Raw genomic sequence first — 52733 nt, 5'->3', positions numbered from 1 at the left:
ATGTGCACGCCGGCGGACCGATCGTCGTCACCGCACCCTATGTCCGCAGCCTCGATATTCTGGGCAATGTATCGGTGCTCGAGGGCGACGAACTGGCGCGCGACATCCGCGGGCAGATCGGCGACACGCTGACCCGCCAGCCGGGCGTGTCGGCAACGAGCTTCTCGCCCGGCGCGTCGCGCCCCGTCCTGCGCGGCTTTTCGGGCGAACGCGTCAAGGTCCTGACCGACGGCATCGGATCGATCGACGCTTCCAACACGTCCGCGGATCACGCCGTCACGATCGACCCGCTGACCGTCGAGCGCGTCGAAATCCTGCGCGGCCCGGCAGTGCTGCTGTTCGGCAGCCAGGCGATCGGCGGCGCGGTCAACCTGTTCGACCGCCGGATTCCGCGCAAGGTTCCCGCCGACCACGTCCATATCGACGCGATCGGCGGCTACGCCACCGCTGCGAACGACCGCAATATCGGCAGCTCGATCGACGTCGCGCTGAGTCCGCAGATCGTCGCACACCTCGACGGGAGCTGGCGCAAGACCGGCGACACGCGCTCGGGCGGTTTTGTTTATGCCCCCGACATTCGCGGCGACCTGCTCCACCTTGCCGAACATGAGGTCGAGGAGGGACACCTCGACGAAGCGGCCGAACTCACCGCGCAGGCGGGCAAGCGCGGCAAGATCGACAATACGCAAAGCGAGACGTGGACGGCGGGCGGCGGGATTTCGCTGATCAACGACGGCGGCCAGCTCGGCATTTCGGTCGGCTATTTCGACACCAATTACGGCGTGCCCGACCGCCCGAACACAGCGCACGACCATGGCGGCGAGGAAGAAGAGGGCGGCCATGAGCATGGCGAGGGGCCCGTCACGATCGGCATGAAGCAATGGCGCGCCGACCTGCGCGGCGAGGTCGAGCTGGGCGACGGTTTCTTCGACAAGCTGCGCATCCGTGCAGGTTTTGCCGATTACAAGCATACTGAATTCGAGGGCGACGAGGTCGGTACGGTCTTCACCAACCAGGGCATCGAAGGCCGGATCGAGCTGGCGCAGAACGACCGCGGTGGCTGGCGCGGCGCGAGCGGCGTCCAGTACAACCACCGCGATTTCAACGCGATCGGCGCCGAAGCTTTCGTGCCGCGCAATCTGACCGACCAGTTCGCGCTGTTCACGCTGCAGGAATATACGGCGGGTCCGCTCGGACTCGAAGCCGCGGCCCGCTATGAGAAGACCAATGTGCGCGCGCAGACGCTGGGCTTCGAACGCAATTTCGACAGCTTCTCGGGCGCGCTCGGCGCGACCTATGATATCTTCGAAGGTGCGAAATTCGGCGTCTCGGTCTCGCGCGCGGTGCGTGCGCCGTCGGCCGAGGAGTTGCTGTCGAACGGGCCGCATATCGCGACGCAGAGCTTCGAGGTCGGCAACCCGAGCCTGAAGCGCGAATCCAACTGGGGCGCCGAAGCGTCGTTCAAGCTCAAGACCGACGGCTTCGACCTCAGCCTCACGGGCTATTCGAACTGGTTCGACAATTTCATCTATTCGGCCGCAACCGGTGCCGAAGAGGATGAGCTGCCCGTCTTCCAGTATTTCCAACGCGACGCGCGCGTCTATGGCTTCGAGGCCGAAGCGAGCGCGCGGCTGGCGCAGATCGGCGGGTTCAACATCGTCGGCGACGTGACCGCCGACATGACGCGCGCGAAGATCAAGAATGCCGGTCTTGACCGCAACGTGCCGCGCATCCCGCCGCTGCGCATCCTCGGCGGGCTCGAGGCACAGGGCGAGCGCGTCGATGCGCGCGTCGAGGTCGAATGGACCGACGACCAGACGCGTACCGCGCAGTTCGAGACGCCGACCGACGGCTTCACGCTCGTCAACGCATCGCTGAGCTGGCGTCCGCTGCCCGACACGAAAAATCTGACGCTGAGCCTGTCGGCGAACAATATCTTCGACGTCGAAGCGCGCCGCCACGCGAGCTTTACCAAGGATTATGTCCCGCTGGCGGGCCGCGATTTCCGCCTGACCGCGCGGGCGAGCTTCTGACCCCTCTCTCCGCTCGTCCCGAGGGCCGGGTCCGGTTCAGCCGGATCCGGCCCGTTCGCCATCAGGGCGCGAGCTGCTTGCGCTTGTTCCAGTAGATCGAGGCGGCGGCGGCATAGGCGCCGACCTTTTCCCAGACCGCGCCGTCAACCTTGTCGATATCGATCCCGGCATCGATATAGGCTTGGACGATCTTCACGATCTGCTCTTCGGTCATGTCGCCCGACAGGTCGGGATTCGCGCCCGTCGGTCCGAAGTCGAGTGCCTTCTCGACGACCTCCGGCGACAGATTGACCCTCGCCATGTCGGCCGCCAGCCATTCGCGCGAGATGCGCGCGAGGCTGTAGTCGAAATAGGTCCCTTTCTGCTCCGCCGCGATGCCGTGCGCCGCGACGCAGCCGTCGGTCACCGTCGCCAGTTTCCTGAACAGCGCCTCGCGCGACGCTTCGTCGCCCCCGCCCGCCATCGCCTCGCCGATCGAAGCCCGCGTATCGGCCGACACCGACCCGACGACGCAATCGAGCTTTTCGCCCTCCTGCGCCGCGGCCGCCCCGGGAAGCGCCGCAAGTGCCAGCGCCGCGCCCGCCATCAAGCTCTTCAACATCGACTCGTCCTTCGGTCCGCAAGGATCGCCCCTCAGGACAGCATGGCCATCCCGCCGTTCACATGCAACGTCTGGCCGGTGACATAAGCGGCTTCCCTCGACGCAAGATAGACGACCGCCGCCGCGATATCGCTGCCCTCGCCCATCCGGCCCGCCGGGATGCGCTGGTTGAGCGCTTCCTTCTGCGCGTCGGGCAGGTCGTCGGTCATCGCTGTGGCGATGAAGCCCGGCGCGACGCAGTTCACCGTGATGCCGCGGCTCGCCAGCTCCTGTGCGAGCGCCTTGGTCATGCCGGTGACGCCCGCCTTCGACGCGGCATAATTGGCCTGCCCCGGATTGCCCGTCGCCCCGACGACGCTGGTGATCGAGATGATGCGGCCGAAGCGCGCCTTCATCATCGGCTTCGCGGCCGCGCGCGCGAGGCGGAAATTGGCCTCGAGATTGATGCGGATGACGTCCGACCATTCGTCGTCCTTCATGCGCAGGATCAGATTGTCGCGCGTGACGCCGGCGTTGTTGACGAGGATATCGATCTGCCCGAGCGCCTCGACCGCCGACGGCACGAGCGCGTCGACCGCGGCGGCATCGCCGAGGTTGCACGGCAGCGCGACGTGATCGCCGCCGAGCGTGTCGCGGAAGGCGTTCAGCTTGTCGGCGTTGGAACCCGACACCGCGAGGCGGGCGCCCTGCGCAGCGAGCGCCTGCGCGATAGCCGAACCAATGCCGCCAGAGGCGCCGGTAACAAGGGCGGTCATGCCGGTGAGATCGAACATAGCTTATTCTCCTGATGATTACCGGTTCACGCGGAGACGCGGAGACGCGGAGGGTTTATGATCGTTGACGATGCGGCGGACGCCTTCCTTGAGCGTCGCGCCACCGAAATTGATTAGCAGTCCGACGGATTGGCCGGTCAGGCGAAGATAGGTCAACAGCTGTTTGCCATGTGCCGGGTTCAGCCGTTCGACCGATTTGATCTCCACCAGCAGACGGTTATCGACGAGCAAATCGATACGAAAGGCCGCGTCGAAGCGAGACCCTTCGAAATATATATCGATCGGCATTTGCCGATCGGCCCGATATCCGAGCGCAACCAGTTTTCCGGCAAGCACGGTCTCGTATACGCTTTCCAGTAAGCCCGGTCCCAAATCGCGGTGCAAGCGGAGGGACAAATCAAGCACATCGCCGCTTACGACATCTATGTCCCGCACAATCCCTCCGCGTCTCCGCGTCTCCGCGTGAACTTCTTCGTCGCTGCCCCTGCGCCCCTGCGTGTATTCTTTAGAGGGTTTTCAGCAGCGCTTCGATGTCGTCCATCGAGATGACGCTCACCGTCTCGACCTCGCCCGATGCGCTGCGCTTGACCATCGGCGAGAGGACCTTGCCGCCGAATTCGACGAACTGGGCAACGCCGATATCCTCCATCGACGCGACGCTTTCGCGCCAGCGGACGCGGCCGGTCACCTGCTGGACAAGGAGGTCGCGAATACTGTCGGCGTCGCTCACCGGACTGGCGGTGACGTTGGCGACGACGGGTATCAGCGGCGCAGCGGGCGGGTTCGCGCCGAGCGCTTCGGCCATCGCGTCGGCGGCCGGCTGCATCAGCGGGCAATGGAAGGGCGCCGACACGGGCAGCAATACGCCGCGCTTGATGCCATAGTCCTTGACCAGCGCGACCGCACGTTCGACCGCGCCCTTGTGGCCCGAGATCACGACCTGCGACGGATCATTGTCGTTGGCGACGGTGCAGACCTCGCCCTCGGCCGCGGCGTCCGCGAGCTTCTGCGCGGTGTCGATATCGGCGCCGAGCAGCGCGGCCATCGCGCCGACGCCGACGGGCACGGCCGCCTGCATCGCCTGCCCGCGCGTCTTCAAAAGCCGCGCGGTGGTCGCGAGATCGAAGGCGCCCGCAGCGCAGAGCGCGCTATATTCGCCGAGGCTGTGGCCCGCGACATAATCGGCCTTGGCGGCGAGCGTCACGCCGCCTTCCTTTTCGAGCACGCGCAGCGTCGCGATCGCGTTCGCCATGATCGCGGGCTGCGCGTTTTCGGTGAGGGTGAGCTGGTCTTCGGGGCCTTCGCTCATCAGCTGGAACAGTTTCTGGCCGAGCGCGTCGTCGACCTCCTGAAACACCTCGCGCGCGTGGCTCGATGCGTCGGCTAGCGCCTTGCCCATGCCGACCGACTGGCTGCCCTGACCCGGAAAGATGAATGCGCGCATATTGCGTCCCCTGGCGTAATTTCGGAATTGGGCCGCGCCTATTCCTTCACCCCGCGCGATGCAAGCCGAAGGGCACGACCTTGTTCGCCGCGTCGTGGCCGATGTCGGCCCGGCCGAGGAACGCGATGCCGGCGCGCGCGCACCAGTCCTGCGCGATTTGTTCGGCCTCCATGCCGAAGGGACGGTCGTTTTCCCTGACGTCGCTGACCCGCCCGAGCCGGATACCGGCGATCCCGCGCGGCGCAAGATAGCTTGCAACGTGAAAGAAGGCGCGGTCGAAGGCATAGAGATATTCGCTGACCTCCTCGACGAGCAGGACATGCCCCGAAAGGTCGGGTTCGAGCGGGGTGCCGAGCAGCATCGAGAGCGTCATCAGGTTGAACGCGGCATGGCGCGCGCCATGCTCCAGCCCCGCTTCGCACGCCGCGGGATCGCGCGCGACGAGCCAGTCGAGCGCGCGCAGCACCGCCGCATCGCCGCCGTCGCGGCGGATGTCGGCGACCATCGGGCCGTGCGCGACATGGTCGAAGCCGTCGCGATAGAGCGCGCCGAGCAGATTGCCCTGATCCGAATAGCCAAGAAACGCCTTGTGCCGCGCGGCGTCGGTCATCGCGGCGATCGCATCCTCGGCGATCCGGCACGCACCATAGCCGCCGCGCGCGAACCAGACCGCGTCGATATCGGGGCGGTTCGCCATTTCGACGAGCGCGGCGAAACGATGCCCGTCCTCGCCCGCGAAATGGCCGTGGACGGCGAAGCATTGCGGATCGAATTCGAGCTCGACGTCGGGATAGCCGAGGCTGGCGAGCGCACGCACCGCTTCGGCATCGTCCGGAAGGATCGGGGTGGAGGGAGCGACGATCCCGATGCGCAAATCCTGTCCCCTGCCCTGCCTTGCCAAATCTGAGCCAAGCCCATATCGCGCCGCGATGGCCGAAAACAAATCCTATTTCTTCTGCGGCATCGGCGGTTCGGGCATGTTGCCGCTCGCGATGATCGTCGCGGCACGCGGCGCCACGGTCTCGGGCTCCGACCGCAGCCGCGACCAGGGCCGGACGCCCGGGAAATTCGCGTGGCTCGAAGGACAGGACATCGCCTTTTTCCCGCAAGACGGCAGCGGTCCGCAGGCGGGGCAGATTCTCGTCGCTTCGGCCGCGATCGAGGATAGCGTGCCCGATATCGCCGCCGCCAACGCGCTCGGCCTGCCGCGGATGACGCGCGCCGACCTGAATGCGGCGCTGTTCAACGCGGCGGGCAAGGCGATCGGCGTCGGGGGGACGAGCGGCAAGTCGACCGTGACGGGGATGATCGGCTGGATCCTCGAAAGCGCGGGGAAGAAGCCCACGGTGATGAACGGCGCGGTGATGCGCAATTTTTCGGGCGACGACCGGCCCTTTGCCAGCGCGCTGGTGGGCGACGAGGCCTTTTATGTCAGCGAGGTCGACGAGAGCGACGGGTCGATCGCGCTCTATGCGCCCGACGTCGCGGTCGTGACCAACATCAGCCTCGATCACAAGAGCCTCGCCGAACTGCACGGCCTGTTCGGCGACTTCGCGGGCAAGGCGCGCGTCGCTGTGGTCAATGCCGACGATGCCGAGTCCGTCCCGCTCCTGTCGGGCGACAATGTGGTGACCTTCGGCTTCGACGATGCGGCGACGGTGCGCGGCAGCGATTTCGAGGCGCTTCCAGACGGCTGCCGCTTCGCTGTCCATGCCGATGGCACCGCCTATCGGGTCAAGCTTCGCATGCCCGGCCGTCACAACGCCGCCAACGCGCTCGCCGCGATCGCCGCAGCGCATGCGGCGGGCGCGACCGTCGCGCAGGCGGTCGAGGCGCTCGCCGATTTCGCGGGCCTCGCGCGGCGCTACGAGGTGCTGGGACAGGCGAACGGCGTCACCGTGATCGACGATTTCGCGCATAATCCCGACAAGGTCGCGGCGACGCTCGCCGCCGTCGCCGAACTGCCGGGCCGTGCCCTGCTCTTCTTCCAGCCGCACGGCTATGGCCCGCTCCGTCAGATGGGCAAGGAACTGGCGGCGAGTTTCGCGAAGGGAATGCGCGACGGCGACAAGCTCCATGTCTGCGACCCCGTCTATTTCGGCGGCACCGTCGACCGCAGCATCGGCAGCGAGGCGCTCGTCGCCGATATCGTCGCCGGCGGGGCCGATGCGGTGCATCTTGTGACCCGCGCGGCGTGCGGCGCGGCGATGCTCGACGCGGCGAAGGCGGGCGACCGCATCCTGATCCTCGGCGCGCGCGACGATACGCTCACCGAATTCGGGCGCGAATTGCTGGAAAAGCTCGCCCTCCACGCTTGATTTCCGCGCGCGAATCTGTATAGGCGCGCTCATTCGGGGCGAGGCCTTGTGCCGTTCGCCCCGTTTGCTTTGCACCAATATGCGAAGCTGGACGACAGCCGGAGGGGTTTCGCGATTGGCGCGAAATCAGCGATCGGCCAAATCGAAGGACGCAAACCATGCCGTTTTACGAGCATGTCTTTATCGCGCGTCAGGACCTGAGCCAGGCTCAGGTCGATGCGCTGGCGGAAACCGTCACCAACGTCATCGGCGAATTCAAGGGCACGGTCCACAAGACCGAGACCTGGGGCCTCAAGCAGCTCGCCTACAAGATCCAGAAGAACCGCAAGGGTCACTATGTGATGCTGTCGGCCGAAGTCACGGGCGAAGCGATCGCAGAGATCGAGCGTCAGGCTGCGATCAACGAAGATATCATCCGCTGGCTCACCATCAAGGTCGACGAACTCGAAAAGGGTCCGTCGGTGATGATGCGCAAGCAGGAACGCCGCGGCGGCCGTGGCCGTGACCGCGACGGCGAAGAATAAGGAACAGCACAATGGCACGACCCTTTTTCCGCCGCCGCAAGACCTGCCCCTTCAGCGCGAAGGACGCACCGGTCATCGATTACAAGGACGTCCGCCTGCTCCAGGGCTACCTGTCGGAGCGCGGCAAGATCGTCCCGTCGCGGATCACCGCGGTGTCCACCAAGAAGCAGCGCGAGCTGGCGAAGGCGATCAAGCGCTCGCGCCACATCGGCCTGCTCCCCTACATCGTGAAGTAAGGAGGGCGGACCGATGGAAATCATCCTGCTCGAACGTATCGAGAAACTGGGCGGTATCGGCGACGTCGTCACCGTCAAGAACGGCTTTGCCCGTAACTATCTGTTGCCGAACAACAAGGCGCTTCGTGCGAACGACGCGAACCGCAAGCTGTTCGAAGCCAACCGCTCGAAGATCGAGGCCGACAACGCCGAGCGTCGCACCGACGCCGAAGGCCGCGCCAAGGACATCGACGGCAAGCAGGTCGTCCTGATCCGTCAGGCGTCGAACACCGGCCAGCTTTACGGTTCGGTTTCGGTCCGCGACATCGTCGACGCGCTCGCCGAAGACGGCGTCGTCGGCGTGACCAAGTCGATGGTCGAACTCGAGCGTCCGATCAAGTCGCTCGGCCTCGTCGACGTCAAGGTCAAGCTGCACCCCGAAGTCGCCGTGACCGTCGGCGTCAACGTCGCGCGTTCGCCCGACGAAGCCGAAATGCAGAAGCAGGGCATCGACGTCATCGCCGCGATGTTCGAGGAAGAACAGGCCGAAGCCGTCGCTTCGGCGCTGGAACCCGACAGCGAGGACGAGTTCGAAGACGCGACGCCGCCTTCGGACCTGCCGGTCGAGGCTCCGGCTGCGGACGAAGCCGAAGAAGCTTAAGCGCTTCGCCTCTTTCGAGAGACAGAAAAGGCTCCGGAACCTCGGGTTCCGGAGCCTTTTTCCTTGCGGATCATGTGGCCGATGTCGGCTTCGGGGTGGGAAGCGGACGGCAAGCCACCGCGCTTCGTCATCCCGGGCTTGACCCGGGATCCCGCTTCTTATGGCGGAAGAGCAGGTTTCGATTTCAAGCGGGACCCCGGATCAAGTCCGGGGTGACGAGGGTAAAGGTGACAACAACCGATCAAGAACCAACCCCATCAATGTTTCGCGCAGAGGACGCTGAGCACACAGAGAATAGGCGTAAAACTCTCTGCGGTCTCAGCGTCCTCTGCGCGAATCTTCTTGACGGGCCGACGGCAACTACCGGTCGTAACCGGCTACCGCCTGCTCAGGCGGTCGCCATCGCGTGATATTCGGCCTCGGCGAGGAAGCGTTCGGCGTCGAGCGCGGCCATGCAGCCCATGCCCGCCGCGGTCACCGCCTGGCGATAGATCTTGTCGGTCACGTCGCCCGCGGCGAACACGCCGGGGATCGCGGTCAGCGAGGTGCCCGGCGTGATCTGCAGATAGCCATCATCGTCGAGCGGCAGCTTGCCCCTGAACAGCCCGGTCGCGGGGCTGTGACCGATCGCGACGAAGCCGCCGTCGGTCGGCTCGTGGCTCGCCTCGCCCGTCACGGTGTCGATCAGGTCGACGCCGACGAGGCCGGTCAGCCCCTCGCCCGCGACGAAACGCTCGACGCGCTTGTTCCACAGCACCTTGATCTTCGGATTGACCATCAGCCGGTCCTGCAGGATCTTTTCGGCGCGCAGGCTGTCGCGGCGGTGGATGAGCGTGACATCGTCGCTGTGGTTGGTGAGATACAGCGCCTCCTCGACCGCGGTGTTGCCGCCGCCGATCACGACGACCTTCTTGCCGCGATAGAAGAAACCGTCGCAGGTCGCACACGCCGAAACGCCCTTCCCGCCCAGTTCCTGTTCGCCCGGGACGCCGAGCCATTTGGCCTGCGCGCCCGTCGCGATGACGAGCGTTTCGGCCATGTAGACGTCGCCGCCGTCGCCGGTCAGCCTGAACGGGCGGCGCGACAGGTCGACGTCGACGATCGTGTCCCAGATCATGCTGGTGCCGACGTGCATCGCCTGTGCGGTCATCTGTTCCATCAGCCAGGGGCCCTGCACGACCTCGGCGAAGCCCGGATAATTTTCGACGTCGGTGGTGATCGTCAACTGGCCGCCGGGCTGCAGCCCCTGCACGACGATCGGCATCATGCCGGCGCGTGCGGCGTAGATGGCGGCAGACAGGCCCGCCGGGCCGGAACCGAGGATGAGCATCTTGGTATGATGAACGCTGGGCATGACGATCTTTCGTTGGCTGTGCGGGCAGGCACAGATGGGTGTTGCCAACTGCGCTAGCAAGGGTCACCTTCCGCGCCAAGGGGAGACAGGCGAATGGCGAGCTGGTGGGAACGTCACGGGGTGCCGCGGCTGATCAAATGCGCCTGTTCGCAGGGGCAGATCATGAAACTGCGCAGCAAGGTCGTGCCGCATGCGCGCGGCGATGTCCTCGAGCTCGGCTGCGGCGGGGGGATCAACATGGAATTTTACCGTCCGGGGCAGATCGAGAGCTTCAGCGGGCTCGATCCGTCGCCCGAACTGCTGACGATGAGCCGCGCGGCGGCAGCGGCGCGCGGGATCGACGCCGATATCCGCGGCGGGATCGGCGAGGCGATGCCGTTCGGGAGCGCATCGTTCGACACGGTGGTCACGACCTTCACCCTCTGTTCGGTGGACGAGCAGGCGGCGGTGCTCGCCGAAATCCGCCGCGTGCTGAAGCCCGGCGGAACCGCGCTGTTTCTGGAGCATGGCGCCGCGCCCGATGCCGGCGTCGCGAAATGGCAGCGGCGGATCGAGCCGGTCTGGAAGCGGATCGGCGGCAATTGCCACCTCACACGCCCGATCGGCGATGCCTATGAAAGCGCGGGCTTCGCCGTCGACCGGCAGGCCGCCGCCTACATCCCGAAGACCCCGCGCCCGTTCGGCTGGTACGAATATGGAACCGCGCGTCCCGCCTGACGAAGAGAGGATATCGAGATGATACGACTCTGGCTTGTCGCCCTCACCACCATCCTCTTCTTCGCGCCGTCGATAGCCGAAGCGCGCAAGGTCGCACTCGTCATCGGCAACGGCGACTATGCGAACACGACCCGCCTGGTGAACCCCGGCAACGACATCAGGATCATCGCGGCGTCGGCGAAGGCGGCGGGGTTCGACGACGTCACCGTCGCCGCCGATCTGGCGGTCAACGATTTCCAGAAGGCGATGCGCGATTTCCGCGCGAAGGCCGACGGCGCCGAGGTTGCGATGGTCTATTATGCCGGGCACGGGATCGAGGCGCAGGGCAAGAACTGGCTGATCCCGACCGACGCCCAGCTGAAATCCGACCTCGACCTGCCGTATGAGGCGATCAACCTCGACCGGATGATGGAGGCGGTGTCGGGCGCGCAGATTCGCATGGTCGTGCTCGATTCGTGCCGCAACAATCCGTTCGGGCGATCGTGGCGGTCGGGGACACGCGCGGTCGAAAACGGCCTCGCGGGGGTCGAAGCCGACGATGTACTCGTCATCTTCGCCGCCGCACCCGGGCAGACGGCCGCTGACGGAACGAGCGGCAATTCGCCCTTCGCGACCTCGCTCGCCAAACGCCTGCCGCAGCCCGACACGCCGGTACAACTGCTCGGCGGGTTGATCCGCGACGATGTGCTGAAGGCGACGGGCGGCAGCCAGCGGCCCTTCGTCAGCGCGAGCATCACGGGGACGCCGGTCTACCTCGTCCCGCGAGCCGCGCCGGCGGCCGCTGCGGGCGACCGCAGCGCGATCGAGGATATCCTGTGGAAGGGCGCCGTCGCCGAAAACAGCGTTCGCGCGTTCAGCGCCTATCTGGCCGAATTTCCCTCCGGCAAGTTTGCGAGCGAGGCGAGCGACAATATCGGCCGGTTGCTGAAGAGGCCCGCAAGGCCGACCGCGGCCGTCGCGACGGCCGCCAAGATCCCCACGCCGGTTCCGGCGGCTTCGCCCGCGCGCAGGTTCGTGCTGTCGAACGTTCGCGTCGAATGCGTCAAGCTGACCGGGCGGCTGGGGCTCGGCCTGCCCGACCAGTTGTTCCTGCGTTTCAACACCGGCCAGCGTTTTCCCGAAGGGAAGAGCGAAATCCATTCGATCAGGAAGGGCGAAAGCTGGGTCGTGCCGGAAAGCTTCGAGTTCGATCAGCCGGTGAGTTTCCAGCTCCGCGAGTTCGACGATATCGGCGGGAGCGACAATATCGGGACGATCGATATCGGCGATGCGCCGGGGACGTTCACGAAGATGCTCGATGGCGATGCCAGCGATTACCGGGTGAGCTATACGCTGACCATAAGCTGAGGGCGCCTCTTCCGTCTGGCCAACCCGCCGCACCTTTCCTATGGCGGCAGGCGATGGCCGACGATCCTTTCCAGCGCCGCTTCGCCGCCGATGCGAGCCTGTTGCCCCATATGGCCGACCTGTCGAACGACCGGGTCCTGATCGCGCTGCTGGGCGAGGCCGATTATCGCGCCGCAAGCTTTCTCGACCAGCGGCTGCTCACCGACCGCATCGGACGCGAGTGGATGGGGTGGGATGCCCTGCCCGCCCCTGGGCCCGGGGCGCCGCGGCCCGATTTCATCTTCCACATCGGCCATGTCGGATCGACGCTGGTATCGCGCCTGCTTGCCGAGGTGAGCGGCGCACTGCCGCTGCGCGAGCCGATGCTGCTGCGCACGCTGGCGCAGGTCGCCGAGCGGATCGACCGGCCGGAGTCGGTCTGGTCGCCCGACCTGTACCGCACGCGCCTTGCGCAGACGCTCGGCTGGCTCGGCCGCGGCTTCGCGCCAGGCCAGCGCGCAACGGTCAAGGCATCGAGCGTGATCACCGCGATCGCGGGCGACCTGACGGGCGCGGATGGCCGCGCGCTCTTTCTCCATGTTCCGTTGCCCCGCTATCTCGAAACGATCCTCGCGGGCGAGGCGTCGATGGCCGAAACGCAGGCGCAGGCGCCCGCACGCATCGCGCGGCTCGCAGCGATGCTTCCCGATTTTCCGCATGCATTGTGGCAGTTGCCTCCCGTCACGCGCGTCGCGATGAGCTGGCTTTGCGAGATGGCGGCGGCACAGCAGACGCTGCCACCGCGCGATCCGCGCCATCTGTGGATCGATTTCGAGGCGATGCTGGCCGACCCGGCGCGCGCGCTCGCGGCGCAGGCCGCGCATTTCGGATTGCCGGCCGATGGTGCGCGGATCGACGCCGCGCTCGCCGGACCGATCATGCGCCAATATTCGAAGGCGCCCGAACATGGCTACAGCCCCGGCCTGCGCCGCGAGTTGCAGGCCGGGGCGGCGGCGAAGCATGCGCCCGCCATCGCCGACGCGATCGCATGGGTTGAAGCGCTGGCCGCACGCTATACAAGCCTTGGCGACCTGCCGATCCACGGCGACCGGGAAATGCGATGTTCAAGCTAGTCCAGTTGCTCGACGACGATGCGGTGCGCGCGCTGCGCGAGATTGCCGCCGGCGGCAAGTTCGTCGACGGCAAGATCAGCAATCCGCATTCGAAAGTGAAGAACAACCTCCAGCTTCACGATGCGGGGGCCTATGAGCGATCGTCGAAAATCCTGCTCGACGCGATGGTCCAGAACCCCGAATTCATGGAATTCTCGTTCCCCGCGCGCATCGCGCCGCCGCTGCTGACGCGCTACACGCCGGGCATGCATTACGGGCTGCACCCCGACGCGGCCTATATCCCGCTGCCCGACGGCCAGCTGCGCACCGACGTCAGTTGCACGGTCTTCCTGAACGACCCGGCCGATTATGACGGCGGCGCACTGCATGTGCAGCTCGGGAACGCCGATCTGCGCTTCAAGGAGGCGCCGGGGGTCGCGGTCGTCTATCCCTCGCACACGCTGCACGAGGTCGAGCCGGTGACGCGCGGCGAGCGGCTGGTCGCGATCACCTTCATCCAGAGTCTGATCCCCGACGTCCAGCAGCGGGGCCTGATGTACGAACTCAACGAGGTCGCGGCGATCGAGGGCGGCAAGATGGAGCCCGCGAATTTCACGCGGCTGCAGGCGGTCCAGTATCAGCTGCTCAGGATGTGGCGGCGCTAGGCGCCCGCCGTCCCGTCAATACCCCATCAGCGCGAGCACTTCCTTGCGGCTGCGTTCGTCGTCGAGGAAGCAGCCGAGCAGGCGGCTCGTCACCATGCCGACGCCGGGGGTGCGCACGCCGCGCCCGGTCATGCAGCCGTGCTGCGCGTCGATCACCACCGCGACGCCATGCGGGTGGAGATTGTCCCAGATGCATTTCGCGACTTCGGCCGTGAGACGCTCCTGCACCTGCAGCCGCCGCGAATAGCCGTTGAGCACGCGCGCGAGCTTCGAAATGCCGACGACGCGGTCGCGCGGCAGATAGGCGATCGACGCCTTGCCGGTGATCGGCGCCATATGATGTTCGCAGTGCGACTGGAACGGGATGTCGCGCAGCAGGACGATCTCGTCATAGCCGCCGACCTCCTGAAAGGTGCGCGACAGATGGACCGACGGATCCTCGCCATAGCCCTGGCAATATTCCTTCCACGCGCGCGCGACGCGGCGCGGCGTGTCGAGCAGGCCTTCGCGCGTCGGATCGTCCCCCGCCCACTCGATCAGCGTGCGCACGGCGTCGGCGACATGGTCGGGCACGATCACCTTGCCGTCGGGGCCCAATTCGGTCTTGCTGTCGCTCATCGCCGCGCTTTCACTGTTGCCATCATGTCGCACATTTCGACGTCCCGGAGCCGATAAGCAAGGCCCGGACAAGAAGAATTTATGCGAGCCATGCAAGTTTACGTTGCGGAATCTTGGCTTTTTACCTGTTCGGAGAGGCGCGGTTTCGCGTCCTTTTTCGGGCCGAACAAGTGACTTGACGCTTTCGTCAACTCGGCGCACCTTCGCCTTGCATTACAGAACCCGCCCAAGCGGGTCGTGATCCGGAGAGACCGAGCGTTTTCCCCGACGCCGGTGGGAGAGGACGATGACCAGCACAGCTGGCAAGTGGGACACAGATGGGTGCTCGGCCATGGCGGCCCGGCGCCCTTTGCCATGTCTGGTCGTTTCCCCTCCCCTTACCACAAATTGAATTTGGGCGGCCCCGCACTGCGCGGGATCGAAAAAGGGAGGCTGTAGATGAAGTTCAAGGCACTGATCGGAACGTCGATCCTTGCAATGTCGGTGGCGACACCGGCCTTTGCGCAGGACGCGGCGGATGAGGTGGAACGCGATGCTTTCGGCGGCGAAATCGTCGTCACGGCGCAACGCCAGTCGGAACGTCTGCAGGACGTGCCGATCGCGGTCAGCGCCTTCTCGACCGAGGCGCTCGAAGCGCAGCAGATCAAGACGCCGTCCGATCTTCAGCTGACCCTGCCCAACGTCACTTTCACCAAGACCAACTTCACCGGCGCCAGCTTCACGATCCGCGGCATCGGCGACCTTTGCGTCGGCACGACCTGCGACAGCGCGACCGCGATCCACCTGAACGGCGACCCGCTGTTTTCGACCCGTCTGTTCGAAACCGAATTCTTCGATCTCGAGCGCGTCGAAGTGCTGCGCGGGCCGCAGGGCACGCTGTTCGGCCGCAACGCGACCTCGGGCGTGGTCAATGTGATCACCGCCAAACCGAAACTCGGAACGTTCGAAGCCGCCGCCGAAGCCGAATATGGAAATTATGATTCCATGAAGGGCAAGGCGATGGTCAACATCCCGCTGGGAGATACGGCGGGCATCCGCGTCGCGGGCATCTATCTCAACCGCGACGGCTATACGAAGAACGAGTTCCTCGACACGCGCATCGACGATCGCGACCTCTATTCGGTCCGCGGCTCGTTCCGCTGGGAGCCGACGCCCGACACGACGATCGACCTGCTCGCATCCTATTTCCGCGAGAAGGACAAGCGCACGCGCATCCAGAAACAGCTTTGCCAGCGCGATCCGACCGGCATCCTCGGCTGTCTGAACAGCCGCCTCGACAATTCGCCTTTCAACGGCAATGCGACCTTTACGGCGGCGCTGACGTCGAAGGAATTCCTGGCGATCCGCGGCATTCCCAACGGCACGGTGACGCCGACGAACCCCGCTGGTCTCGATTTTTCGCTGGGCAGCCTGTACGGACCCGACGTCTATGCCAACACGACCATCCCGAACGACTCGCGGACCGTCAACACAGCCTATACGCCGAGCTATTTCACGAGCGAACTGACAATACAGGGGCAGATCGAGCATAATTTCGGCCCGGTCTCGCTGCAGGTCTCGGGCCAGTATCAGAAGGTCAAGCTCGACGCGTCGCAGGACTACAACAGCAATGTCGGCGACCGTTCGCTCTATGCGACCGGCCTCGCAACCCTCGCGGCGGCAGCGAACGGAGACTTCGGCCCCGGACTGGCCGCCTATTTCGGACCCGTCGCCGACGCGATCATTCCCAACGGGGCAACCGGCCAGCTCTGCACGTCACTGGCCGAGGAAACCGGCTACGGCAGCTTCGGCGGGAACAAGATCTGCAGCGATCAATCGCTGCAATTCGACCGGTCGAACCAGTATAACAGCAGCTGGTCGGTCGAGAGCATCCTGTCGAGCGATCTCGACGGTCCGTTCAACTTCCTCGTCGGCGGCATCTATGCCGATTATCATCTGACCGAGAACAGCTATTATGTGAACGCCTTCCCGATCGACTATCTCGCCGGGGTGCTGGGCGCTTTCTCGTCCGCGAACAACCCGCCGGCATCGGGCGGGCCCCTCCCGCCGTCGTTCCTCGCCACGCCGTTCTTCCGCAACAACACCGACGACCTGAAGATCAAGTCCTACGGCCTGTTCGGCGAGGCCTATTTCGAATTCAACGACCGCCTGAAACTGACCGCGGGCCTGCGTTACAACAACGACAAGAAGACGGTGATCGCACGGTCGACGCTGGCGGCCTTCCTCGCTCCGCATGGCGGCGACGGAACGGTTTTCGATTCGCCGTTCGTCGGGACCTTCGATGCCGATCCCGGCACGCCGGGCAATCAGCTGTTCCAGGAACGCACGGTCAAGTTCAACAAGCTGACCGGCCGCGCGGTGCTCGACTTCAAGATCACCGACGACAATCTGCTCTATGCGTCCTATTCGCGCGGCTATAAATCGGGCGGCATCAACCCGCCGCTGCAGCCGATCTTCGAAGTGCCCGAAAGCTTCCGTCCCGAACAGGTCGATGCGTTCGAGATCGGTTCGAAGAACACCTTCGGCGGCGGCGCGCTGCAGCTCAACCTCACGGCCTTCTATTACAAGTACAAGGATCTGCAGCTCAGCAAGATCGTCGCCCGCACCGCGGTCAACGATAACGTCGACGCCGACATCTATGGCTTCGAGGCCGAAGGTATCGTCCGCCCCGATCCGAATCTCGTGATCAACCTTGGCTTCAGCTACCTGCACAGCAAGGTGACGAGCGACACGATGACGAGCAATCCGCGCGATTTCGGCGGCGGTCGCGAGGATGCGGTGATCATCAAGGACATCACCAACGCCGCGAACTGCGCCGTCGCATCGACGTCGGGCAACGTTGCCGGTGTGAACAGCTTCGTCAACGGCGTTCAGACGCTGATCAACGCCGGCATCGTCCCCGGCGTTCAGGGCGGCGCCGGACTGCGTCCGACGACCGCATTTCCGGCGGACGGTGGCATCGCTTCGACGGGCGCCTACAGCATATGTGCGGTCATGGAGGCGGCTGCCGCCGGCGCATTCGCCAACCTGCCGGCGCCGGTCGCCGGCCTGTCCGTCAATCCGGCGGCGCTTGGCGGCGTGCAGTATTTCTCCGCCGGCGTTCCGGTCAACATCAAGGGCAACCAGCTGCCGCAGGCGCCGAACTACAAATTCAGCGCGGGCGTGCAATATACGGCGCGGCTGGGCGACGGCGGCATGAGCCTCGTCCCGCGCGTCGACGTCGCCTATACGGGTGAAAGCTATGGCAGCATCTTCAACGGCAATGTGAACCGCATCAAGGGCTATGCCCAGGTCAATGCCCAGCTGCAGCTGAACGGGCCCGACGACAAATGGTATGTGAAGGGGTTCATCCAGAACGTCTTCGACGCCAACAGCGTGACGGGCCTGTACATCACCGACCAGTCGTCGGGTAACTACACCAATATCTTCACCCTCGAACCGCGTCGCTATGGCATCGCGGCGGGCGTGAGGTTCTAGGACCGCCGGCGGCAACGCCGACAGGAAGCCCCGGCCTCTCCCGCGAGAGGCCGGGGTTTTTCTTTTGGCCGGCGCGGACGGAAAAAGGGCCGGACCATCATGCGATGGCCCGGCCCTTTTCGTCGATCCGGCGGATCAGCGCGCGGGTCAGAATTTGGCGCGCAGCTTCACTCCGTAGAGCCGCGGCGGCGCCGGATAGACCGCGAAGCTCGCGCTCTGCTCGGGGATCGGGAACGCGGTGATGTTGTAATATTTGTTGAAGAGGTTCTCGACGTAGAATTCGACCGCGTAATTCTGGTCGGGGCCGAAGTTGAGACCCGCGCGCGCGTTGACGATCGAATAGCCGTCGTTCGCCGTGAACGGCACCGCGACCGGATCGTTGATCGTGTTCGCGTCGCTGTTCATGCGCCAGTCGACATGCACGAGGCCGCCGACATTGCTGCTGATCTGCGGGGTCCAGGTGACGGCGCCCGTGACGACATGCTTCGGCGAATTGGTGAGCGGCAGGCCATTGTCGTCGCCCGCCGCGACGTCCTTCACTTCGGTGTCGATGTAGGAATAGCCGAGCGTGAAGTTGAGGTTCGGCGCCGGACGAATGACCGATTCCAGCTCGACGCCCTTTGCGACGACCTTGTCGAAATTCTGGACGACGAAGTTGTTCCCCATGAAGGCGAGGTTCTGATAGCCCTTCAGCTCGGTATAGAAGGCGTTCGCGTTGAACTGGAACGCCGAGCTGAGGTCGGTCTTCACGCCGACTTCGAAGGAATCGACATCCTCGTTGCCGAATTCGAGGTCCGACGCCTGCGCGCCGTTGCCGCCGAGGAAGGCGGTGTCGAACGAGCCGCGGTCGAGGTTGTAGCCGCCCGACTTGTAGCCGCGATCATAGCCGCCATAGACCATGACCCGGTCGTCGAGCTTGATCGACAGCTTGGCCGTACCCGTCAGCTTGCTCTCGCTGCGCTTGTCGCGATAGATGCCGTTGAATTCGGGGTTCACCACGGGGTTGCAGACGAGGTTGAAGATCGCGTTTCCGAGACCCGACGGCAGCCCCTGCAGCGCCTGGCGATAGAGGCCGTAACGGTCGCTCTGCAGCGTCGCGCAGCCCGGCAGGTTCGATTGCAGGTCGGCGTTCAGCTTCTTCGATTCATGATTGTAGCGCAAACCGAGGGTCAGCGAGACATTGTCGTTGAAGTCGATGATGTTGTGCGTGAACAGCGCGAAGGCTTCGGTGTTGACGCGGTAGCTGTCGCCGATCTGGCCCTGTCCGGCCTGCGGTGCGGGCAGCGGCGTCAGGAAGGTGTCGAGCACGCCCGCCTGCGCGGCGGCGGCGGCGAGCTGCGGGTTCGACGCCAGCAGCACCTGACCGACCAGCGGCGAATTGGGGATCGACTGGAAGATCTGGAAACCCGTGGGGCCCGGCACCGCCGAATCGGTCAGCGCGTTGATGAAGGCGTCGACATATTGCGCGCCCTGCGTGCCGAAGCGCGTGCGTTCGGTATATTTCAGCTTCTCGTTCAAATAGAAGCCGCCGATCAGCCAGTCGACATGATCGTCGAAGGCCGTCCCCTTGAGGCGGATTTCCTGCGTGAAGTCGCGCATGCCGATCGGCATGTTCTCACGATAGGCGCGGTCGATTCCCGAGAAGTCGACGTCCATGCCGCGCGTCGCCTTCCAGTCGCGCCATGCGGTGATCGAGGTCAGTTCGACGCCGCCCAGATCCCAGTCGAGCTGGCCCGACACGCCCCATTCGCGCATCTTTTCGGTGAGGTCGCGATCGGGCGAATAGGCGACTTCGCGATCCTTGGGATTATAGGGGCTCACGATGCCGGTCAGGCCGTTGGCGGCCGCCAGCCCCTGAATGACCGCGCTCGCGGCGAAAGCCGGCGTGCCCGGCTGCGCGAAGCCCGAATTGGTGTTGAGCGCGCCGCAGCACTGCTCGTCGGTCTTGGCATAGTCGGCGATCAGGCGGAACGAGACGTCGTCCTTCTCGAACAGCGCCTGGCCGCGAACCGACCAGCGATCGAGGTTGTTGAAGCGGCGGTCGCTGTTCACGTCCTTGATATAGCCGTCGCGCTTGTGATAGCCGCCGTCGAGCCGCAGCGCGAAGGTTTCGGACACCGGTCCGGTCACGCCGGCCTTCAGCTCGATCTCGTCCAGATTGCCGTAGCTCGCCTCGGCATAGCCGCCGAAATTGAAGCTCGGCTTCTGCGTGACGATGTTGAGCGCGCCCGCCGAGGTGTTGCGGCCGAACAGCGTGCCCTGCGGCCCGCGCAGCACCTCGACGCGATCGATCGGCGGCAGGTCGGCAAGCGCGAGGCCCGCACGCGCGCGGAAGACGCCGTCGACGAAGACGCCGACCGACGGTTCGAAGCCCGGGTTGTCGCCCGCGGTGCCGATGCCGCGGATGCGCAGCACGACGCCGGTCGCCGACGACTGGCCGGTCGTCGCCTGGAAGCTCGGCGCGATCTGGCGCAGGCCGCGAATGTCGCTGATGCCCGAATTTTCGAGCTGTTCGCCGCCGACCACATTGACCGCGATCGGAATATCCTGCGAACGCTGCGCGCGGCCCGTCGCGGTCACGATGATGTCGTTGCCGTAATCGGTATCGTCGACGGCGGTCGCCGCATCGTCGGCCGGGGCGGCGTCCTGGGCGAAGGCGATGGCGGGGGTGGTTGCGGCGCACAACATGGTGGCGCCCAACAAGACGTTGCGCAAGGTCATGGTCAGTCTCTCTCTCCAAAACCCACCGAAGCGCAGCCAAAGGCTTATCGGGAGATGCCCGGTGGTAAGCGCCCGGTCTAGCGCACCGCCCGGCGGCGTCAACGCGGGCCCGCGCAAAATGCCCGATTTTCCGTAAATTCGTGACTAAATAGCAACAGTTTACGTTACGGCAGCCGTTTCCCGGATGGCAAGATTGTGTCAAACGAAGCGCTCGGCCCGGCGACGCCACCCGGCGGGTTTGCCAAAAGTTCAGAATGGCGCATTATCGGCGACCGGCACATCGGCCTCGTCGTCATCGCTGGCCGGTCCCGTTCCCCCATGACGAAGGATGCTCGATGCGGGCACAGATTTTGCCGAGCCCCAGAACGCTGACCAAGACAATCCTGCTCGCCATCGGCCTCGCCTTCGAGCTTCCCGACGTCGCCGCACGCGTCGCCATGCTGGGGCTGTCGCCCCCGCTTCTGCTCTATGCGGGCCTCTATTGCGGGCTGGTCGCCTGTCTCTGGAGCGCCGCCTTCATTCGCGTTCCGGTGTTGCGCTGGGGCTGGGCCCTGCTCTTCGCGCTGGCCGCGGTTCTCATCGGCAGCTTTCAGGGCGCGACCGCCGATGCGATGAGTTATGACGCGTTTGTCACGATGATCCATTCGGCGGGTTTCGCCGACGACGCCTTCGCACAATATGCCGCCGCGCTCGGCTGGTCCTCGGCCAGTGCCCTCTTCCTCCTTCCCGGCCTCGGACTCGAACCCGGCGCGCGGACACGCTTGCCCGGCATCATCGCCATCGCCGCGCCGCTTGCCGGTCTCGCGGCGCTGTCCGCCCTGCTCTTCCTGCGCGGCGGCGAAGGCGGCCGCGGCCTGCCGAACGGCTGGGTCGGGATGGCCTATTCGTCGCTCGTCGCCTTCGAAGCCGCAACGCAGCCGCCGATGACGCGCTTGCCGGTCCGGATCGCGCACGACCGGGAAGGACAGCCGCGGGATATCGTGTTGATCATCGACGAGAGCATCGCGGGCCGGTATCTCGACATCAACGATCCCGCGGGTGTCCGCTCGGGCCTCGCATCGCCGCCGCCCGGCATCACCGTCGCCAATTTCGGCATCGCCGCGGCGATCACCCATTGCAGCTTCGGAAGCAACCTCACGCTCCGCCATGGCGGGACGCGCGACGCCTATCAGCGGATCAACGCGACAATGCCGTCGATCTTCGACTATGCGAAGCGCGCCGGTTTCGCGACCATCCATATCGACGCGCAAAGAACCGGCGGCGCGCTGCAGAACGGCATGGACGATACCGAGCGGCGCCAGATCGACCGCTTCATCCAGTTCGACGACATCCCGGTCATCGACCGCGACATGGCGGCCGCCGATGCGCTGATCGCGGCGCTCGGCAACGGGCGGCGCGAATTCATCCTGGTCAACAAGATGGGGGCGCATTTTCCGGTTGCCGACAAATATCCGGACAGCGCGCAGATTTTCGGCCCCGCGCTGCCGCGGGGAGAGGCAGCCGCCGCGACCGACGCGAAGATTCCCGACAAGCTGTACAGCGGAGCGGGAAGCTGGCGGCTCTATCGCAACAGCTATCGCAACAGCGTCGCGTGGACGGTGGGCGGTTTCTTCGACCGCCTGTTCGATCGCGCCCGGCTGAACGGCGCGTTGATCATCTATACGGCCGATCATGGGCAGAATCTGCACGAACGTGGCGATTCGGGGACGACCACGCATTGCAGCCCGGCGCCCATCGCCGAGGAAGGCGCCGTTCCGCTGGCGATCATCGGCGGGTCGCCGCACTGGGATGCCGCCGCGCAGCGCCATTTCGACGCATCGAGCCACTACCGGATTTTCCCCACCCTGCTGAACGCGATGGGCTATGATCCGGCCGCGGTCCGCCGCCAATATGGCGAAGCGCTCGATTCCCCCGCGGCCGATCCGGGAACGTTCAACCGCCTCTTCAACGCACGGCTCGGGCGCAAGCCGCTGTGGGTCAGGGTCGAGCGCGCCGCGCTGGCACGGCCCCCGGCGAGCGATTATTCGGGAGCCGACGCCGGAAAGACGCGGCGATGAAGCGGCGCAATGTTTTCCCAACCAATAGTTGCTAGACCGGACCGCATGTCAGGTCGCGCACCGCCCCCCGAAACGACGCTTGCCCCCCCCGGGCCCGCGCTCGCGCCCGATTTCGGCCAGCAGGTACGCCGCGCCGTCATCTGGCGTTCGGCCTCGCAGATCGCGGGGCAGATCATCGCCTGGGCCTCGACCTTCCTCGTCATCCGCATATTGACGCCGGAGGACTATGGCCTGTTCGCGCTGACGCAGGTGATGCTGATGCTCTTCACCCTGCTCAACGGCTATGGCCTCGCCAGCGCGGCGATCCAGCGCACCGAAATCGGTCGGCACGAGCTAAGGCAGATTTTCGGACTGCTGCTGCTGCTCAACGGCGCGCTCGCGCTCGCGCAGATCCTGTGCGCGCCGCTGGCCGCCGCCTATTACCGCCAGCCGATGGTCGCCGACCTGCTCCGCGTACAGTCGCTGATCTATCTCACCATCCCCTTTTCGGCGCTCGCCTATGCGCAGCTCGCGCGGACGATGGAATTCCATCGTCAGGCGCAGGTCAATCTGGTCTCGGCGCTGATCGGCGCGGGCGTCGCGCTCGGCGGCGCGCTGGCGGGCTGGGGTGTATGGGCGCTGGTCTGGGCGCCGATCGCGATGTTCGCGGCGCGCGCGATCGGTCTGACGATCGCCGCGCGCAGCTGGCTGTGGCCGAGCTTCGATTTCCGCGGCGCGGGCGCCATCGCGCGCTACGGCGGATTGATCGCGGTCGGCCAGTTCTTCGGTTTCGTCCAGAGCCAGGCGGACATATTGGTCGCCGGCCGCTGGTTCGAGGCGCATCTGGTCGGCATCTATACGACCGCGCTGCTCCTGACGCAGATCTTCAACAACAAGATCGTGCCGCCGCTCAACGAGGTCGCCTTCGCCGCCTATGCGCGGATGCAGGACGACCGGCCCGCGCTCGCCGCCGGCTTCACCCGCTCGACGCGCGCGATCATGGTCGCGGCCATGCCCTTCTTCTTCGGCCTTGCCGCGGTGGCCGAGCCGCTCGTGCTCACCCTGCTCGGCGAAAAATGGCGCGAGATCGTGCCGCTGCTGCTGCCGCTGGCGCTCGCCATGCCCTTCTGGACGCTGTTCACGCTGCTCCGCCCCGCGACCGACGCGCTCGGCCAGCCGGGAATCGCGTCGGGCAATGCCGCGGCGGGCGCGCTGCTGATGCCGGTGATATTCCTGATCGGGGCCCGCTGGGGCATCGCCGGCATCGCGTGGGCGTGGCTGGTCGCCTATCCCTTGCTGCTCGCCTTTTCAGCCGCCCGGTCGCTGCCCGTCATCGGGATTCGCGCGATCGACCTGGTCCGTGCAGTCGCGCCGCCCGTCCTCGCAGCCGCGATCATGGGCGGGGCCGTGACGCTGGCCGATCGCATGTTGCCCGCGATGCCCGAGCCGGTGCGGCTCGCACTGCTCGTCGCGACCGGGGGCCTCGTCTATTGCCTCTGGCTGGTGGCGTTCGCGCGCGCGACGATGCGCGACCTGATCGCGCTGGTGCGCGGGCGCCGCGCCCCGGTTGAACCCGACGCCTAGGCCGTCCGGCCGAGCGCGGCGACGGCGGCGCGCGTCGCGTCGATATAGGCGCGGCCGCTGTAACGATAGCTGCCGATGAAGTGCACGAAGCGCGCGTCCGCGGGGACCCCCTTGTCCCAGAAATTGAGATAATGGTCGTAGGGCAGCAGCAAGGGATCGGGTTCGTTCGCGATGACGATGTTCGACGTCACCTGTTCGCTGCCCCACCGCGCCCAGCGCTCCGCGCCGAGCAGCCGATCGGCCTCGCGCGAAAAGGCCTCGGCAAGCGCGCGGCCGTCGCCGCCGCGGGCGAAGCCCGCAAAGCCCGAACAGCCGCGCACATAGAGCGGATTTTCGCGCATCGGCAGCGAAACGCGGTCGAGACCGCATTCGATCGCGCCCTGCACATGCGCATCCGGATTGAAAAGGAAAGCTTCGTCGTCGGTCCTGCCCGCCATTTCGGCAAAGGACAGGAGCTCGGAATCGGGATCGCCGCGCAGAGTGAAGCTGCGGTTCTCCGCAATCGCTGCCGCGATTTCGGACACATCGCCCAGCGTCACCGTGTCCGAATCGAGCTGGATCACATAGTCGTTCGCGCGCAGGTCGAGGATGGTCAGCAGCCGCTCCCAGGTGCCGCCACGCGGACAGGGTCCGGTATCGACATCGGCAATCGGGACGATCGGTGGCTGTCCGAGCTGTGCCGCAAGAATGGCGCGGTCGGCATCGGTCAGCGTTCCGTCGTCGAGGATGACGATGCGTCCCTTGCCCAACCGGGCATGGAGCGATTTGACGGCGACCAGATAGGGCAACAGCACGCGGGTGCCGATCATGGAAAACAGGACGACCCCGTCGTCGGCCGGAATCACCGCTGGCGTGTCCAGCACGGCGCGGGCCGTCGCGCGGTGTGCGCGCTCCTTCCACAACAGGTTGAGTTTGTTGACGATCCTGTTCATCGCGCGGCCGTAACACGCGCGCGAAATCAATGGTAGAGGCGAAAATCCCAGCATTTGCGCCCTTTCAGGACGCCTATGGACGCGAACGTCCGCGAGTCCGATCGAACGTTCCCCCTGCCGGTTCCAGAAGCGCGGCCGCCGATATCCAATGCGCAAGATCGGTCGAGCGGACTTGACCAACGGCAAGTATCTGACACCTGCCACGCAGGAGTGAATGATGAGGACGGCGCATCAGAATTATCAGGCCCGGATGCAGCGGGTGCTCGACCATATCGACCGGCATCTCGATGACGATCTGGACCTGGAAGCGGTAAGCCGGGTCGCAGCCCTCTCGAAATTCCATTTCCACCGACAGTTCATGGCGACCTTCGGGCTGTCCGTGCATCGCTATATCCAGCTGGCCCGTATGAAGCGGGCTTCGCACCGACTGGCCTCGAAAGAGGAGCAGAGCATTACGGAGATCGCGATGGATGCCGGTTACGACGCGCCCGACGCCTTCGCCCGCGCCTTCCGGCAGCGGTTCGGACAATCGCCGTCGTCGTTCCGGAAATCGCCCGACTGGGCACCGTGGCTTGCGGCCTTTGGGCTTCACAACAATGCGAGGAGCAAGCTCATGCAGATAAATTATGAATATGACGATGTGGCGATCCGCGATGTGCCGTCGACGCCGGTGGCGATCCTCGAACATCGCGGCGACCGCGCCATGCTTCCGGCCACGATCGAGCGGTTCATCGCGTGGCGCAAGGCTGCGGGCCTCTCGCCCGCGACGAGCCCGACATTCAATATCTTCCGGTCCGAAAGGACACCGGCGAACCCGGCCGATTACAGCATGGACCTTTGCGTCGGAACCGACCGCGGGATCGGGCCGGATGACGACGTCATGAAGGCCGGCATGATCCCCGGCGGACGCTGCGCGGTCCTGCGCGTCGTCCATGACACCCACAATCTGGAGCCTGCCGCGCTCTTCCTCTACGGAGACTGGCTGCCCGCGAGCGGCGAGGAAGCGCGCGACTTCCCGATCTATTGCCGCCGGCACCTCGATTTCTTCCCGGACGCGGCCGTGCAGGATGTCGTCGTCGAACTGTTTCTGCCGCTGAAGTAGCGGGAAAGGATCGACGCCGCCGGAATCGACCTCGCGAGTTTTTCGCCGGCGGACTCCATCGATAGATAGCTCCCTAACTTTGGACGTGCATCCCGTTGAAAACTTGATAGATGTCCGCTCGCAATCGCCCGGGGCGTCAGGCAGTTGCGAATCTCGGGGGGAGCCAAGAGCAATAATCGAAGGACTATCGAAGGATGAAGAAGTTTTTGACGGTCGCCGTGACGGGCGCGGCGCTGGCATTGAGCGGCTGCGGCAAGAGCGACGACAAGCCGGCTAACCCCGCCGGAACGGTGAAGCGCGAAGCCGGCAACTGGAAGACCGACGTCAAGCTGGTGAAGTTCGAGATGCCGGGCGTTCCCGAAAATGTGAAGGACCAGATGTCGAAGCAGTTGGCAGCGGCAAGCGGAACCGAACAGTGCCTCACGCAGGAACAGGCAGACAATGAAGATGTCGCCGGTGCGCTGTCGCAGGGTTATGGCCAGGCCTGTACCTGGAACAAGAACCGGATCGCCGACGGCAAGATCGACGTCGCGGGCACGTGCACCCAAGGATCGCAGAAGGTCGAGCTCGCCCTCGCCGGAAGCCTCGACGCCAGGAAGAGCGATGTTCTCGTGACCTCGAAGGGCAAGTCGCCGATGGGCGGCGGTGACATGGAAATGCAGATGCAGGTCACCAGCACCAATATCGGCCCCTGCAAGGGCTGAGCTTCGGTATAAACGAGGCAATGAGGGGGCGCGGTCCGCACCGCGCCCCTTTTTCCGGCGGCTGCCGGTTCCCGCATATCCCCGACCATATCGTCAAGGGCGTATGCGGACGATCGTCTCGCCGGAGCGTCGTGCGGCCGGATTGAAAGCCGCCACGGCCTCATCGAGGGGCGCGACAATGCCGATGTTCGTGCGCAGTCGCCCGTCCCGCACCCGCTGAACGATTTCGGTCAACTGACCGTCGGCAGGGCCCACGATCGACACCAGCCGCCCGCCGGATCGAACCAGGCGCGCGGACCGCATGCCAATCGGCCCCGCGCCCGGTTCCGATGACGTGGGCCCCAACTCGCGCGCAAGCTGCGTCACCATCGATCCGACCGCTCGCTCGCCGCGGTCCGCCCGAGGGCAGGAAGCTTTTGGCCGGTTGCGGACTGGCCGTTGTCGGGCGACAATCGGTATCAGCGGACAAATGATGTCATGGTTCAAATGGTCCCTCTGAGACTGTCGAACTGCGCCGCGACATGCCGCGCATAGGGCAGGCCTTCGTCGCGGATCACCAGATCGTCAGCGTCCCATGCGATGACACCGCGACGCTCATATTCGCCGAGAATGCTCCGGACACGCTCCCTGCTCTCGGTCCCGATACGGGTCCGTCCGCTGCAGAGAAGGTTGCGGATATTTTCCCCGCGCATTCGCTGCACGTCGTCGATCGATACGCCGCGCACGGCGGCCAGGCGCCCTTCACCGACCAAATCCCGATAAGGCCCGGCGCGCTTCTCGTTCTGGACGATCAGGTCCGGAAAGCGGCTGATCGCGCTCGCTCCGAAGCCAAGCAGGACCGGAGCGTCATCCTCGGTGAACCCCTGGAAATTTCGGTTCACGCGCCCTTCGCCCGCCGCGATGGCCAAGGGGTCGTCGGGCAACGCGAAATGGTCAAAGCCCACCGGTATATAGCCCGCATCGGTCAGGCGCCTGTTTCCCAGTGCGGCCTGCGCAAAGCGGAGCTGCTGGTCGGGAAGGTTCGTCGCGTCGATCCGCCGCTGGCGCGGGATCATGTCGGGAAGATGCGCGTAGCCGAACAGCGCGATCCGGCTCGGCGCAAGGCGGATCGCCTCGTCCAGCGTGGTGTCGAGGTCGGCCAGCGACTGCCCCGGCAATCCGTACATCAGGTCGAAATTGATCGCATCGATGTCGCGAAGGCGCAGCGCAGCAACGACGCGCTCGATATGCGACAGCGGCTGGATCCGTCCGATCGCCTGCTGGACATGCGGCGCGAAGGTCTGGACGCCCAGACTGACGCGCGTGACATGCGCCGCGGCGAGCACAAGCGCCCATTCGGCGGAAAAGCCGCGCGGGTCGAGTTCGATCGAAATCTCCGGCCGATGCGCATCGAAGACGGTCAGGATGCGGTCGAGCAGACGCACCAGCTCGACCGGCGCGATGGCGTTCGGACTGCCGCCACCGAAAGCGATGCGCCGGACCCGCCCGCGCCCGCCGAGGCGCTTGGCGACGAGCGAGATCTCCGCCCGCAGGGCCGTCAGATAGTCGGCCAGTCGCTGCGTCCGCCCCGCAGCGCCGGTGTTGCAACCGCAATACCAGCAGATCTGCTCGCAAAAGGGGATATGGACATAGAGCGAGACCGGCGTCGCCGCCTCGACGCGGTCGAGCGCCAGCGCATAATCGTCGGCGCCCACAGCGTCGGTGAATTCCATCGCGGTGGGATAGCTGGTGTAGCGCGGCACCGGCTTGGCGAGCAGATCGGGATGATAGGACCACATGAATGCCTCCTACGCCCGCGCGCCAGCCGCAACATTGACCGGGATCAACGTCCGGGCGTCAGCAGCAGCCCTTTTTGCCCTCTCCCGCTTTGCTGCGCCGATCGGTGACGGCGTGGCAGGCCTTGGCGCAGTCGCGGCGCTGATCGGGATCGGCGGGATCGCCGGGGACGATCATCCGGTGCGCCGCACCGCCGCACGAGGGCACGGTCAGGATGCGCGCATCGGCCGCGATCGGCGGCTGCATGAGCGCGGCGGCGCCCATCGCGGCAAGCAAGCGACGCATGTTCATGCCTCCCGGCCCTCTTCCTCCTCGACGAAGATGCGCAGCGCCGCGCCGTCGAGATCGTCGAACTGCCCCTTGCGGAGCGACCAGAAGAACGCCGCAAGTCCGAGCAGGCCGAGCCCGAGCGCGATCGGGATGAGGAAGATCAGTCCGTTCACCGGATCGTCCCTTTCAGCCGCAGCGCATTGCCGACGACAATCAGCGACGATCCCGACATCGCGATCGCCGCGACGAGCGGCGTCACGAAGCCGAGGAAAGCGAGCGGCACCGCGATGATATTATAGCCGATCGCCGCGATGAAATTCTGCCGCACGATCGCCTGCGTGCGCCGCGCCATACGGATCGTCTGCACCACCGGCATCATCCGGTCGCCGAGGAAGATACAGTCGGCGGCATTCTTGCCGACGTCGCTCGCCGACCCGGGCGCCATCGACGCATAACCCGCAGCGAGCGCCGGCCCGTCGTTGAGGCCGTCACCGATCATCAGCACCTTGTGGCCCTGTGCGGCCTGCCGTTCGATCGCCGCAAGCTTGTCGTGCGGACTCATTCCGGTCTGCGCGGTCAGCCCGAGTTCGCGCGCCACGGGCGCGACGGCTTCGGCGCGGTCGCCCGACAGGATCATCGCGTCGATGCCCTCGCGGCCAAGCGCCGCGATCGCTTCCGAGGCGTCGGGGCGCAGCCGGTCGGCAAAGCCGATCGTCGCAACGGCCCGTCCATCGACCGAAAGTTCGGTCGCAAGCGCATCGCCGAGCCCCCGACCCTGCGGCCGGCCGAGCGTCACGATGCGATCCCCCCAAAGCGCCTCGATGCCGAAGCCCGGCGTCTCGCGGATCGATGTCACTTCGACGGGGCGGACATCGGACGTCCGGAGTCCGCGCATCAGCGCCTCGCTGAGCGGATGGCGGCTCGCCTGCGCCAGCGCGAGGATCAGCGATTTCACCCCGTCGTCGAACCGTTCGAGACCCAGCGCCTCGGGTCGGCCGAGTGTCAGCGTGCCCGTCTTGTCGACAAGCGCGCGGTCGACCTCCGCCAGCCGCTCGAGCGCCGAACCGTCCTTGATCAGCACGCCCGCGCGCATCAGTTCGCCCGCCGCGACGATCTGCGCCGCCGGCACCGCGAGGCCGAGCGCGCACGGACAGGTGATGATCAGCACCGCGGCGGCGATCAGCAGGCTGTGGTGCCAGCCCGCCCCCGCGATCATCCAGGCGGCAAAGGCCGTCAGCGCCAGACAATGGACGGCGGGCGCATAAAATCGCGCCGCGCGATCGGCGATGCGAACGTAGCGCGACTTGCCCTGCGCCGCCTCGCCCATCAGCCGCGCGATGTCGGCGATGGCGGTGTCGGCACCCGCAGCCGTCACGCGCACGCGGACCGGTGCGTCGAGATTCAGTGTCCCCGCATGCACGCGGTCGTCGGGCCCGGCGTTTTGCGGGACGCTCTCACCGGTCAGCAACGACAGGTCGAGCTGGCTCTCTCCGCCGACGATCACCCCGTCGGCCGCGAGCCGTTCCCCCGCCGCGACGAGCATCACCATCCCCGGCTCCAGCGCGGTCGCATCGACCCAGCGGCTGCGGTCGCCATCGTCGATCACCATCGCGCCGGTGCCCATGTTGCGCAGCAGCGCGGCCACCCCGCCGCGCGCACGGTCGCGCATCACGCTGTCGAGCCAGCGGCCGCAGAGCAGGAAGAAGAGCAGCATTGCCGCTCCATCGAAATAGGCATGCGGCCCGCTCGTCGCGGTCTCGTAAAGGCTGATCGCGCAGACGAGCGCGACGCCGATGCTGATCGGTACGTCCATGTTCGTGCCGCCATGGCGGAGCGCTCTCCACGCCGAACGAAAGAAGGGCCGCCCGGCATAGGCGACGGTCGGCAAGGCGATCGCGGCCGACAGCCAGTGGAACAGGTCGCGCGTTGCCCCGGTCGCACCCGACCAGACCGATACCGAGAGGAGCATGATATTCATCATCGCGAAGCCCGACACGGCAACCGCGCGCAGCAGCTCACGGCTCGTTTCGGCCTCGATCCCGGCTTCGTCGGGGCCGGTTCCGATCGGGTGCGCCTCGAATCCCAGGTTCGAAAAAGCTCCGATCAGCTCGGGCATCCCGGTGTCGGGAGTGTACGAAAGATGCACCCGTTTTTCGGTGAAATTGACGCGCGCGGCGGCGATGCGCCTGTCGCGCACCAGCCCCTGTTCCAGCTTCGCGATGCAGCCGGCGCAGCGGATATCGGGCACCGCGAAGTCGCGTTCGATCAGAGCGGCGGCGCTCATTGCATGTCCTTGCGGTATCGTGCCTCATCCGGGCCGTGCCGGACGATCAGGTCGAGCCGCCAGCGCCCCAACACCAGCGGCTCGACCGAGCGCAGCACGCCGCCCGCCGCCGGCTCGAAAGCGAGCGCGACGGGCGCGGTGCGCCCAACGGGGTGATTGACCGTCGCCGACGCCTGCACGCCGTCGAGCGGAACGCCGCCCTTGCGGATCGTCAGCAGGACATGCCGGGTCGCGTCGAGCGCGATACGCGCGTCCCACCCCAGCCGGTCCTGCGCGTCGGCGCGTTTCAGCCATTCGTTATAATGCTGGCTCGCGACGTAGCTGTTCTCGACCACCTTGCCGCCGAAAGTCGACATGGCGAAGCGCGCCATGGTGAAATTGACCGCGATCACCACCGCGAAGAAGGCGACGAGAATCGCCGTCATGTGCCGGCCGGTGAAGGCCTTGGGTTTGCGCCTGTCGGTCATTGTCCCGCCTCCGGCCGGTCGAACTGGATGATGTCGCTGTCGCCGCGCGGATCACCGTCGAGACCGCGCGTGCTGATCGTGAAATCCTGTCGCGCCGGCCCTGCCCCCGGCGCTGCGATGAAGAGCTTGAGGCGCGTGACACTGTCGGGCGAAAGCGTCAGCGTGACCGCCTGCCCGGCCCCCTCGCGCGCGCCGTCTTCGGTCCACACCGCGGCGCCCGGAAGCCCGCTGACCGTCACCGCGACGCGGCGCGGACGCGTTTCCATGTTGCGCAGCTTCAGCGTGTAATTGTTCCGGACATGCCCGTCGGAAAGCTGGACATAGAGCGGGCTGCGTTCGTGCTGGACGGCGAGGTCGAGCCGCGTACGTTGCCCGAGCGAAAAGAGCATCGCCGTACCGATCGCGGTCCACACACCGAAATAGATCAGCGTACGCGGGCGGGTCAGCGTCTTGCGGATCGGCTGTCCGGTGCCGCCGGCCTTTTCGGTGGCGGCGTCGTCGAGCGTGCAATAATCGATCAGCCCGCGCGGCCGGCCGACCTGTGCCATCACCCCGTCGCACGCGTCGATACAGAGCGCGCAGGTGATGCAGCCGATCTGCGGCCCTTCGCGAATGTCGATCCCCGTCGGGCAGACCGCGACGCACTGGTTGCAGTCGATGCAGTCGCCGAACGCACCCGGGTGGGCCATCGCCTTCTTGACGCTGCCGCGCGGCTCGCCACGCCAGTCCTTGTAGGTCACCAGCAGCGATTTTTCGTCCATCATCGCGGTCTGGATACGCGGCCAGGGGCACATATAGACGCACACCTGTTCACGCAGGAAACCGCCGAGGATGAAGGTTGTCGCGGTCAGTAGCGCAACGGTGCCATAGGCGACCGGTGCCGCCTGCCCGGTCCAGAAATCCGCCGTCAGCGTCGGCGCATCGGCGAAATACATGATCCACGCGCCGCCCGTCCAGAAGGCAATGGCGAGGTAGATCAGATATTTAAGTCCGCGCTTTGCGACCTTCTCGAAGGTCCACGGCCCCTTGGCCAGCCGGACCTGTGCATTGCGATCACCGTCGACCAGCCGGTCGACATGCTGGAACAGATCGGTCCACACCGTCTGCGGGCAGGCATAGCCGCACCAAGCGCGCCCGACCGCGCTGGTCACGAGGAACAGACCGACCCCCGCCATGATCAAAAGGCCGGCAACATAATAGAATTCATGCGGCCAGATCTCGATCTGGAACATGTAGAAGCGGCGGTTCGCGAGATCGACGAGCACCGCCTGGTCGGGCGCATAGGGCCCGCGATCCCAGCGAATCCACGGCGTGCCGTAATAGATCGCGAGCGTCACCGCCATGATCGCCCATTTGAAGCGGCGGAAGGGGCCGTTCACCGCCTTCGGGTAAACGCCCTTCCGCGCCTCGTAGAGCGGCGCGGGCTGGCCGGAGAGGTCTTCAGGGCTGGCCATCGACTCCCTGCTCCTTGGCGACCGGGGCAAGCCCCTTCTCACCGCCGCCCAGCGAATAGACATAGGCCGACAGCATCTTGATCGTCACCGGATCGAGCCGGTTGTTCCAGCGCGGCATCACGCCGTTTCGCGGCTGCGTGATCGTCGCGGTCAGGCTGTCGCGGTCGCCGCCATAGAGCCAGATCGCGTCGGTCAGCTTCGGCGCGCCGAACTGGCGCCCGCCCTCGCCGCCCGCGCCGTGACAGACCGCGCAATTCGCCTCGAACAGCGCCGCGCCGCGCGCCGACGAGGCACTCGCCCTTTCCTGCCGGCTGATCGCGCGAACGAAGCTGACGACATCGCCGATCTGCGCCGCGTCGAGAATGCCGTCGCGACCGAAGGCAGGCATCAGGCTGGTGCGCGTGTCCTTGTGGTCGGGGTTCCGGATGCCGTGGGTGACGGTATATTGGATGCTCGCAAGGTCGCCTCCCCACAGCCAGTCGTCGTCGGTCAGGCTGGGGTAGAGCTTCTTCACCCCCGCACCGCCGGCGCCGTGGCACTGGACGCAATGAACGCGGAACGCCGCCGCGCCGCCCTGCACCGCCGCCTGCATCAGTTCGGGTTTCGCGGGCAGGTCGGTGATCGCCGTCGCCGCGATCGCGCCCACCGTCGGCGCGCGGCGCAGCGCATCGGCACGCATTTCCTTGTACAGATCGCCGCGGCTCGACCAGCCGAGCACCCCCTCGGTCGCGCTGTTCACGAGTGGCCAGGCGGGATAGAGGACGGCATAGGCCAGTCCCCAGACGATCGTGGCGTAGAAGGTCCACAGCCACCAGCGCGGCATCGGCGTGTCGAGTTCCTCGATACCGTCCCACTCATGGCCGACCGTGCTCGTGCCGGTGGCTTCGTCGATGCGTTTCTGCTCAGCCATGCTCGTCTTCCCTGAAGATCATGTTCGCCGCTTCGTCGTTGCGCGCGCGGGCGCTCGGCCGGAACGGCCAGGCGATGAGGGTGAGGAACAGCAGGGTCATGGCGAGCAGCCCCCAGCTGTCGGCAAAATGCCTGAGGTCGTTATAGGTCATCGCGCCGCCTCCGTTTCGGACGGGCGTTCCTGCGGCGCCGCCTTGTCGACATCGACGAGCGTACCGAGCATCTGGAGATAGGCGATCAGCGCATCCATCTCGGTGAGCCGGTCGGGATCGCCGTCGAAATCGCGGACCTGCGCCTTGGGATAGCGCTTTTGCAGGTCGAGCCCGGCGGCGGGATCCGCCTGTGCCGCGAGATCCTCGTTCGCGTTGGCGATGTCGGCCTTCGTATAGGGAACCCCGACGCGATAGAGCGCGGTCAGGTCGTTCGCCATGTCACCGGTCTGCAGATCGCGCTCCGCGAGGAAGGCATAGGGCGGCATGATCGATTCGGGCACGACGCTGCGCGGATCGATCAGATGCGCCTTGTGCCATTCGTCCGAATAGCGGCCGCCGACGCGCGCGAGGTCGGGCCCGGTGCGTTTCGACCCCCATTGGAAGGGGTGGTCGTACATGCTCTCGGCGGCGAGGCTGTAATGGCCGTAGCGTTCGACCTCGTCGCGGAACGGACGGATCATCTGGCTGTGGCAGGTGTAGCAGCCCTCGCGCATATAGATGTTGCGCCCGGCGAGTTCGAGCGGGGTATAGGGGCGCATCCCCTCGACCTTCTCGACCGTGTTGTCGATCCAGAAGAGCGGCGCGATCTCGACGATGCCGCCGATCGTGACGGTGAGCAGCGCGAGTGCCCCGAGCAACGTCACGTTGCGCTCGATCTTCTTGTGGCTGAAGCCCTTTTTGGCGGGTTTGGTGGCCATGGTCGGGGCTCCTTATTCGGCGGGAACGGGCGCGAGCGGACGGTCCGCCGCGGCGTTGTACGGGGTTTCGGTCATCGGCTTTTCGGCACGGACCCTGCCGCCGAGCGTCGCCCAGACGTTGACGACCATGATCAGGAAGCCCGCGAGATACATCGCCCCGCCCGCGGCACGGATCAGATACATCGGGTGCATCGCGGCGACGCTCTCGACGAAGCTGTAGACGAGGTAGCCGTCGGCGCCGTATTCGCGCCACATCAGACCCTGCATGATGCCCGCGACCCACATCGACGCGGCGTAGAAAACGATGCCGACGGTCGCGAGCCAGAAGTGCCAGTTGACCATGCGCAGGCTGTAGAGCCGCTCGCGGCCCCAGAGGCGCGGCACGAGATAATAGACTGCAGCGAAGGTGATCATGCCGTTCCAGCCGAGCGCGCCGCTGTGGACGTGACCGATGGTCCAGTCGGTGTAATGCGACATCGAGTTGACCCATTTGATCGACATCATCGGGCCTTCGAAGGTGCTCATGCCGTAGAAGGCGAGCGCCATCACCATCATGCGGATGATCGGGTCGGTGCGGATCTTGTCCCACGCGCCGTTCAGCGTCATCAGCCCGTTGATCATGCCGCCCCAGCTCGGCATCCACAGGATCACCGAAAACACCATGCCCAGCGTCTGCGCCCAGTCGGGCAGCGCGGTATAGTGGAGGTGGTGCGGCCCCGCCCAGATATAGAGGAAGATCAGCGACCAGAAGTGGATGATCGACAGACGGTAGCTGTAGACCGGCCGCTCGGCCTGTTTCGGCACGAAATAATACATCATCGCGAGGAAGCCCGCGGTCAGGAAGAAGCCGACCGCATTATGGCCGTACCACCATTGCGTCAGCGCATCCTGCACCCCGGCGAAGGCGGCGTAGCTCTTCGATCCGAAGATGCTGGCGGGCATCGACAGATTGTTGACGATGTGCAGCATCGCGATGGTGACGATGAAGCTCAGATAGAACCAGTTCGCGACATAGATATGCGGCTCGCGGCGCCTGACGATCGTGCCGACGAACACGACGAGATAGGCGACCCAGACGATCGTCAGCCACAGGTCGACATACCATTCGGGCTCGGCATATTCCTTGGCCGCGGTGACGCCCATCAGATAGCCTGTCGCCGCGAGGACGATGAAGAGCTGGTATCCCCAGAAGACGAAGCGCGCGAGCTTGGGAAAGGCGAGCCGCGCGCGGCAGGTGCGCTGCACGACGTAAAAGCTCGTCGCGATCAGCGCGTTGCCGCCGAAGGCGAAGATCACCGCCGAGGTATGCAGCGGCCTGAGGCGCCCGAAGGTCGTATATTCGAGGCCCAGGTTCAGCGCCGGGAAAGCGAGCTGGAGCGCGATAAAGAGCCCTGCGGCCATCCCCGCAACACCCCAGAACAAGGTCGCGATGACGCCCCAGCGGATCGGATCGTCGTCATAGACGCCCTGATCGGCGGGCATCTTCAGGATGCCGCGCGCAAGGGCGCCATAGTCGGCGCGCGTGACAGTCGCCCACAGCATGGCAAGGCACGCGAGCGCGACGATGATCATATGCACCGCGAACGGCGCATCGACCGCGAGCGCCGCCATCACGAAGGCGAGCAGGGTCAATCCCAGCCAGCCCCCCGCCCTTGTTACCAGACCGTCCATATCGCTTGTCCCTGCTTGGCGCGGCTTTGCCGCCGCGCGGTTCGGGACCGCCATGAACGGGCGCGCGCGCCGAAACATTGATCGGGATCAACGAACCGGTTGCGCCGCATCAATGCAGCGGGAGCGCGCATGGAGCAGGGATGCGCCACCCAAACAGGAGGTATATCCCATGAAAACCAACGCTCTCCCGCTAATCGCACTCGTCGCCGCATTCGCGCTGCCCGGACAGGCGGCCGCCAAGGCCGGCGAGGTGCACTTCAAGTTGCTCGCGACCTATGTCGCGCCCGACGGCAAGATCACCGACGTCAAGACCGACCTCATCGGCCTGCCCGCAGGCACGCAAAGCAAGGCCGACGACAATGTGACCCCGACGGTCGCGATCGAATATTTCGTTGCCGACAATATCTCGCTCGAAACAATCGCGGGCGTGACGCAGCACGATGTGAGCGGCCGCGGCGCGCTCGATGGCGCGACGCTGGTTTCCGACGCGAAGATCGTGCCCGCGACGCTCACCCTCAAATATCATTTCGGCAAGGACGGCGGCGTTCGTCCCTACATCGGCGCCGGGCCAAGCTATTTCATCTTCATCGATGAAAAGCCAGGTGCGACAACGCGGACGCTGGGTGCGACCCGGCAAAAGATGGGCGACAAGCTCGGCGCCGCGTTGCAGGCGGGCATCGACATTCCGGTCAACGACAAGGGGCTGGCGCTGTCATTCGATGCCAAGCGCTATTTCCTGCGCCCGACCGCGACCTGGTACGCGGGCGACACCGAAGTGCTCAAAACGCGGCACAGGCTCGATCCATGGGTGATCAGCGTCGGGGCGGCATTCCGCTTCTGAGCTGGCAGCTCAGCCCGCCATATCCTCCATCGCCGCGCGGTCGTTGATCACGATCTCGCGGCGCGACGGGAGGTCGACGACGCCGTCGGCTCGCATCTTCGTGAGCTGACGGCTCGTCGTTTCGATCGTCAGGCCCAATATGTCGGCGATCTGCTGGCGGCCGAAGGGCAGCTCGAACCCGTCGCGCGCGCCCGACTGGCATCCCTGCCCCGAAAGGCGCTCGGACATTTCGAGCAGAAAGGATGCCACCTTCTCCGACGCCGACTTGCGGCCGAGCAGCATCATCCAGTGCCGTGCCCGGTCGAGCTCGTCGAGCGTGCGGCGGAGCAGTTTCTGCTGCAGGTCGGGGTGCGAACTCGCGAACTCGTCGAAATTGTTGCGGTTGAAGATGCACACTTCGGCGTCGGTCATCGCGGTTACGCTGTACGGGCTTTCCTTGCCGAACGGCCGGCCGATGAAATCCGACGGAAAAACGACGCCGACGATCTGCTCGCGCCCGTCGGCGGTCGACACGACCAGCTTGAGCACGCCGTCGAGGACGTTGGCGACGACCGGCGCGCCATCGCCCTCCCACAAGAGCGTCTGCCCCTGTCGTACCTTCTGCCGACGCCCCATCTTCCCCAGCGCGGCAAGCTCCGCGGGGTTCAGGCTCGCGCAAATAGCGCGATTTCGCACAACGCAGGTCGCACAATCGGTCACCCGGCCGCCCTACAATAAGGCGACCGGTTTGGAAAGCGTAGCGGACCGGAACCCTAGTGCGCGAGCAGCAGAGGCGCCGGCGCGGCTTCGATCAGATAGCGCGTGACACCGCCGAACAATGTCTCGCGCAGGCGCGGACGGCCGAAAGCACCCATGACGATCAGGCCCGGGCTGATCTCGGCGGCAACGCGTTCGAGCACCTCCTCGGCGGTTCCGGTACTCTTCGTTTCGCGCCGCAACTCGCCATGCACGCCGTACCGCGACATGTAGCGAAGCGCATTCTCGGCCGGAACGCGACCTTCGTCGTCACCGACCGTGACAAGAACGACATTCCGGGCATCGCCCATGAGCGATACGCCGGCGCGCAAGGCGTTGGCGGCCTGCGGACTGCCGTTCCACGCCACCATCATCGGCGCGTCGAAGTCGAACGGCCCTCTCTCGGGGGGCAGGGCAAGGACCGGGACCGGCACGGTGAGCGCGAGATCGGCGGCGATCGTCGGGACCCGGTGGCCGCGGCGGTCGCGTGCCCCGAGCGAAACGATCGCAAGGTCCGAAAGTGTTGCGGCAAGCGTCATGGTCGACAGCGCATCGCCATCGGCTACCGCAACGTCCCATGGCACGTCCTCGCGCGCGAGTTCCGCGCTGAGGCGTTTTTCGATCTCCAGATCCGCCAACTGCGCCTGCGCCAGCTGCTCCTTCGCCAGATACAGTCCGCCGAAGGGATCGGCGGCAATGAATTGTTGATAGGGCGAACTGATCAGGAAGCTGAGATGCGCCCCGAAGCGGCGGCCGATCGCGAGCGCGCTTTCCATCCGCATCGCCATGCCCGCGTCTTTGTCGGCCTGAACCAGAATATTTCTCATCATCCAATCTCCTGCATGGGTGCGAGATTGGATTGCCCGCGGAACGACGTCATTGATCGGCGTCAAATTGGGGATTGGCCGAAGGCGCACCATCTCCTTCCGGTTCCGATAGTCAGCAAGCAGACCCTCACTTGCTGCCCCGGACTGTAAGGATCGGCAATACAGGACTATAGGGCATCGAAAGGAGGGGGTATGGACCGCCTTGATGCCATGCGTGTCATTCTGGCCGTGGTCGACGCCGGAAACCTTTCGGCGGGCAGTCGCAAGCTCGGCGCGCCGCTTCCGGGGCTCGCAGCGTCACTATGAAATGGTCCATTTCGAGTGCCCCGACGGCCGGCTCGTGGGGCAGCGGCTCGATCGCGCCCTGCGCGGCGACGATGCCATGTGCCCGAACAGGCGCGGGCGCGGGCAAGCGCTCTATCGGCGATGGTATCCGACCGGTCGCGACGGGACGACGTGCATCGAGGTGGCTGCACCGCCGCAGCCGATGCGGTATGGAAGCCCATGTCCATCGAACCGACTCGCAGCCACCTGTCCGGCGCCGCGATGATCGCCAGCCCGGCCTGAGGCCCGATGGCGGACTATGTCTTCAAGCCGCACGAGCGGCCGACGCTGCCGGGATCGCCGGCCAATCCCGATCATCCGACGTCGCGGATGGTCCGCCATTTCCTGATCGGCTGCCTGATCGGGATTACCGGCGGGCTCGGCAATGCACTGGTCACCGTGAACCTCAATTTCGCGCAGGGCACATTGGGGCTCAACAGCGACGAGGCTGCATGGCTCACCGCCGCCTATTTCATGACCAACGTCACGGCGAACCTGCTGCTCGTCAAATACCGCCAGCAGTTCGGGCTCCAGCCCTTCATCCGCTATACGCTCGTCGCCTATGCGGTGACGACGCTGATGCATCTGTTCATTCACGATTTCTGGACGTCGGTCGCCGTGCGCGCGATGAGCGGCATTGCGGCGAGCGGCCTGTCGACGCTGACCATCCTCTATTTCTTTCAGGCGCTTCCCGCCTCAAAGCGGCTCGCCGCGGTGATGATCGGCATCTGCATCCCCCAGATCGCGACGCCGCTCGCGCGCGTGCTGTCGCCGGGGCTGCTCATCTGGGGCGACTGGCACAATCTCTACTGGTTCGAATTCGGGCTCGCGCTCGCGACGCTCGCCGCCGTCATGGCGCAGCCGCTGCCGCCGAGCGAGCGCGAGAAAGTGTTCGAGCCACACGACTTCCTGACCTTCGCCCTGCTCGCGCCGGGACTGTGGTTGCTGATAGCGGTGCTGTCACAGGGGCGGATCCAGTGGTGGTTCGAACGTTCGTGGATGGGATGGGCGCTCGCCGCGAGCGTCGCGCTGATCGCCGCCGCGGTGCTGGTCGAGCATCATCGCAAGAATCCGCTCATCAACACGCGCTGGCTCGGGACGCGCGAGATGCTGCGCCTGTTCGCCGTGGCCGCGTCGGTTCGTATACTGCTTTCCGAACAGGCCTTCGGCTCGGTCGGGTTTCTGTCCGTGGTCGGCATGATCAACGACCAGATGGTGACGCTCAATCTGATCGTCGTTTTCGCGTCGATCGCGGGTCTTGTGACCGCAGTGCTGACTTTCCGTCCGGACAATCTCTCGCGGCCGATCATCGTCGCGGTCGTGCTGATCGTCGTCGGCGCGTTGATGGATGCCGGGGCGACCAACCTGACCCGGCCGGGCCAATTCTATCTCAGCCAGGCGCTGATCGGCTTCGCGTCCTTGCTCTTCCTCGCGCAGGCGATGGTGATCGGTATCGCGCGCACCCTGCTCGCGGGCGGCAGGAATTTCATCAGCTTCGTCGTGCTGTTCAGCATGAGCCAGAGCATCGGCGGTCTCGCGGGCAGCACGCTGCTCGGCACCTTTCAGACGGTGCGCGAGAAATATCATTCGCACGAGCTGGTTCAGAACATCGTCGCGACCGATCCGCTGGTCGCCGCACGGCTGGGCGCCGGCGGCCGCGCCGTTGCGGGGACGGTCGGCGATCCGGTCCTGCGCGGTGCCGAAAGCGCCGCGCTGCTGAGCCAGCAGGTCACGCGCGAGGCGCATATCCTCGCTTACAACGATGTTTTCATGCTCGTCGGGGTGCTAGCGATCCTGACGGCGATCTGGGGTTTCCTGATCAGCTGGTCGATCCGCCGGCGCGGCGAGCCGTCGCCGGTGATATTATTGGTACAACGTCTTCAGGCGCAGGCACAGGCGCAACAGGGGCAGTAGAATGAGCGAAGAGAAGGCGAACACGCCGCCCGAACCCGAGGTCGAGGCCGCCGCGGCCAGCCCGTCTGCAGCGCCGGAGGCCGAGCCGGCACGCGACCCGCAGGTCGACGCGCAGCCATCATCCTGGCGTCCGCCGACCAAGTCGCGCACGACCGTCGTCGCGATCATCGCCATTGCGCTGCTTGCGATCCTCGCGGTTCTTTACGCGTGGAAGCTGCCGCCGTTCGCCGGCGGCGCCGAGCGCACCGACAATGCCTATGTACGCGGCCGTGTCACGATCATCAGCCCGCAGGTCAGCGGCTATGTGACGCGCGTCGCGGTGCAGGATTTCGCCGAGGTCAAGGCGGGGCAGATCCTCGCGACGATCGACGACCGCATCTATCGCGCACGCGTCGCGCAAGCCACGGCGAACGTCGCCGCGCAGGAAGCATCGCTCGCCAATTCGGCGCAGGCGCAGCGTTCGCGCGAGGTCGCAACCGACAGTCAGAACGCGGGTATCGCCAATGCGCAGGCGCAGTTGACGCGCGCCGAGGCCGACATGCGCCGCGCCCGCACGCTCGTCGCCGACGGATCGATCTCGACCCGCGAATTCGACCAGACGCGCGCGGCGCTGCTGGCGGCGCAGGCATCGCTGCAGCAGGCGCGCGCGAGCCGCGCGATCGGTACACAGGATGTGCGCACGGTCGTCGTCGGGCGTGCAGGCCTCCAAGCCGCGGTCGCATCGGCAAAGGCGCAGCTTCGCCTTGCGCAGATCGACCTCGACAACACGATCATCCGCGCGCCGGCCGATGGCCAGCTCTCCGAGGTCGGGGTACGCCTCGGCGCCTATGTTACCGCGGGCACGCAACTGCTTTCGGTGGTTCCGCACAATGTCTGGGTGATCGCGAACTTCAAGGAGGCGCAGACCGGCGACATGGCGATCGGGCAGCGCGCGCGCTTCAGCGTCGATGCGCTGGGCGGCGCCGAACTGACCGGGCGGGTCGAAAATCTGTCGCCGGCGGCGGGGTCCGAATTCGCGGTGCTCAAGGCCGACAATGCGACCGGCAATTTCGTCAAGGTGGCGCAACGGATCGCCGTACGCATCGCGATCGACAAGGGACAGCCGCTGGCGAGACGGCTGCGACCCGGCATGTCGGTCGAAGTCCGCGTCGACACGCGCGGCGGATCGCGGCGGTGAAGATGGTGCGTCTTGTACCGGCGCTGACGCTCGGCGGCCTGCTGGCCGCCTGCGCCGGGCCGAATGTCGCAACGACCGACGTGGCGCCCGTTGCCGCACCCCCCACCTGGCGCACCGACGTTGGCACGGACGCTCCGTTACAACGCGACTGGTGGCTATCCTTCGGGGACCCGGCGCTTGCGGCGCTGGTCGAAAAGGCCATCGCGAACAACAGCGATATCGGGATTGCCGCGGCGCGCGTGCGCGAGGCGCGCGCCAATGTCGCGCTCGCACGCGCGCAGACCTTGCCGGCGATCGACGCGACGCTCGGCGGCGGGCGGTCGCGCTCGGTCAATGCCTTCGGCCAGCCCGCCGAACAGAATTTCGCGCAGCCGCAGATCCAGATCGCCTATGAGGTCGATCTCTTCGGTCGCCTTGCCGACCAGCAATCGGCGGCGCGCGATTCCTGGCTCGCCAGCGCTGCCGCCCATGACACGGTCCGGCTCTCGATCGCCGCGGCGGTCGCAGGCAATTACCTCACGCTGCGCGGCCTCGATGCGCGGCTGGCGGTGGCGCGCGAGACCGTGCGCGCCCGCGCCGAGTCCTTGCGCATCGCGAAATCGCGCGTCGGATCGGGCTATTCACCCAAGCTCGAACTCGAACAGGCGCAGGCCGAATATGACGCGACCGCGCAGATCGAGCCGCAGATCGAACTGGCGATCGCACGGACCGAAGACGCGCTGAGCGTGCTGGTCGGTGAAACACCGCAGGCTGTCGGCCGCGGCGCGGCGCTCGACCGGCTGACGGTGCCCGCCGTGCCCGCGGGCCTGCCGTCCGAACTGCTGCGGCGGCGGCCCGACGTCGCACAGGCCGAATATCAGCTGGCGGCATCGGACAAGAATCTGGCTGTGGCGCGCAAGCGCTTCCTGCCGCAACTCCGCCTCACCTCGGCGGCGGGCGCCGCCTTCTCGACCCTGCTCGCCGACCCGATCACGATATGGTCGGTCGGGGGTAGCATCCTCGCACCCATCTTCCAGGGTGGCCGCCTGACCGCGCAGGCCGACGCCGCGGGCGCACAGCGCGATCAGGCTGCCTTCGCCTATCGCCGCACCGCGCTGACCGCCTTTCGCGAGGTCGAGGATGCACTCGCGGCGGTGCAGATGATCGACCGGCAGATCATGTTCGCGCGATCGCAGCGCGACGCGCTGGCCGAAGGGCTGCGCCTTGCCACCAACCGCTACCGCGAAGGCTATTCGCCCTATCTCGAACAGCTCGACGCCCAGCGCGGGCTGCTCGGCGCCGAGTTGTCGCTGATCCAGCTCCGCGCCGACGCGCTGTCCGCGCGCGTCCAGCTTTTCCAGGCGATGGGCGGCGGATGGGGACCGTGCGGGCCATCGGACACGCCTTGCTATCCGGCACCCTGATCCGGCGTCCCGAAATGCGGGCGCCCGCCGTTCACGCTCCCGCGTTGAAGTCGGCGACGAGATCGAAACGGTCGCCGCGAAACAACTGCCGCACATGGGTGACGACACGCCCGGCGCGCCACGTCGTCCGGTCAAGCTCGAGGCAGGCCGCTCCCGTCCCGATCATCAACGCCGCCGCTTCCTTGCGCGTCGGCGTCACCGCGCGGATGACGTGCCGCGCCTCCGTCCACGGAATATGGCCGAGCAGCCATGTGCCGGGCGCCTCGCTTGCGAAATCCGCGCCGATCGCCTCCGGCACCTCGCCGAGCGCGATAAACCTCCGTTCGAGCGCAAAGGCTTCGCCCGCCGCCATATGCACGCCCTCGATGCGGAGTGCGGGTCCGGGGCAGAGTTCCTCACCCTCGGCTTCCCGATCGACCGACAAAAGCTGCCAGCGATAAGCTTCGCCGCGCGCGGCAATGAGTTCGGCGAGGTCGGGCACCGTCATCACCGCCGAGTGCACCGGCGGCTGCGCGACAAAGGTTCCCGCCTTGCGGCGGCGTTCGACGAGGCCCGACGCGGCGAGTTCGCCGAGCGCCTTGCTCACCGTCGCGCGCGCGCAGCCGTAACGCGCCGCAAGTTCCTGTTCGGTCGGGACGCGGTCGCCCGGGCGCCATTCGCCAGACCGGATCGCCCCGGCGATCTCCTCGCGAATACGGCGCGACGGATTCATGCGAGCAGCCGCGCAAGGCACGTGCGATAGGCCGCGCCGATCGCTCCGGCTTCGACGTGACGTCCTTTCGAGACGCATTTCACCCCGGCACGCCAGACACTGTCGACCGCGCCGGCGCGCGCCGCGAAGATCCAGCGGTCGAACAGCGTCGTATCGTCGGTACCGGCAAAGGACGGATGATCGAGGTCGATCGACACGATGTCGGCCGCGTGCCCGGCCGCGAGCCCCGCCGGAACGCCGAGCGCCTGCGCGCCGCCCGCAACGGCACGTGCAAACAGGTTCGCGCCGACGAAGGGCGATTCCTCGCCCGCGAGCAATGCCCGCGCGCGCTGCGCGAGCCGCTGCGAATATTCGAGCGCGCGCAGCTCCTGCGCCGCATCGACGAGGATATTGCTGTCCGTGCCGACCCCGAAGCGCCCTCCCGCCGCGAGATAATCGATCGCGGGAAAAATGCCGTCGCCGAGGTTGGCTTCGGTCACCGGGCATAATCCGGCAACCGCGCCGCTCGCGGCGAGCCGCGGCACTTCGTGACCGGCGAGGTGCGTCGAATGGATTAGGCACCAGCGCTTGTCGACGCCGGCATTGTCGAGCAACCATTCGACGGGACGCGCGCCGCTCCACGCGACGCAGTCGGCAACCTCCTTCACCTGCTCGGCGGCGTGGATATGCACGGGTCCCGTCGGCGACATTGCGAGCAGCGCGTCGAGTTCTTCCGGCGTCACCGCCCGCAGCGAGTGCGGCGCAACGCCGATATTGGCATCCCCGCCGAGCTTGGCGCGCGCGCCGTCGAGCAATGCGGCAAAGCCGTCGATGTCGTTGAGGAAACGCCGCTGTCCCGGGCTTGGCGGCGCGGCGCCGAAATTGCCGTGCGCATAGAAGACGGGGAGCAGCGTCAGCCCGATCCCGGTCGTCGCGCTCGCCTCCGCGATCGCGCCCGCCATCTCGGCCGGATCGGCATAGGCCGCGCCCGCCGGGTCGTGGTGCAGATAGTGGAACTCGCCGACGCGCGTGAACCCGGTCTCGAGCATCTCGGCATAGGCCTGCGCGGTGATCGCGGCGACATCTTCGGGCATCAGCCGGTCGAGGAAGCGGTACATGATCTCGCGCCAGCTCCAGAAATTGTCGTCGGGTCGGCTGCGGCGCTCCGAAAGACCAGCCATGCCGCGCTGGAAGCCGTGGCTGTGGACGTTGCAGAGCCCCGGCAGCGCGACGCGGTGGCGCTCATCGCCGGTTCCGGCGACGGCACCGGTTTCGACCGCGGCAATGCGGCCGTCGGCGATGCGCAGACGCACATCCCTTGCCCAACCATTGCCGATCCACGCGCGTTCGAACCAGAGCGAAGCCATCATCCGTCCTCATATTATGTCTAGACATAATGGCGCATCGAGGCGAGACTGTCCAGATGGAGCAACGCTGGACGAACGCCCGAATCGCAACGATGGCCGGTGACGAGCTCGGCCTGATCGATGACGGCGTGGTGGCGGCGAAGGACGGACGGATCGTCTATGCCGGCCCCGCGACGGGCGCGCCGACGACCGCGGCGAAAGCCCATGATTGCGAAGGCCGGCTGATCACGCCCGGGCTGATCGACTGTCACACCCACCTCGTCCACGGCGGCAACCGTGCGAACGAATGGGCGATGCGGCTCGAAGGGGCGAGCTATGAAGAGATCGCGCGCGCCGGCGGCGGTATCCTCTCGACGATGCGCGCGACGCGCGAAGCGAGCGAGGAGGAACTGGTCGAAAGCGCCCTTCCCCGCCTCGACGCGCTGATCGCCGAGGGCGTCACGACGATCGAGATCAAGTCGGGCTACGGCCTCTCGACCGACGACGAGCTGAAGATGCTGCGCGCCGCACGCGCGCTCGGGGGGCATCGGGCGATCCGGGTGGAGCCGACCTTTCTCGGCGCGCACGCGATCCCCCCCGAATATAAGGGAAAGAGCGACACCTATATCGATCTGGTCGTGTGCGAGATGATCCCTGCCGCCGCTCCGCTCGCGAGCGCGGTCGACGCCTTTTGCGAAGGCATCGGCTTCTCGCCCGCGCAATGCACGCGCGTGATCGAGTCGGCGCAGGCGCACGGCCTTGCAGTCAAACTCCACGCCGAACAGCTGTCGGCGCTCCATGGCAGCGCGCTCGCGGCGCGACACGGCGCACTGTCGGCCGACCATCTCGAACATGCGACCGACGAGGATGTGCGTGCGATGGCCGAAGCGGGCACGGTCGCGGTGCTTCTCCCCGGCGCCTATTATTTCATGCGCGAGACGAAATTGCCGCCGGTGGATGCGATGCGCCGCCACGGGACGCGCATCGCGCTCGCGACCGACAATAATCCCGGCACCTCGCCGACGACCTCGCTGCTGCTGATGCTCAACATGGGCGCGACCTTGTTCGGACTGACCGTCGTCGAAGCGCTGCGCGGTGTCACGGTCAACGCCGCTGCCGCGCTGGGGCTCGGTCAAGAGGTCGGCACGCTCGAAGCCGGCAAGGCCTGCGACCTCGCGATCTGGAACGTCAGCGACCCTGCCGAGCTCGTCTACCGCATCGGCTTCAACCCGCTTCACCAACGCATCAAGGACGGACAATGATCATCACTCCCGGCGCCATCTCGCTCGCCGACTGGCGCGAAATCCATGAGGGTGCGAGCGTCGAACTGAGCGCCGACGCCTGGAGCGCGATCGATGCGAGCGCGGCCGCGGTCGCGCGGATCGTTGCCAAGGGGGCACCCGTCTACGGCATCAACACCGGCTTCGGAAAGCTCGCGAGCGTGCGGATCGCCGACGACGACCTGGCGACGCTCCAGCGCAATATCGTGCTCAGCCACGCCGCGGGCACCGGCGCCCCCTCGCCCGCGAAGATCGTTCGGCTGATGATGGCGCTCAAACTGGCGAGCTTCGGTATGGGCGCGTCGGGCGTGCAGCGAACGACGGTCGCGATGCTGGAGGAGATGCTCGAAAAGGGGCTGACCCCCGTCGTCCCGTCGCAGGGTTCGGTCGGCGCGAGCGGCGATCTTGCGCCGCTGTCGCATATGGCCGCGGCGATGATCGGCGTCGGAGAAATCGAGGTCGACGGCAAAGCGCTGCCCGCTGCGGACGCGCTGAAGCAAGCTGGCCTCATTCCGCTCGAATTGGGACCGAAGGAAGGCCTCGCACTGCTCAACGGCACCCAATTCTCGACCGCCAACGCGCTTGCGGGCCTCTTCCGGGCCGAGACCGTCTTTCGCTCGGCGCTGATCACCGGAGCGCTCTCGACCGAAGCCGCCAAGGGCTCCGACGCACCCTTTGATGCGCGCATCCATGCGCTGCGCGGTCATGCCGGGCAGCGCGAGGTCGGCGATGCGCTGCGCGGCCTGATGGCGGGATCGGCGATCCGCGCCTCGCACGCCGTCGATGATCCGCGCGTGCAGGATCCTTATTGTCTGCGCTGCCAGCCGCAGGTGATGGGCGCGGCGCTCGACCTGCTTCGGCAGGCCGCCACGACGCTGAGTATCGAGGCGAACGGCGTTTCCGACAATCCGCTGATCTTCGCCGATACCGATGAAGCGCTCTCGGGCGGCAATTTCCACGCCGAGCCCGTTGCCTTCGCCGCCGACATGATCGCGATGGCGCTGTGCGAGATCGGCTCGATCTCCGAGCGCCGCATTGCCATGCTCGTCGATCCTGCATTGTCGGGCCTTCCCGCTTTCCTGACCCCGCGCCCCGGCCTCAACTCGGGCTTCATGATCCCGCAGGTCACCGCGGCGGCGCTGGTCAGCGAGAACAAGCAGCGCGCCTATCCCGCCAGCGTCGATTCGATCCCGACCTCGGCCAATCAGGAGGATCATGTCTCGATGGCCGCGCACGGCGCGCGGCGCCTGCTCGACATGGCCGACAATGCCAGCGCGGTGATCGGCATCGAACTGCTCGCGGCGTGTCAGGGCATCGATTTCCACGCCCCGATCAAATCCAGCAGTGCCCTGGAGGCCGCGCACAGGCATCTTCGCGCTTCCGTGCCGGCGCTCGAAGACGACCGGCATTTCCACCCCGACATGGAGGCAGCGACCGCGCTGGTCCGCACCGGCAGCCTCGTCGCCGCGGTCCCCGCCCGCCTGCCGGGTCTCGACTGATGGACTGGCTGCGCGTCCATCGCGGCGACGCGCCGCTCGTCATCGCCTTTCCGCACGGCGGCACCGATCTGGCGGGTCTCGACGAGCAGTTCGTATCGCCCTGGCACGCGCAGATCGACACCGACTGGTGGATCGCCGATCTTTACGCCTTCGCCGCCGATCTCGGCGCGACACTGGTCGCGACCGACATTTCGCGCAGCGTGATCGACATGAACCGCGATCCGTCGGGCGCGTCGCTCTACCCCGGGCAGGCGACGACCGAGCTGTGCCCGACGACGACCTTCGACGGCGAACCGCTCTATCGCTTCGGCGGTCCCGACGAGACGGAAGTCACCCAGCGGCTCAACCTTTACCACCGCCCCTATCACGACACGCTGGCAGCCGAGCTCGATCGCCTGAAAGCCGCGCACGGCAAGGTCGTCCTCTACGACGCGCATTCGATCCGCAGCCACGTCCCGCGCCTGTTCGACGGCGAGCTGCCGCAGTTCAACATCGGCACCAACGGCGGCGCCACCTCGGCGCCCGAGCTCGAAACCGTCGTCGCGAACATCTGCGCCGCAAGCGGCAAGAGTCATGTCGTCAACGGCCGCTTCAGGGGCGGCTGGACGACGCGCCACTATGGCCGGCCTGACGAGAACATCCACGCGATCCAGATGGAACTCGCGCAGCGCGGCTATATGGTCGAGCCGGATACAATCACCCACACCAACTGGCCCTCCCCTCTCGCCCCGAACCCTGCGATCCGGCCCGTGCTGGAGCAGGTGATCGCCGCGACCCTCGACTTTGCGAAAGGACGTTCATGACCCGCCTCGACAACAGCCGCGTGATCCGCCCGGCGACCGGCCCCGAGATCAGCGCCAAAAGCTGGCTCACCGAAGCGCCGATGCGGATGCTCATGAACAATCTGCACCCCGACGTCGCCGAAGCGCCGCATGAATTGGTCGTCTATGGCGGCATCGGCCGCGCCGCGCGCGACTGGGAAAGCTATGACCGGATCGTCGAGACGCTGAAGCGGCTCGAGGACGACGAAACCCTCCTGATCCAGTCGGGCAAGCCCGTCGGCGTGTTCCGCACCCACGAGAATGCGCCGCGCGTCCTGCTCGCCAATTCGAACCTCGTCCCCGAATGGGCGAATTGGGATCATTTCCACGAGCTCGATAAGAAGGGCCTGATGATGTACGGCCAGATGACCGCGGGAAGCTGGATCTATATCGGCAGCCAGGGCATCGTTCAGGGCACCTACGAAACCTTCGTCGAGATGGGGCGCCAGCATTATGGCGGCAGCCTGTCGGGCCGCTGGCTGCTCACCGCCGGGCTCGGCGGCATGGGCGGTGCGCAGCCGCTCGCGGCGGTGATGGCGGGCGCGAGCTGCCTTGCGATCGAATGCCAGCCGAGCCGCATCGAGATGCGCCTGCGCACCGGCTATCTCGACAAACAGGCATCGAGCATCGACGAGGCGATCGCGATGATCGAGGCGAGCCATGCCGAAGGCAAACCGGTGTCGGTCGGCCTGCTCGGCAACGCCGCCGAAATCCTGCCCGAGATCGTCCGCCGCGGCATCCGTCCCGATCTGCTCACCGACCAGACCTCGGCGCACGATCCGGTCAACGGCTATCTCCCCGCCGGCTGGACGCTCGACCAGTGGTTTTCGAAGCGCGAGAGCGATCCCGCGTCCGTTGCGAAAGCGGCGAAGGCATCGATGGCGGTGCATGTGCAGGCGATGCTCGACCTGCAGGCGGCGGGCGTGCCGACGACCGACTATGGCAACAATATCCGCCAGATGGCGAAGGATGAGGGGGTCGAGAACGCCTTCGATTTTCCGGGCTTCGTCCCTGCCTATGTGCGCCCGCTCTTCTGCCGCGGCATCGGCCCGTTCCGCTGGGCGGCACTGTCGGGCGATCCCGAGGACATTTACCGGACCGACGCCAAGGTGAAGGAGCTGCTGCCCGACAACGCCCACCTCCACAACTGGCTCGACATGGCGCGCGAGAAAATCCGGTTTCAGGGCCTCCCTGCGCGCATCTGCTGGGTCGGGCTCGGCGACCGCCACCGGCTCGGCCTCGCCTTCAACGAGATGGTGGCGTCGGGCGAACTGAAAGCCCCCGTCGTGATCGGCCGCGACCATCTCGATTCGGGCTCGGTCGCCTCGCCGAACCGCGAGACCGAAGCGATGCGCGACGGGTCCGATGCGGTCAGCGACTGGCCGCTGCTCAACGCGCTGCTCAATACTGCTTCGGGCGCGACGTGGGTGTCGCTCCACCATGGCGGCGGTGTCGGCATGGGCTATTCGCAGCACAGCGGCATGGTGATCGTCGCCGACGGCACTCCCGAGGCCGCGAAGCGGCTCGAACGCGTGCTGTGGAACGACCCCGGCACCGGCGTGATGCGCCACGCCGACGCGGGCTATGATATCGCGATCGACTGCGCTCGCGAAAAGGGTCTCGACCTGCCCTCCATCTGACGCTTGTTTCGGTTGCACCCAAACAGCTTCGCATTCTAAGGCTCTCCCCCGACGATCAGGGGAGAGCCGAACGCGTGTCCGAAGCCCAGCAGCAAAGTCACCCCGAAATCCGCGAGGCTGTGCGCCGCCTCTGCGCCGGTTTTCCCGGCGAATATTGGCAACGGCTCGACCGCGACCGCATCTATCCGACCGAATTCGTCCGGACGCTGACCGAAGCGGGCTTCCTCTCGGTCCTGATTCCCGAAGCCTATGGCGGCTCGGGCCTCGGCCTCGGCGCCGCGACCGCGGTGCTCGAGGAAATCCACCGTTCGGGCTGCAACGGCGGCGCCTGCCATGCGCAGATGTACACGATGGGCACGCTGCTCAAGCACGGATCGGAGGCGCAGAAACAGGCCTATCTGCCCGCAATCGCCTGCGGCGACCTGCGCCTGCAGGCGTTCGGCGTGACCGAGCCGACCGCGGGCACCGACACGACGCGCATCCGCACCTTTGCACGTAAGGTCGGCGACAAATATATCGTCAACGGGCAGAAAATCTGGATCAGCCGCGCCGAACATTCGGACCTGATGGTCCTCCTCTGCCGCACTACCCCGCGCGAGGAATGCGCGAAGCCCTCCGACGGGATGAGCGTCCTCCTCGTCGACATGCGCGAGGCGGTGGGCAACGGCCTCACCATCCGCCCCGTCCGCACGATGCTCAACCATGCGACGACCGAGCTCTTCTTCGACGATCTCGAAGTCCCCGCCGCAAATTTGATCGGCGAGGAAGGCAAGGGTTTCCGCTACATCCTGTCGGGCATGAACGCCGAGCGCATCCTGATCGCCTCCGAATGCATCGGCGACGGGCGCTTCTTCATCGACCGCGCTACGGCTTACGCCAGAGACCGTTCGGTCTTCGGCCGCGCGATCGGCGAGAATCAGGGCATCCAGTTCCCGATCGCGCGCGCCTATGTGCAGATCGCCGCCGCCGCCGGGATGGTCGACAAGGCGGCGCGGATGTTCGACGCCGGGGAGGATTGCGGGACCGAGGCGAACATGGCGAAGATGCTGGCATCGGAAGCAAGCTGGTACGCCGCCGACATGTGCATCCAGACGCACGGCGGTTTCGGCTTCGCCGAGGAATATGACATCGAGCGCAAGTTTCGCGAGACGCGCCTCTATCAGGTCGCGCCGATCAGCACGAACCTGATCCTGAGCCACGTCGCGACGCACGCGCTCGGCCTGCCCAAGAGCTTCTGATGGACGATTATTCCGCTTGGGTCGGTCGCAGCGAAACGCGTGAGGATGTCGCAACCGCGGCGCCGCTCGCCGGGCTTGCCGCGCTGCTCGATCACGATGCCTCGCCGACGACATCCGGCACCGTTCCCCCGCTCGGCCACTGGCTCTATTTCCTTCCGGCCGCACGCCAGTCGGCGATCGGCGAGGATGGCCATCCGCGCCGCGACGGTCAGGGGCTGCTCCCGCCCGTCCCCCTTCCCCGCCGCATGTGGGCGGGCAGCCGCATCGAGTTCCTGTCGCCGGTCGCGGTCGGCGCCACGCTGACCCGCGTCACCACAATCGCGGCGATCAGGCCCAAGC

General features: G+C 66.2%; 47 protein-coding genes and 1 pseudogene. 24 read left to right on the top strand and 24 right to left on the bottom strand.

Annotated features, from left to right (window positions below; all coding sequences use genetic code 11):
• Positions 1-2033 (top strand): TonB-dependent receptor (locus JHC57_RS05620; RefSeq protein WP_294029022.1); only part of this gene is annotated, 2033 nt, incomplete at its 5' end.
• A 61-nt stretch (positions 2034-2094) separates the two neighbouring features.
• Here the strand turns inward: JHC57_RS05620 and JHC57_RS05615 are convergent.
• The 5 genes from JHC57_RS05615 to JHC57_RS05595 form a co-directional block, all read right to left on the bottom strand.
• Positions 2095-2634 (bottom strand): hypothetical protein, encoded by a 540-nt coding sequence (locus JHC57_RS05615; RefSeq protein ID WP_294029021.1) that lies wholly within the window; start codon positions 2632-2634, stop codon positions 2095-2097.
• 32 nt (positions 2635-2666) lie between these two features.
• The gene (gene fabG, locus JHC57_RS05610; RefSeq protein ID WP_294029020.1) at positions 2667-3407 is read right to left on the bottom strand and encodes a 3-oxoacyl-[acyl-carrier-protein] reductase; all 741 of its coding nucleotides are present in this window, start codon (positions 3405-3407) and stop codon (positions 2667-2669) included.
• Between the two features lie 18 nt (positions 3408-3425).
• Positions 3426-3842 carry a GxxExxY protein gene (locus JHC57_RS05605; protein WP_294029019.1) on the bottom strand — a complete coding sequence of 139 codons (417 nt, stop codon included), beginning with the start codon at positions 3840-3842 and terminating at the stop codon, positions 3426-3428.
• A gap of 70 nt (positions 3843-3912) precedes the next feature.
• The gene (fabD, locus tag JHC57_RS05600; RefSeq protein WP_294029018.1) at positions 3913-4851 is read right to left on the bottom strand and encodes an ACP S-malonyltransferase; all 939 of its coding nucleotides are present in this window, start codon (positions 4849-4851) and stop codon (positions 3913-3915) included.
• Positions 4852-4897: 46 nt separating this feature from the next.
• Positions 4898-5725 (bottom strand): LD-carboxypeptidase, encoded by an 828-nt coding sequence (locus JHC57_RS05595; protein WP_294029017.1) that lies wholly within the window; start codon positions 5723-5725, stop codon positions 4898-4900.
• Positions 5726-5780: 55 nt separating this feature from the next.
• On the opposite strand from JHC57_RS05595, the gene JHC57_RS05590 reads away from it, so the two are divergent.
• The 4 genes from JHC57_RS05590 (at position 5781) to rplI (ending at position 8569) form a co-directional block, all read left to right on the top strand.
• Entirely contained in the window at positions 5781-7169 is a 1389-nt protein-coding gene (locus tag JHC57_RS05590; RefSeq protein ID WP_294029016.1) for a Mur ligase family protein, read from the top strand.
• Positions 7170-7327: 158 nt separating this feature from the next.
• Positions 7328-7693: a 30S ribosomal protein S6 gene (rpsF, locus tag JHC57_RS05585; RefSeq protein WP_294029015.1), complete on the top strand. Its 366-nt coding sequence runs from the start codon at positions 7328-7330 to the stop codon at positions 7691-7693.
• Between the two features lie 11 nt (positions 7694-7704).
• Complete coding sequence (gene rpsR, locus JHC57_RS05580; RefSeq protein ID WP_037554562.1) at positions 7705-7929, top strand: 30S ribosomal protein S18; 225 nt, start codon at positions 7705-7707, stop codon at positions 7927-7929.
• Positions 7930-7942: 13 nt separating this feature from the next.
• Positions 7943-8569 (top strand): 50S ribosomal protein L9, encoded by a 627-nt coding sequence (gene rplI / locus JHC57_RS05575; RefSeq protein ID WP_294029014.1) that lies wholly within the window; start codon positions 7943-7945, stop codon positions 8567-8569.
• A gap of 388 nt (positions 8570-8957) precedes the next feature.
• Here the strand turns inward: rplI and trxB are convergent, their stop codons facing one another.
• Entirely contained in the window at positions 8958-9923 is a 966-nt protein-coding gene (gene trxB, locus JHC57_RS05570) for a thioredoxin-disulfide reductase (RefSeq protein WP_294029013.1), read from the bottom strand.
• A gap of 93 nt (positions 9924-10016) precedes the next feature.
• Here trxB and JHC57_RS05565 point away from each other — a divergent pair, with 93 nt between their 5' ends.
• The 4 genes from JHC57_RS05565 to JHC57_RS05550 are packed head-to-tail and all read left to right on the top strand — an operon-like array spanning position 10017 to position 13743.
• Positions 10017-10640 (top strand): class I SAM-dependent methyltransferase, encoded by a 624-nt coding sequence (locus JHC57_RS05565; protein ID WP_294029012.1) that lies wholly within the window; start codon positions 10017-10019, stop codon positions 10638-10640.
• A gap of 18 nt (positions 10641-10658) precedes the next feature.
• On the top strand, positions 10659-11987 hold the full coding sequence (locus JHC57_RS05560) for a caspase family protein (RefSeq protein WP_294029011.1): 1329 nt from the start codon (positions 10659-10661) through the stop codon (positions 11985-11987).
• A 53-nt stretch (positions 11988-12040) separates the two neighbouring features.
• A complete protein-coding gene (locus JHC57_RS05555; protein WP_294029010.1) occupies positions 12041-13099 on the top strand; it encodes a hypothetical protein in 1059 nt (352 codons plus the stop codon).
• Complete coding sequence (locus JHC57_RS05550; RefSeq protein ID WP_294029009.1) at positions 13087-13743, top strand: Fe2+-dependent dioxygenase; 657 nt, start codon at positions 13087-13089, stop codon at positions 13741-13743. Before JHC57_RS05555 ends, JHC57_RS05550 begins: the two co-directional genes overlap by 13 nt.
• 15 nt (positions 13744-13758) lie before the next feature.
• Here the strand turns inward: JHC57_RS05550 and folE are convergent, their stop codons facing one another.
• Positions 13759-14361 (bottom strand): GTP cyclohydrolase I FolE, encoded by a 603-nt coding sequence (gene folE, locus JHC57_RS05545; RefSeq protein ID WP_294029008.1) that lies wholly within the window; start codon positions 14359-14361, stop codon positions 13759-13761.
• Between the two features lie 438 nt (positions 14362-14799).
• On the opposite strand from folE, the gene JHC57_RS05540 reads away from it, so the two are divergent.
• Positions 14800-17838, top strand: a complete 3039-nt coding sequence (locus tag JHC57_RS05540; RefSeq protein ID WP_294029007.1) for a TonB-dependent receptor — start codon at positions 14800-14802, stop codon at positions 17836-17838.
• Between the two features lie 147 nt (positions 17839-17985).
• Here JHC57_RS05540 and JHC57_RS05535 read toward each other — a convergent pair whose 3' ends face one another.
• A complete protein-coding gene (locus JHC57_RS05535; protein ID WP_294029006.1) occupies positions 17986-20559 on the bottom strand; it encodes a TonB-dependent receptor in 2574 nt (857 codons plus the stop codon).
• A 335-nt stretch (positions 20560-20894) separates the two neighbouring features.
• Here JHC57_RS05535 and JHC57_RS05530 point away from each other — a divergent pair, with 335 nt between their 5' ends.
• Positions 20895-22616 (top strand): sulfatase-like hydrolase/transferase, encoded by a 1722-nt coding sequence (locus tag JHC57_RS05530; RefSeq protein WP_294029005.1) that lies wholly within the window; start codon positions 20895-20897, stop codon positions 22614-22616.
• 45 nt (positions 22617-22661) lie between these two features.
• Positions 22662-24179 (top strand): lipopolysaccharide biosynthesis protein, encoded by a 1518-nt coding sequence (locus JHC57_RS05525; protein ID WP_294029004.1) that lies wholly within the window; start codon positions 22662-22664, stop codon positions 24177-24179.
• Here the strand turns inward: JHC57_RS05525 and JHC57_RS05520 are convergent.
• Entirely contained in the window at positions 24176-25111 is a 936-nt protein-coding gene (locus JHC57_RS05520) for a hypothetical protein (RefSeq protein ID WP_294029003.1), read from the bottom strand. The genes JHC57_RS05525 and JHC57_RS05520 overlap by 4 nt on opposite strands.
• A 217-nt stretch (positions 25112-25328) precedes the next feature.
• Here JHC57_RS05520 and JHC57_RS05515 point away from each other — a divergent pair, with 217 nt between their 5' ends.
• Entirely contained in the window at positions 25329-26213 is an 885-nt protein-coding gene (locus tag JHC57_RS05515; protein ID WP_294029002.1) for a GyrI-like domain-containing protein, read from the top strand.
• A gap of 194 nt (positions 26214-26407) precedes the next feature.
• Positions 26408-26917, top strand: coding sequence for a DUF3617 domain-containing protein (locus JHC57_RS05510; RefSeq protein WP_294029001.1), 510 nt, complete (start codon positions 26408-26410; stop codon positions 26915-26917).
• Positions 26918-27010: 93 nt separating this feature from the next.
• On the opposite strand, the gene JHC57_RS05505 is transcribed toward JHC57_RS05510, so the two are convergent.
• The 11 genes from JHC57_RS05505 to ccoN form a co-directional block, all read right to left on the bottom strand.
• Positions 27011-27286, bottom strand: a complete 276-nt coding sequence (locus JHC57_RS05505) for a hypothetical protein (protein WP_294029000.1) — start codon at positions 27284-27286, stop codon at positions 27011-27013.
• A 113-nt stretch (positions 27287-27399) separates the two neighbouring features.
• Entirely contained in the window at positions 27400-28695 is a 1296-nt protein-coding gene (gene hemN, locus JHC57_RS05500; protein ID WP_294028999.1) for an oxygen-independent coproporphyrinogen III oxidase, read from the bottom strand.
• A gap of 58 nt (positions 28696-28753) precedes the next feature.
• The gene (locus JHC57_RS05495) at positions 28754-28978 is read right to left on the bottom strand and encodes a hypothetical protein (protein ID WP_294028998.1); all 225 of its coding nucleotides are present in this window, start codon (positions 28976-28978) and stop codon (positions 28754-28756) included.
• A 2-nt stretch (positions 28979-28980) separates the two neighbouring features.
• Positions 28981-29136 carry a cbb3-type cytochrome oxidase assembly protein CcoS gene (gene ccoS, locus JHC57_RS05490; protein WP_294028997.1) on the bottom strand — a complete coding sequence of 52 codons (156 nt, stop codon included), beginning with the start codon at positions 29134-29136 and terminating at the stop codon, positions 28981-28983.
• Entirely contained in the window at positions 29133-31247 is a 2115-nt protein-coding gene (locus tag JHC57_RS05485; protein WP_294028996.1) for a heavy metal translocating P-type ATPase, read from the bottom strand. The genes ccoS and JHC57_RS05485 overlap by 4 nt, the downstream gene beginning before the upstream one ends.
• On the bottom strand, positions 31244-31714 hold the full coding sequence (locus tag JHC57_RS05480; protein ID WP_294028995.1) for a FixH family protein: 471 nt from the start codon (positions 31712-31714) through the stop codon (positions 31244-31246). Before JHC57_RS05480 ends, JHC57_RS05485 begins: the two co-directional genes overlap by 4 nt.
• Positions 31711-33168, bottom strand: coding sequence for a cytochrome c oxidase accessory protein CcoG (gene ccoG, locus JHC57_RS05475; RefSeq protein WP_294028994.1), 1458 nt, complete (start codon positions 33166-33168; stop codon positions 31711-31713). The genes JHC57_RS05480 and ccoG overlap by 4 nt, the downstream gene beginning before the upstream one ends.
• On the bottom strand, positions 33155-34078 hold the full coding sequence (gene ccoP / locus JHC57_RS05470) for a cytochrome-c oxidase, cbb3-type subunit III (protein ID WP_294028993.1): 924 nt from the start codon (positions 34076-34078) through the stop codon (positions 33155-33157). The genes ccoG and ccoP overlap by 14 nt, the downstream gene beginning before the upstream one ends.
• The gene (locus JHC57_RS05465) at positions 34071-34229 is read right to left on the bottom strand and encodes a cbb3-type cytochrome c oxidase subunit 3 (protein ID WP_294028992.1); all 159 of its coding nucleotides are present in this window, start codon (positions 34227-34229) and stop codon (positions 34071-34073) included. Before JHC57_RS05465 ends, ccoP begins: the two co-directional genes overlap by 8 nt.
• Positions 34226-34987: a cytochrome-c oxidase, cbb3-type subunit II gene (ccoO, locus tag JHC57_RS05460; RefSeq protein WP_294028991.1), complete on the bottom strand. Its 762-nt coding sequence runs from the start codon at positions 34985-34987 to the stop codon at positions 34226-34228. Before ccoO ends, JHC57_RS05465 begins: the two co-directional genes overlap by 4 nt.
• A gap of 12 nt (positions 34988-34999) precedes the next feature.
• Entirely contained in the window at positions 35000-36658 is a 1659-nt protein-coding gene (gene ccoN, locus JHC57_RS05455) for a cytochrome-c oxidase, cbb3-type subunit I (protein WP_294028990.1), read from the bottom strand.
• A 169-nt stretch (positions 36659-36827) separates the two neighbouring features.
• On the opposite strand from ccoN, the gene JHC57_RS05450 reads away from it, so the two are divergent.
• Positions 36828-37499, top strand: coding sequence for an OmpW family outer membrane protein (locus JHC57_RS05450; RefSeq protein ID WP_294028989.1), 672 nt, complete (start codon positions 36828-36830; stop codon positions 37497-37499).
• 9 nt (positions 37500-37508) lie between these two features.
• On the opposite strand, the gene JHC57_RS05445 is transcribed toward JHC57_RS05450, so the two are convergent.
• Positions 37509-38198 (bottom strand): Crp/Fnr family transcriptional regulator, encoded by a 690-nt coding sequence (locus JHC57_RS05445; RefSeq protein ID WP_294028988.1) that lies wholly within the window; start codon positions 38196-38198, stop codon positions 37509-37511.
• A gap of 53 nt (positions 38199-38251) precedes the next feature.
• Positions 38252-39064: a universal stress protein gene (locus JHC57_RS05440; protein WP_294028987.1), complete on the bottom strand. Its 813-nt coding sequence runs from the start codon at positions 39062-39064 to the stop codon at positions 38252-38254.
• A gap of 570 nt (positions 39065-39634) precedes the next feature.
• Between JHC57_RS05440 and JHC57_RS05435 the strand changes: the two genes are divergently transcribed.
• Genes JHC57_RS05435 through JHC57_RS05425 form a run of 3 tightly spaced genes read left to right on the top strand, consistent with a single transcriptional unit; the run spans position 39635 to position 43879 of the window.
• Positions 39635-41299, top strand: a complete 1665-nt coding sequence (locus JHC57_RS05435) for an MFS transporter (RefSeq protein WP_294028986.1) — start codon at positions 39635-39637, stop codon at positions 41297-41299.
• 1 nt (position 41300) lies between these two features.
• Entirely contained in the window at positions 41301-42476 is a 1176-nt protein-coding gene (locus tag JHC57_RS05430; protein WP_294028985.1) for an HlyD family secretion protein, read from the top strand.
• A gap of 2 nt (positions 42477-42478) precedes the next feature.
• A complete protein-coding gene (locus JHC57_RS05425) occupies positions 42479-43879 on the top strand; it encodes an efflux transporter outer membrane subunit (protein WP_294028984.1) in 1401 nt (466 codons plus the stop codon).
• Positions 43880-43910: 31 nt separating this feature from the next.
• On the opposite strand, the gene JHC57_RS05420 is transcribed toward JHC57_RS05425, so the two are convergent.
• On the bottom strand, positions 43911-44591 hold the full coding sequence (locus JHC57_RS05420; RefSeq protein ID WP_294028983.1) for a UTRA domain-containing protein: 681 nt from the start codon (positions 44589-44591) through the stop codon (positions 43911-43913).
• Complete coding sequence (locus JHC57_RS05415) at positions 44588-45937, bottom strand: formimidoylglutamate deiminase (protein ID WP_294029023.1); 1350 nt, start codon at positions 45935-45937, stop codon at positions 44588-44590. The genes JHC57_RS05420 and JHC57_RS05415 overlap by 4 nt, the downstream gene beginning before the upstream one ends.
• Before the next feature lie 29 nt (positions 45938-45966).
• Here JHC57_RS05415 and hutI point away from each other — a divergent pair, with 29 nt between their 5' ends.
• The 6 genes and pseudogenes from hutI to JHC57_RS05385 form a co-directional block, all read left to right on the top strand.
• Positions 45967-47178, top strand: a complete 1212-nt coding sequence (gene hutI / locus JHC57_RS05410) for an imidazolonepropionase (protein WP_294028982.1) — start codon at positions 45967-45969, stop codon at positions 47176-47178.
• Positions 47175-48695 (top strand): histidine ammonia-lyase, encoded by a 1521-nt coding sequence (gene hutH / locus JHC57_RS05405; RefSeq protein ID WP_294028981.1) that lies wholly within the window; start codon positions 47175-47177, stop codon positions 48693-48695. The genes hutI and hutH overlap by 4 nt, the downstream gene beginning before the upstream one ends.
• Entirely contained in the window at positions 48695-49498 is an 804-nt protein-coding gene (hutG, locus tag JHC57_RS05400) for an N-formylglutamate deformylase (protein WP_294028980.1), read from the top strand. The genes hutH and hutG overlap by 1 nt, the downstream gene beginning before the upstream one ends.
• Complete coding sequence (gene hutU / locus JHC57_RS05395) at positions 49495-51156, top strand: urocanate hydratase (protein WP_294028979.1); 1662 nt, start codon at positions 49495-49497, stop codon at positions 51154-51156. Before hutG ends, hutU begins: the two co-directional genes overlap by 4 nt.
• A gap of 74 nt (positions 51157-51230) precedes the next feature.
• Positions 51231-52394: an acyl-CoA dehydrogenase family protein gene (locus JHC57_RS05390; RefSeq protein WP_294028978.1), complete on the top strand. Its 1164-nt coding sequence runs from the start codon at positions 51231-51233 to the stop codon at positions 52392-52394.
• Positions 52394-52733 (top strand): annotated as a pseudogene (locus tag JHC57_RS05385) (acyl-CoA dehydrogenase); the annotation flags it as partial. The gene JHC57_RS05390 and the pseudogene JHC57_RS05385, both read left to right, overlap by 1 nt.

The organism is Sphingopyxis sp., from assembly GCF_016463645.1.
Lineage (GTDB): Bacteria > Pseudomonadota > Alphaproteobacteria > Sphingomonadales > Sphingomonadaceae > Sphingopyxis.
The sequence above is the reverse complement of the archived record's forward strand: the minus strand, read 5'-3'. Positions and strand labels throughout refer to the sequence as shown.

What these genes read in the sequence shown, in the direction of transcription:
- trxB (WP_294029013.1), bottom strand. Translation starts at nt 9,923, where the DNA reads ATGCCCAGCGTTCATCATACCAAGATGCTCATCCTCGGTTCCGGCCCG.
- JHC57_RS05420 (WP_294028983.1), bottom strand. Translation starts at nt 44,591, where the DNA reads ATGAATCCGTCGCGCCGTATTCGCGAGGAGATCGCCGGGGCGATCCGG.
- JHC57_RS05515 (WP_294029002.1), top strand. Translation starts at nt 25,329, where the DNA reads ATGAGGACGGCGCATCAGAATTATCAGGCCCGGATGCAGCGGGTGCTC.
- JHC57_RS05480 (WP_294028995.1), bottom strand. Translation starts at nt 31,714, where the DNA reads ATGACCGACAGGCGCAAACCCAAGGCCTTCACCGGCCGGCACATGACG.
- JHC57_RS05485 (WP_294028996.1), bottom strand. Translation starts at nt 31,247, where the DNA reads ATGAGCGCCGCCGCTCTGATCGAACGCGACTTCGCGGTGCCCGATATC.
- fabD (WP_294029018.1), bottom strand. Translation starts at nt 4,851, where the DNA reads ATGCGCGCATTCATCTTTCCGGGTCAGGGCAGCCAGTCGGTCGGCATG.
- JHC57_RS05450 (WP_294028989.1), top strand. Translation starts at nt 36,828, where the DNA reads ATGAAAACCAACGCTCTCCCGCTAATCGCACTCGTCGCCGCATTCGCG.
- JHC57_RS05510 (WP_294029001.1), top strand. Translation starts at nt 26,408, where the DNA reads ATGAAGAAGTTTTTGACGGTCGCCGTGACGGGCGCGGCGCTGGCATTG.
- JHC57_RS05435 (WP_294028986.1), top strand. Translation starts at nt 39,635, where the DNA reads ATGGCGGACTATGTCTTCAAGCCGCACGAGCGGCCGACGCTGCCGGGA.
- JHC57_RS05565 (WP_294029012.1), top strand. Translation starts at nt 10,017, where the DNA reads ATGGCGAGCTGGTGGGAACGTCACGGGGTGCCGCGGCTGATCAAATGC.
- JHC57_RS05560 (WP_294029011.1), top strand. Translation starts at nt 10,659, where the DNA reads ATGATACGACTCTGGCTTGTCGCCCTCACCACCATCCTCTTCTTCGCG.
- folE (WP_294029008.1), bottom strand. Translation starts at nt 14,361, where the DNA reads ATGAGCGACAGCAAGACCGAATTGGGCCCCGACGGCAAGGTGATCGTG.
- JHC57_RS05505 (WP_294029000.1), bottom strand. Translation starts at nt 27,286, where the DNA reads ATGGTGACGCAGCTTGCGCGCGAGTTGGGGCCCACGTCATCGGAACCG.
- hutI (WP_294028982.1), top strand. Translation starts at nt 45,967, where the DNA reads ATGGCGCATCGAGGCGAGACTGTCCAGATGGAGCAACGCTGGACGAAC.
- ccoP (WP_294028993.1), bottom strand. Translation starts at nt 34,078, where the DNA reads ATGGCTGAGCAGAAACGCATCGACGAAGCCACCGGCACGAGCACGGTC.
- JHC57_RS05550 (WP_294029009.1), top strand. Translation starts at nt 13,087, where the DNA reads ATGTTCAAGCTAGTCCAGTTGCTCGACGACGATGCGGTGCGCGCGCTG.
- JHC57_RS05495 (WP_294028998.1), bottom strand. Translation starts at nt 28,978, where the DNA reads ATGCGTCGCTTGCTTGCCGCGATGGGCGCCGCCGCGCTCATGCAGCCG.
- hemN (WP_294028999.1), bottom strand. Translation starts at nt 28,695, where the DNA reads ATGTGGTCCTATCATCCCGATCTGCTCGCCAAGCCGGTGCCGCGCTAC.
- JHC57_RS05615 (WP_294029021.1), bottom strand. Translation starts at nt 2,634, where the DNA reads ATGTTGAAGAGCTTGATGGCGGGCGCGGCGCTGGCACTTGCGGCGCTT.
- rpsR (WP_037554562.1), top strand. Translation starts at nt 7,705, where the DNA reads ATGGCACGACCCTTTTTCCGCCGCCGCAAGACCTGCCCCTTCAGCGCG.
- JHC57_RS05555 (WP_294029010.1), top strand. Translation starts at nt 12,041, where the DNA reads ATGGCCGACGATCCTTTCCAGCGCCGCTTCGCCGCCGATGCGAGCCTG.
- ccoG (WP_294028994.1), bottom strand. Translation starts at nt 33,168, where the DNA reads ATGGCCAGCCCTGAAGACCTCTCCGGCCAGCCCGCGCCGCTCTACGAG.
- JHC57_RS05590 (WP_294029016.1), top strand. Translation starts at nt 5,781, where the DNA reads ATGGCCGAAAACAAATCCTATTTCTTCTGCGGCATCGGCGGTTCGGGC.
- rplI (WP_294029014.1), top strand. Translation starts at nt 7,943, where the DNA reads ATGGAAATCATCCTGCTCGAACGTATCGAGAAACTGGGCGGTATCGGC.
- ccoN (WP_294028990.1), bottom strand. Translation starts at nt 36,658, where the DNA reads ATGGACGGTCTGGTAACAAGGGCGGGGGGCTGGCTGGGATTGACCCTG.
- fabG (WP_294029020.1), bottom strand. Translation starts at nt 3,407, where the DNA reads ATGTTCGATCTCACCGGCATGACCGCCCTTGTTACCGGCGCCTCTGGC.
- JHC57_RS05540 (WP_294029007.1), top strand. Translation starts at nt 14,800, where the DNA reads ATGAAGTTCAAGGCACTGATCGGAACGTCGATCCTTGCAATGTCGGTG.
- hutU (WP_294028979.1), top strand. Translation starts at nt 49,495, where the DNA reads ATGACCCGCCTCGACAACAGCCGCGTGATCCGCCCGGCGACCGGCCCC.
- JHC57_RS05530 (WP_294029005.1), top strand. Translation starts at nt 20,895, where the DNA reads ATGCGGGCACAGATTTTGCCGAGCCCCAGAACGCTGACCAAGACAATC.
- rpsF (WP_294029015.1), top strand. Translation starts at nt 7,328, where the DNA reads ATGCCGTTTTACGAGCATGTCTTTATCGCGCGTCAGGACCTGAGCCAG.
- JHC57_RS05520 (WP_294029003.1), bottom strand. Translation starts at nt 25,111, where the DNA reads ATGAACAGGATCGTCAACAAACTCAACCTGTTGTGGAAGGAGCGCGCA.
- JHC57_RS05415 (WP_294029023.1), bottom strand. Translation starts at nt 45,937, where the DNA reads ATGGCTTCGCTCTGGTTCGAACGCGCGTGGATCGGCAATGGTTGGGCA.
- JHC57_RS05440 (WP_294028987.1), bottom strand. Translation starts at nt 39,064, where the DNA reads ATGATGAGAAATATTCTGGTTCAGGCCGACAAAGACGCGGGCATGGCG.
- ccoO (WP_294028991.1), bottom strand. Translation starts at nt 34,987, where the DNA reads ATGGCCACCAAACCCGCCAAAAAGGGCTTCAGCCACAAGAAGATCGAG.
- JHC57_RS05525 (WP_294029004.1), top strand. Translation starts at nt 22,662, where the DNA reads ATGTCAGGTCGCGCACCGCCCCCCGAAACGACGCTTGCCCCCCCCGGG.
- JHC57_RS05465 (WP_294028992.1), bottom strand. Translation starts at nt 34,229, where the DNA reads ATGACCTATAACGACCTCAGGCATTTTGCCGACAGCTGGGGGCTGCTC.
- JHC57_RS05425 (WP_294028984.1), top strand. Translation starts at nt 42,479, where the DNA reads ATGGTGCGTCTTGTACCGGCGCTGACGCTCGGCGGCCTGCTGGCCGCC.
- JHC57_RS05430 (WP_294028985.1), top strand. Translation starts at nt 41,301, where the DNA reads ATGAGCGAAGAGAAGGCGAACACGCCGCCCGAACCCGAGGTCGAGGCC.
- JHC57_RS05535 (WP_294029006.1), bottom strand. Translation starts at nt 20,559, where the DNA reads ATGACCTTGCGCAACGTCTTGTTGGGCGCCACCATGTTGTGCGCCGCA.
- hutG (WP_294028980.1), top strand. Translation starts at nt 48,695, where the DNA reads ATGGACTGGCTGCGCGTCCATCGCGGCGACGCGCCGCTCGTCATCGCC.
- hutH (WP_294028981.1), top strand. Translation starts at nt 47,175, where the DNA reads ATGATCATCACTCCCGGCGCCATCTCGCTCGCCGACTGGCGCGAAATC.